49 protein-coding genes (1 of these 49 only partly in view) are annotated in these 55,976 nt (G+C 72.4%); 18 read left to right on the top strand and 31 right to left on the bottom strand.

Translation table 11 applies throughout. The features are described from left to right. Positions 1 to 233 carry the 5' portion of an NmrA/HSCARG family protein gene (locus ACGRHY_RS29580; RefSeq protein WP_394638741.1) on the bottom strand. It extends 646 nt beyond the left edge of the window, so the window shows 233 of its 879 coding nt (coding positions 1–233); the start codon lies at positions 231 to 233; the stop codon falls past the left edge of the window. Positions 234 to 435: 202 nt separating this feature from the next. After that, positions 436 to 1,164 (bottom strand): SDR family oxidoreductase, encoded by a 729-nt coding sequence (locus ACGRHY_RS29585; protein ID WP_394638742.1) that lies wholly within the window; start codon positions 1,162 to 1,164, stop codon positions 436 to 438. Between the two features lie 284 nt (positions 1,165 to 1,448). Between ACGRHY_RS29585 and ACGRHY_RS29590 the strand changes: the two genes are divergently transcribed. The 3 genes from ACGRHY_RS29590 to hemG are packed head-to-tail and all read left to right on the top strand — an operon-like array spanning position 1,449 to position 6,022. Beyond that, positions 1,449 to 2,933: an FAD-dependent monooxygenase gene (locus ACGRHY_RS29590; RefSeq protein WP_394638743.1), complete on the top strand. Its 1,485-nt coding sequence runs from the start codon at positions 1,449 to 1,451 to the stop codon at positions 2,931 to 2,933. A gap of 33 nt (positions 2,934 to 2,966) precedes the next feature. After that, on the top strand, positions 2,967 to 4,484 hold the full coding sequence (locus ACGRHY_RS29595) for an FAD-dependent monooxygenase (RefSeq protein WP_394638744.1): 1,518 nt from the start codon (positions 2,967 to 2,969) through the stop codon (positions 4,482 to 4,484). Positions 4,485 to 4,543: 59 nt separating this feature from the next. Then, on the top strand, positions 4,544 to 6,022 hold the full coding sequence (hemG, locus tag ACGRHY_RS29600) for a protoporphyrinogen oxidase (protein WP_394638745.1): 1,479 nt from the start codon (positions 4,544 to 4,546) through the stop codon (positions 6,020 to 6,022). Positions 6,023 to 6,087: 65 nt separating this feature from the next. Here hemG and ACGRHY_RS29605 read toward each other — a convergent pair whose 3' ends face one another. The 9 genes from ACGRHY_RS29605 to ACGRHY_RS29645 all read right to left on the bottom strand — a co-directional run bounded on the left by ACGRHY_RS29605 (position 6,088) and on the right by ACGRHY_RS29645 (position 17,586). Further along, positions 6,088 to 7,839 carry an FAD-dependent monooxygenase gene (locus tag ACGRHY_RS29605; protein ID WP_394638746.1) on the bottom strand — a complete coding sequence of 584 codons (1,752 nt, stop codon included), beginning with the start codon at positions 7,837 to 7,839 and terminating at the stop codon, positions 6,088 to 6,090. Between the two features lie 156 nt (positions 7,840 to 7,995). After that, the gene (locus tag ACGRHY_RS29610; RefSeq protein WP_394638747.1) at positions 7,996 to 8,454 is read right to left on the bottom strand and encodes a pyridoxamine 5'-phosphate oxidase family protein; all 459 of its coding nucleotides are present in this window, start codon (positions 8,452 to 8,454) and stop codon (positions 7,996 to 7,998) included. Positions 8,455 to 8,470: 16 nt separating this feature from the next. After that, complete coding sequence (locus ACGRHY_RS29615; protein ID WP_394638748.1) at positions 8,471 to 9,571, bottom strand: threonine aldolase family protein; 1,101 nt, start codon at positions 9,569 to 9,571, stop codon at positions 8,471 to 8,473. Positions 9,572 to 9,576: 5 nt separating this feature from the next. Continuing rightward, positions 9,577 to 10,980 carry an aldehyde dehydrogenase family protein gene (locus ACGRHY_RS29620; protein ID WP_394638749.1) on the bottom strand — a complete coding sequence of 468 codons (1,404 nt, stop codon included), beginning with the start codon at positions 10,978 to 10,980 and terminating at the stop codon, positions 9,577 to 9,579. Next, positions 10,977 to 12,077 carry a hypothetical protein gene (locus ACGRHY_RS29625; protein ID WP_394638750.1) on the bottom strand — a complete coding sequence of 367 codons (1,101 nt, stop codon included), beginning with the start codon at positions 12,075 to 12,077 and terminating at the stop codon, positions 10,977 to 10,979. The genes ACGRHY_RS29620 and ACGRHY_RS29625 overlap by 4 nt, the downstream gene beginning before the upstream one ends. After that, positions 12,016 to 13,860 (bottom strand): asparagine synthetase B family protein, encoded by a 1,845-nt coding sequence (locus tag ACGRHY_RS29630; protein ID WP_394638751.1) that lies wholly within the window; start codon positions 13,858 to 13,860, stop codon positions 12,016 to 12,018. Before ACGRHY_RS29630 ends, ACGRHY_RS29625 begins: the two co-directional genes overlap by 62 nt. After that, complete coding sequence (locus ACGRHY_RS29635; RefSeq protein WP_394638752.1) at positions 13,848 to 14,861, bottom strand: alpha/beta hydrolase; 1,014 nt, start codon at positions 14,859 to 14,861, stop codon at positions 13,848 to 13,850. The genes ACGRHY_RS29630 and ACGRHY_RS29635 overlap by 13 nt, the downstream gene beginning before the upstream one ends. After that, positions 14,858 to 16,264: an MBL fold metallo-hydrolase gene (locus ACGRHY_RS29640; protein WP_394638753.1), complete on the bottom strand. Its 1,407-nt coding sequence runs from the start codon at positions 16,262 to 16,264 to the stop codon at positions 14,858 to 14,860. Before ACGRHY_RS29640 ends, ACGRHY_RS29635 begins: the two co-directional genes overlap by 4 nt. Continuing rightward, positions 16,264 to 17,586: a formylglycine-generating enzyme family protein gene (locus ACGRHY_RS29645; protein WP_394638754.1), complete on the bottom strand. Its 1,323-nt coding sequence runs from the start codon at positions 17,584 to 17,586 to the stop codon at positions 16,264 to 16,266. Before ACGRHY_RS29645 ends, ACGRHY_RS29640 begins: the two co-directional genes overlap by 1 nt. A gap of 353 nt (positions 17,587 to 17,939) precedes the next feature. Between ACGRHY_RS29645 and ACGRHY_RS29650 the strand changes: the two genes are divergently transcribed. Next, positions 17,940 to 18,740, top strand: a complete 801-nt coding sequence (locus ACGRHY_RS29650) for a phytanoyl-CoA dioxygenase family protein (RefSeq protein WP_394638755.1) — start codon at positions 17,940 to 17,942, stop codon at positions 18,738 to 18,740. Between the two features lie 37 nt (positions 18,741 to 18,777). Here the strand turns inward: ACGRHY_RS29650 and ACGRHY_RS29655 are convergent, their stop codons facing one another. Further along, complete coding sequence (locus ACGRHY_RS29655; RefSeq protein WP_394638756.1) at positions 18,778 to 20,055, bottom strand: ATP-grasp domain-containing protein; 1,278 nt, start codon at positions 20,053 to 20,055, stop codon at positions 18,778 to 18,780. Positions 20,056 to 20,181: 126 nt separating this feature from the next. On the opposite strand from ACGRHY_RS29655, the gene ACGRHY_RS29660 reads away from it, so the two are divergent. Further along, positions 20,182 to 21,333 carry an MFS transporter gene (locus ACGRHY_RS29660; RefSeq protein WP_394638757.1) on the top strand — a complete coding sequence of 384 codons (1,152 nt, stop codon included), beginning with the start codon at positions 20,182 to 20,184 and terminating at the stop codon, positions 21,331 to 21,333. Positions 21,334 to 21,405: 72 nt separating this feature from the next. Further along, positions 21,406 to 22,725 (top strand): nucleotide disphospho-sugar-binding domain-containing protein, encoded by a 1,320-nt coding sequence (locus tag ACGRHY_RS29665; RefSeq protein WP_394638758.1) that lies wholly within the window; start codon positions 21,406 to 21,408, stop codon positions 22,723 to 22,725. 54 nt (positions 22,726 to 22,779) lie between these two features. On the opposite strand, the gene ACGRHY_RS29670 is transcribed toward ACGRHY_RS29665, so the two are convergent. After that, positions 22,780 to 24,324 carry an alpha/beta fold hydrolase gene (locus tag ACGRHY_RS29670; RefSeq protein WP_394638759.1) on the bottom strand — a complete coding sequence of 515 codons (1,545 nt, stop codon included), beginning with the start codon at positions 24,322 to 24,324 and terminating at the stop codon, positions 22,780 to 22,782. 168 nt (positions 24,325 to 24,492) lie between these two features. Between ACGRHY_RS29670 and ACGRHY_RS29675 the strand changes: the two genes are divergently transcribed. From ACGRHY_RS29675 to ACGRHY_RS29690, 4 genes are all read left to right on the top strand, one after another. Then, positions 24,493 to 24,846 (top strand): VOC family protein, encoded by a 354-nt coding sequence (locus ACGRHY_RS29675; protein ID WP_394638760.1) that lies wholly within the window; start codon positions 24,493 to 24,495, stop codon positions 24,844 to 24,846. 129 nt (positions 24,847 to 24,975) lie between these two features. Continuing rightward, positions 24,976 to 27,399 (top strand): ATP-binding cassette domain-containing protein, encoded by a 2,424-nt coding sequence (locus tag ACGRHY_RS29680; RefSeq protein WP_394638761.1) that lies wholly within the window; start codon positions 24,976 to 24,978, stop codon positions 27,397 to 27,399. A gap of 84 nt (positions 27,400 to 27,483) precedes the next feature. Further along, positions 27,484 to 28,464, top strand: coding sequence for a dTDP-glucose 4,6-dehydratase (gene rfbB, locus ACGRHY_RS29685; RefSeq protein ID WP_394638762.1), 981 nt, complete (start codon positions 27,484 to 27,486; stop codon positions 28,462 to 28,464). Beyond that, positions 28,461 to 29,891 (top strand): NDP-hexose 2,3-dehydratase family protein, encoded by a 1,431-nt coding sequence (locus ACGRHY_RS29690; RefSeq protein WP_394638763.1) that lies wholly within the window; start codon positions 28,461 to 28,463, stop codon positions 29,889 to 29,891. The genes rfbB and ACGRHY_RS29690 overlap by 4 nt, the downstream gene beginning before the upstream one ends. Positions 29,892 to 29,991: 100 nt before the next feature. On the opposite strand, the gene ACGRHY_RS29695 is transcribed toward ACGRHY_RS29690, so the two are convergent. Continuing rightward, complete coding sequence (locus ACGRHY_RS29695; protein WP_394638764.1) at positions 29,992 to 30,444, bottom strand: carboxymuconolactone decarboxylase family protein; 453 nt, start codon at positions 30,442 to 30,444, stop codon at positions 29,992 to 29,994. A gap of 112 nt (positions 30,445 to 30,556) precedes the next feature. Further along, entirely contained in the window at positions 30,557 to 31,327 is a 771-nt protein-coding gene (locus ACGRHY_RS29700; RefSeq protein ID WP_394638765.1) for a gamma-glutamyl-gamma-aminobutyrate hydrolase family protein, read from the bottom strand. Positions 31,328 to 31,555: 228 nt separating this feature from the next. On the opposite strand from ACGRHY_RS29700, the gene ACGRHY_RS29705 reads away from it, so the two are divergent. From ACGRHY_RS29705 to ACGRHY_RS29715, 3 genes are all read left to right on the top strand, one after another. Further along, entirely contained in the window at positions 31,556 to 32,482 is a 927-nt protein-coding gene (locus tag ACGRHY_RS29705; protein ID WP_394638811.1) for an ABC transporter ATP-binding protein, read from the top strand. After that, positions 32,479 to 33,318 (top strand): ABC transporter permease, encoded by an 840-nt coding sequence (locus ACGRHY_RS29710; protein ID WP_394638766.1) that lies wholly within the window; start codon positions 32,479 to 32,481, stop codon positions 33,316 to 33,318. Before ACGRHY_RS29705 ends, ACGRHY_RS29710 begins: the two co-directional genes overlap by 4 nt. A gap of 134 nt (positions 33,319 to 33,452) precedes the next feature. Then, positions 33,453 to 34,640, top strand: a complete 1,188-nt coding sequence (locus ACGRHY_RS29715; protein ID WP_394638767.1) for a nuclease — start codon at positions 33,453 to 33,455, stop codon at positions 34,638 to 34,640. Here the strand turns inward: ACGRHY_RS29715 and ACGRHY_RS29720 are convergent. Beyond that, the gene (locus tag ACGRHY_RS29720) at positions 34,629 to 35,609 is read right to left on the bottom strand and encodes a helix-turn-helix domain-containing protein (protein WP_394638768.1); all 981 of its coding nucleotides are present in this window, start codon (positions 35,607 to 35,609) and stop codon (positions 34,629 to 34,631) included. The two genes, ACGRHY_RS29715 and ACGRHY_RS29720, sit on opposite strands and share 12 nt — an antisense overlap. Positions 35,610 to 35,774: 165 nt before the next feature. Here ACGRHY_RS29720 and ACGRHY_RS29725 point away from each other — a divergent pair, with 165 nt between their 5' ends. The 4 genes from ACGRHY_RS29725 (at position 35,775) to ACGRHY_RS29740 (ending at position 37,898) form a co-directional block, all read left to right on the top strand. Next, positions 35,775 to 36,185, top strand: coding sequence for a VOC family protein (locus ACGRHY_RS29725; RefSeq protein WP_394638769.1), 411 nt, complete (start codon positions 35,775 to 35,777; stop codon positions 36,183 to 36,185). A 72-nt stretch (positions 36,186 to 36,257) separates the two neighbouring features. Further along, positions 36,258 to 36,722, top strand: coding sequence for a helix-turn-helix domain-containing protein (locus tag ACGRHY_RS29730; RefSeq protein ID WP_394638770.1), 465 nt, complete (start codon positions 36,258 to 36,260; stop codon positions 36,720 to 36,722). Between the two features lie 5 nt (positions 36,723 to 36,727). Then, entirely contained in the window at positions 36,728 to 37,360 is a 633-nt protein-coding gene (locus ACGRHY_RS29735) for a glyoxalase (protein ID WP_394638771.1), read from the top strand. 64 nt (positions 37,361 to 37,424) lie between these two features. Continuing rightward, positions 37,425 to 37,898: an iron chaperone gene (locus ACGRHY_RS29740; RefSeq protein WP_394638772.1), complete on the top strand. Its 474-nt coding sequence runs from the start codon at positions 37,425 to 37,427 to the stop codon at positions 37,896 to 37,898. Positions 37,899 to 38,027: 129 nt separating this feature from the next. Here the strand turns inward: ACGRHY_RS29740 and ACGRHY_RS29745 are convergent, their stop codons facing one another. The 7 genes from ACGRHY_RS29745 to ACGRHY_RS29775 form a co-directional block, all read right to left on the bottom strand. Next, positions 38,028 to 38,813: a response regulator transcription factor gene (locus ACGRHY_RS29745; protein WP_394638773.1), complete on the bottom strand. Its 786-nt coding sequence runs from the start codon at positions 38,811 to 38,813 to the stop codon at positions 38,028 to 38,030. A gap of 158 nt (positions 38,814 to 38,971) precedes the next feature. Further along, positions 38,972 to 39,376, bottom strand: a complete 405-nt coding sequence (locus tag ACGRHY_RS29750) for a GNAT family N-acetyltransferase (protein ID WP_394638774.1) — start codon at positions 39,374 to 39,376, stop codon at positions 38,972 to 38,974. After that, positions 39,360 to 40,646 (bottom strand): adenylosuccinate lyase, encoded by a 1,287-nt coding sequence (gene purB / locus ACGRHY_RS29755; protein ID WP_394638775.1) that lies wholly within the window; start codon positions 40,644 to 40,646, stop codon positions 39,360 to 39,362. The genes ACGRHY_RS29750 and purB overlap by 17 nt, the downstream gene beginning before the upstream one ends. Before the next feature lie 46 nt (positions 40,647 to 40,692). Further along, complete coding sequence (locus ACGRHY_RS29760) at positions 40,693 to 42,213, bottom strand: type I glutamate--ammonia ligase (protein ID WP_394638776.1); 1,521 nt, start codon at positions 42,211 to 42,213, stop codon at positions 40,693 to 40,695. Positions 42,214 to 42,226: 13 nt separating this feature from the next. Next, positions 42,227 to 43,630 carry an amidase gene (locus ACGRHY_RS29765; protein WP_394638777.1) on the bottom strand — a complete coding sequence of 468 codons (1,404 nt, stop codon included), beginning with the start codon at positions 43,628 to 43,630 and terminating at the stop codon, positions 42,227 to 42,229. A gap of 10 nt (positions 43,631 to 43,640) precedes the next feature. Continuing rightward, positions 43,641 to 45,623, bottom strand: coding sequence for a hypothetical protein (locus tag ACGRHY_RS29770; protein ID WP_394638778.1), 1,983 nt, complete (start codon positions 45,621 to 45,623; stop codon positions 43,641 to 43,643). Continuing rightward, on the bottom strand, positions 45,620 to 45,949 hold the full coding sequence (locus tag ACGRHY_RS29775) for a 4Fe-4S dicluster domain-containing protein (RefSeq protein WP_394638779.1): 330 nt from the start codon (positions 45,947 to 45,949) through the stop codon (positions 45,620 to 45,622). The genes ACGRHY_RS29770 and ACGRHY_RS29775 overlap by 4 nt, the downstream gene beginning before the upstream one ends. A gap of 377 nt (positions 45,950 to 46,326) precedes the next feature. Between ACGRHY_RS29775 and ACGRHY_RS29780 the strand changes: the two genes are divergently transcribed. Further along, positions 46,327 to 47,409 (top strand): methyltransferase, encoded by a 1,083-nt coding sequence (locus tag ACGRHY_RS29780; RefSeq protein WP_394638780.1) that lies wholly within the window; start codon positions 46,327 to 46,329, stop codon positions 47,407 to 47,409. A 235-nt stretch (positions 47,410 to 47,644) separates the two neighbouring features. On the opposite strand, the gene ACGRHY_RS29785 is transcribed toward ACGRHY_RS29780, so the two are convergent. The 8 genes from ACGRHY_RS29785 to ACGRHY_RS29820 form a co-directional block, all read right to left on the bottom strand. After that, positions 47,645 to 49,171, bottom strand: a complete 1,527-nt coding sequence (locus ACGRHY_RS29785; RefSeq protein ID WP_394638812.1) for an FAD-dependent monooxygenase — start codon at positions 49,169 to 49,171, stop codon at positions 47,645 to 47,647. Positions 49,172 to 49,281: 110 nt separating this feature from the next. Beyond that, a complete protein-coding gene (locus tag ACGRHY_RS29790; protein ID WP_394638781.1) occupies positions 49,282 to 50,781 on the bottom strand; it encodes an FAD-dependent monooxygenase in 1,500 nt (499 codons plus the stop codon). Position 50,782: 1 nt separating this feature from the next. After that, positions 50,783 to 51,727 (bottom strand): aromatase/cyclase, encoded by a 945-nt coding sequence (locus ACGRHY_RS29795; RefSeq protein ID WP_394638782.1) that lies wholly within the window; start codon positions 51,725 to 51,727, stop codon positions 50,783 to 50,785. Between the two features lie 69 nt (positions 51,728 to 51,796). Next, on the bottom strand, positions 51,797 to 52,582 hold the full coding sequence (gene fabG, locus ACGRHY_RS29800; RefSeq protein WP_394638783.1) for a 3-oxoacyl-ACP reductase FabG: 786 nt from the start codon (positions 52,580 to 52,582) through the stop codon (positions 51,797 to 51,799). Positions 52,583 to 52,594: 12 nt separating this feature from the next. Further along, on the bottom strand, positions 52,595 to 52,870 hold the full coding sequence (locus ACGRHY_RS29805) for a phosphopantetheine-binding protein (protein WP_394638784.1): 276 nt from the start codon (positions 52,868 to 52,870) through the stop codon (positions 52,595 to 52,597). Between the two features lie 185 nt (positions 52,871 to 53,055). Continuing rightward, a complete protein-coding gene (locus ACGRHY_RS29810) occupies positions 53,056 to 53,385 on the bottom strand; it encodes a TcmI family type II polyketide cyclase (RefSeq protein ID WP_394638785.1) in 330 nt (109 codons plus the stop codon). 202 nt (positions 53,386 to 53,587) lie between these two features. Continuing rightward, a complete protein-coding gene (locus ACGRHY_RS29815; protein WP_394638786.1) occupies positions 53,588 to 54,283 on the bottom strand; it encodes an antibiotic biosynthesis monooxygenase family protein in 696 nt (231 codons plus the stop codon). Between the two features lie 50 nt (positions 54,284 to 54,333). Next, entirely contained in the window at positions 54,334 to 55,821 is a 1,488-nt protein-coding gene (locus ACGRHY_RS29820; RefSeq protein WP_394638787.1) for an FAD-dependent monooxygenase, read from the bottom strand. Positions 55,822 to 55,976 lie beyond the last annotated feature (155 nt).

Below are 55,976 nucleotides of genomic sequence, written 5' to 3' on the forward strand. Positions count from 1 at the left end.
TGGACGCTGAACACCCCGTGGACGTCCTCCATCGCCGCCGACAGCGACGCCTCGTCGTCCATGTCACCGCGGACGAGGACCGCGCCCGCCTCCTGGAGCTCCCTCGCCTGCGCCTTGGCCGGGTCGCGGACCAGGGCATGCACGGTGTGGCCGCGCCGCAGCAGTTCGCGGGCCACCGCCCCGCCCTGCCGGCCGGTCCCGCCCAGTACCAGGATCGTTCCTTCAAGCGCCACTGTCTGTCTCCATGTCTCTCGCCCGCCGGGGTCCCGGCCGGCATGTGCGATCGGATGTGATGGCCGCGAGCGGGCGTGCCCCCTTTCGGGCCGGAACGCCGGTGTCGCCCTCAGCGGCGGCGCGCCACCGGCCTCGCCCGGGCCCCGGCGCGGCGTGGTGCCGCGGCGTCGCCTCCTCCTCCGCCGCGTCGGGGCGTTCGCGCTACCACGGGACGGGTCCCTCGTCCGCCAGGCACGCGCCGGACGGGCCGGTCTCGTCCAGCAGGGCGAGCCGGACCACGATCGCGGCCCCCTCGGCGGGGGTCCGGTGGCCGCGGTGGTGGTTGATGTCCGTGGCCACCACCCCGGGGAGGGCGGCGTTGACCTTGATCGGGGTCCCGCGCAGTTCCTTCGCGTACGCGACCGTGACCGCGTTCAGTGCTGTCTTCGAGGACTGGTAGGCGATCATGTTGACGCCCGCCAGCGGGGAGTCCGGATCCGAGTTCAGGGTCAGTGACCCCACGTGGCTGGACAGATTGACGACGCGGCCGGCCGGGGAGCGGCGCAGCAACGGGAGCATCGCGTGGGTCACGGTGACCGTGCCGAAGACATTGGTCTCGTAGACCTCCCGCAGGTCGGCGGCGGTCGCCTCGCCGGGCGTGCCGGTGAAGCCGCCCGCCGTGCCGGCGTTGTTCACCAGGATGTCCAGGCGTCCGTGCCGACGCTCGATCTCGCGGGCCGCCCCGGCCACGGAACCGGGGTCCGTCACGTCGAGCCGGAGCGGCGTCGCGGCGATGCCGTCGGCGGCCAGCGCGTCGGCGGCCTGCTTGCCGAGCACCTCGTCCCTCGCGCCGACGATGACGGTGATTCCCTGCTCACCGAGTTGCCGCGCGGTGGCGAAACCGATGCCCTTGTTGGCACCCGTGATGAGCGCGATCTTCTCGACCGTCACGTCCGCTTCCCTTCGTAATGGTGGATTCCGCCTCGGGCGCGCCGATTTTCCGGGGAGCTGATTGCGCATGCGTCCACCGCGGGGAGAAGCGAAACCCGAAGGCACCTCCGATATTGCTGCGGCGCGGACTCCGCACTCAAGTGTTCAATGCCGCGTTCAAGCATGCCGATTCACCGGTCGAACGCCCCGCCGGCGCTTGCGAATTTCAACTCGTTGCGGCCGGACATCGCGCTGAGTAGCTTCACCATGGCCAACTATTGCCACAGCGCAGAGGGCCTTAAGAAATGAAAACAACTGACGTCATAGTGGTCGGTGCGGGGCCGGTCGGCCTGATGCTGGCCGGAGAACTCCGCCTGGGCGGAGTGGACGTGGTCGTCTACGACAGGCTGCCCGCCGCGACCGGGGAATCCCGCGCTCTCGGCTTCAACAGGCGGGCTGCCGAGTCACTGGGACAGCGCGGGCTGCTCTCCCGCCTGGGGGAGTTCCGGTGGGGTCCCATGGGGCACTTCGGCGGGGTCCGCTTCGACCTCGGCATGCTCGACGAGGACCACAGCGGCGTGCTGGGCCTGTCCCAGGCCAGGACCGAGGAGGCGCTGGGCGGCTGGCTGGCCGAACTCGGCGTGCCGGTGCGCCGCGGCCACGAGGTGACCGGGCTGCGTGAGGTCCCCGAGGGCGTCGTGGTCTCCTTCACCGGTCCCGGCGGTCCCGGCGAGGAGAGCGCCGCCTACGTGGTCGGCTGCGACGGCGCGGGCAGCACCGTGCGTGCGATGGCCGGAATCCCGGCTCCCGGCTGGGAGGCCACCCGGGGCATGTACACCGCGGAGATCACCGGTGTCACCCTGCGCCCCCGGCCCATCGGCGAGCGTCTTCCCGGCGGCAGCATGGTGGTGTGCACCCCGCTGGGCGAGGGCCGCTACCGCGTGGTCATCCACGACCTGGCCCTGCCCGTCCGCCCGGACCCGGGCTCGCTGACGTTCGCGCAGGTCGCCGACGCGTGGCGGCGACTCACCGGCGAGTCGATCGACCACGCGGAACCACAGTGGCTGTGGGCCTGCGGCAACACCGCCGCACTGGCCGCCGAGTACCGGCGCGGCCGGGTGTTCCTGGCGGGCGACGCCGCGCACGAGATCCCGCCGCTGGCCGCCTGGGGGCTCAGTGCCGGACTGCAGGACGCGGTGAACCTCGGCTGGAAGCTGGCGGCGGCGGTCAGGGGCCGGGCCCCCGAGGGTCTGCTCGACACCTACCACGCCGAACGCCATCCGGTGGGGCGGGAGCTGATCCGCAACGCCCGTGCGGCGTCGAAGCTCTACCTCGGCGAGGACGCCATGGACCCGGTCCGCGAGTTCATGGGCGAACTGCTGGCCCACCGGGACACCGCCGAGTACGTGGCCGGCATCGTCAGCGGCCTCGGTGTCCGCTACGACCTGGGCAAGGGGGACCACCCGCTGCTCGGCCGGCGCATGCCGCCCGAGAGCGAACTCACCCTGCCCGACGGCACCCGCACCCGCGTCGCCGACCTCCTGCACACCGGACAGGGCCTCCTCATCACCACCGGGAACCCCACCGAACACCCCACCCGCGACCACACCGACCAGGTCGACGTCATCACCGGAACCTGGACCACCGACCCCGACCCCGCACTCGACACGGTCCTCGTCCGCCCCGACGGCTACGTCGCCTGGACCTCCCCCGGCAGCACCGACGACCTCACCCACGCCCTCGACCGCTGGTTCGGCACCGGCCGCGTCCCGCAGTCCGCCGACCGGTGATCCCGGCACTATCGACCGAAGAGGAGTGAACACATGGCCAGGGATGTCATCGTCGTGGGCGCGGGCCCGGTCGGACTGATGCTGGCGGGCGAACTCAGGCTCGGCGGCGTGGACGTCGTCGTCTACGAGAGGCTTCCCGCCCCGCCGCGGGAGTCGCGCGGCGCGAGCTTCACCAAACGCACCGCCGAGTGCTTCGACCAGCGGGGCCTGCTCGGCAGGCTCGGCGGTACCGAGCCCGCCGACAGCCACTTCGGCGGGGTGCCGATCGACCTGCGCGTTCTGGCGGAGGACCACCACGGGCACCGGGGGGTCCCGCAGTTCCGCACCGAGCGGATGCTGGAGGGCTGGGTGAGCGACCTCGGCGTGCCGATCCTGCGCGGCCACGAGGTGACCGCTTTCCGGCAGAACGACGACGGTGTCGTGGTGGCCGTCGACGGCCCCGACGGGCCCGGCGAGGAGAGCGCCGCCTACCTGGTCGGCTGCGACGGCGGACGCAGCACCGTCCGCAAACTGGCCGGGATCGGCTTCCCCGGCTCCGACGGCCGGCGCGGCTTCCTCACGGCCGACGTCACCGGGATCGACACACGCAGGCGGCGCATCGGCGAGGACCTGCCGGGCGGCAGCATGGTCATGGCGATGGACCTGGAGAACGGCGTCACCCGGGTCGTCGTCCACGAGGCCGGGACGCCGCCGCGCGACCGTGCCTCCCTGACCTACTCCGACCTGGCCGACGCCTGGCAGCGGCTCACCGGCGAGTCCATCCACCACGGGCAGTGCCGATGGATCAGCTGCTTCACCGACGCCTCGCGGGCCGCGGCCGAGTACCGGCGCGGCCGGGTGTTCCTGGCGGGCGACGCCGCGCACGTGCAGCCCCCGGCCATGGCTCAGGGACTGAGCGTGGGCGTCCAGGACGCGGTGAACCTCGGCTGGAAGCTGGCGGCGGCGGTCAGGGGCCGGGCCCCCGAGGGTCTGCTCGACACCTACCACGCCGAACGCCACCCCATCGGTGAGCAGTTGGCGCGCAACGCCCGTGCGGCGATCGAGCTGCGGCTGACCGGGGAGGACATGGACCCGGTCCGCGAGCTCATGGGCGAACTGCTGGCCCACCGGGACACCGCCGAGTACGTGGCCGGAATGCTGAGCAACCTCGGTGTCCGCTACGACCTGGGCAAGGGGGACCACCCGCTGCTCGGCCGGCGCATGCCGCCCGAGAGCGAACTCACCCTGCCCGACGGCACCCGCACCCGCGTCGCCGACCTCCTGCACACCGGACAGGGCCTCCTCATCACCACCGGGAACCCCACCGAACACCCCACCCGCGACCACACCGACCAGGTCGACGTCATCACCGGAACCTGGACCACCGACCCCGACCCCGCACTCGACACGGTCCTCGTCCGCCCCGACGGCTACGTCGCCTGGACCTCCCCCGGCAGCACCGACGACCTCACCCACGCCCTCGACCGCTGGTTCGGCACCGGCCACCGGCCCTCTAGGCGCTCTCGACCGGGGGGCCAAGGCCCCCGGCCAGACTGCCAGGACCTGTCTTGACGCCGAGCGCCGTCGACGAGACGGCCTCTACCGACACTAACCACGAAGGATCTGGTGGAATGGCTGGCACCGAACGGGATCAGGTGAGTGAAAAGCCCCATGTGGTCATCATCGGGGGTGGTATCGCGGGACTGGCGGCGGCGTTCCATCTCCGCAACGAGCCGGTCCGGGTGACGGTCCTGGAGGGATCATCCCGGCTCGGCGGGAAGCTGTCGGTCTCCGAAGTGGCGGGGGTCGCGGTCGACGAGGGTGCCGAGTCGCTGTACGCCAACCGGCGCAAGACCACCGGGCTGATCAAGGACGCCGGGCTCGGCGACCGGATCATGCCGGCGGGCGTCACCGCGTCGGCGATCTGGACCCGGGGCGAGGTCCGGCAGCAGCCCGACCGCCAGTTCATGGGCGTGCCCTGCGACATGGACGGCCTCGGCAGATCCGGTGTGCTGTCCGCGGCGGGACTCGACCGGGCACGGCAGGACCTGGTGCTGCCGTCGTTCGACCGGGACGGCGACGTCTCGGTCGCCTCCTACGTCGGAGGGCGCCTCGGCCAGGAGGTCGTGGACCGCCTCGTCGACCCGTTCCTCGCCGGTGTGTTCTCCGGCCGTGCCGAGGACCTGTCGTTCGAGGCCACGCTGACGCCGCTGGCCAAGGCGTCCCGGGCGCACGTTTCGCTCACGGACGCGGCGGACTCGCTGGCGCCTCGCCTGGCGGAAGGGGAGAAGCCTCCGCCGGTGAGCGTGGCGACCCTCGACGGTGGGTTCGGCGCACTGCCCCCCGTGCTCGTGCGGGAGGTGCTGGCGGCCGCGCCGGACGCGTCCGTGCGCACCGGCGCCCCCGTCCGGGGGCTCGCCCGGAGCACGGGCGGCTGGCGGGTGACCGTGGGCCCGGCCACCGACCCGGAGTACATCGACGCGGACGCCGTCGTCGTCGCCGTCCCGGCCGGCCCCGCCGGCGACCTGCTCGCCAGGATCCCCGGGACCGCCCCCGCCGTCTCGGCGTTCGCGGAGGTTCCGTACTCGAGCGTGGCGATGGTCACGCTCGCCTACCCCCGCGCGGCGTTCCCCGGCGGGCTCTCCGGCCGCGGATACGCCGCGTACCGGGTGCCCGCGGTGGAGGGGAAGGCGGTCAAGGAGGTCACGTTCACGACCGTGAAGTGGCCGCACCTGGCGGGCGAGGTGGAGATCGTCCGCTGCTCGGTCGGGCGGTTCGGCGAGGAGCACCTGCTGGGGCGCGACGACGCCGATCTCGTCGCGCTGGCGACGGCCGAGCTGGCCGAGGCCACCGGCGTGAGCGGCGCCCCGGTGGCGACCCGGGTGAGCCGCTGGGAAGACGCACTGCCGCAGTACACCGTCGGCCATCTGGAGCGGGTGCGGCGCATCCGTGAGACGGTGGCCGCCCAGCCCGGACTCGCGGTGTGCGGCGCCCTGTACGACGGTGTGGGTGTCGGCGTGTGCATGGCCACCGCGCGCAAGGCCGCCGACCAGGTCCTCACCTGGGTGAAGAAGAACACCGCGGCCCGTTCGGTGGCGGTCGGAGCCTGAGGCTCCCGGAGAACACGGAAGTGGCCGTGCCCGGGCACGGCCACTTCTCGTTCCCGGTCGCGGGGTCAGCGGTCCAGGAGAGCGGCGAACACCTCGGCCAGGACCTGCTCCGGGTCCTCGCCGCCGCCCGTGCTGCGCCAGGCGACGTGCTGGTCGGGGCGCACCAGGACCGCGCCGGCGCCGGTGATCTCCCGGACGGCCTCCCACCCGCCGTCCACGTCGGTGTACTCGGCGCCGGCGCCGATGCGGGCCGTGACGACCCGGACCGAGAACTTCTCCGCCACCCGCGCGGCCGCCTCGCACCACGGTGTCCCCTCCGGGCCCGTGATCAGCGTGAAGCCGGTCGTGCCGGTGAGGTCCAAAGTGGACAGTCGCCGGCCGTCACGGGCGATCCAGGCGTGCGGCAGCCGGTGCCCGGGGCGGGACGTCGGCCGGTGCTCGTTGCGCATGGGGACGCGGGCCGGCGGCGCGCTGCCGTCCGGTACGAGTGCGCCCTCCTCGTAGCGGAAGCCGATCTCCATGTCGAGCGACTGGCATCCCCCGCGGTGGGTGTGGAAGATCTCCAGGGCCCGCGCCCGCGCGGTGTCGCCGAGCGGGGACGGGTCGAAGTACTCCTGGAGCCGCTGCTTGCGGCGACCCGCCGGGATGTTGTGGCCGGCGCCGATGGCGTCGATGACCGCCTGGTGGTGAGTGGCGGCGGACACCGCCCAGTCGACGTTCTCCCGGCCCACGGGCCGTCGCTCGGCCTCGTAGGTGTCGATCAGGCTCTCGGACGCGCGGCCGCCGAGCACCGCGGCCAGCTTCCACGCGAGGTTGTGCACGTCCTGGATACCGGTGTTGAGGCCGAGCCCGACGGCGGGGGGCTGGCGGTGTGCGGCGTCACCGGCGATCAGCACCCGGCCGACCCGGTAGCGGTCGGCGAGGTGCGCGTGCACGATCCAGTCCGTCACCTTGTGCACGGTCACCTCCAGCTCCGGCAGGCGCAGGAGTTCACGGATCCTGGGGACGATCGTCTCCTCGTCCCAGCGTCCGGGCGGGCCGGGGGCGAAGTGCAGGCCCCACTGCTCGCAGTCCTTCCCCCAGCTCGGTCCCATCTCGATGAGATTGCTGGACAGGTCGGGGTCCTCCGGGCTGAGGAAGTGCGTGATGAGCGTGCCCTCCTCCCACCACTGGGACAGATCGGCGGAGAAGTACGCGGTCGTGGTGTTGACCAGTCCGGGCGGGCCCTGCATCTCGATGCCGACCTCGGCCCCGACCATGCGGCCGCCGTCGGCGCCGATGAGGTACCGCGAGGTGACCGTGGTGGTCTCGCCGGTCTCGACGTTCCGCACCTCGGCGACGACGCGGTCGCCCTCGTCGCGGAAGGCGGTCACCTCGTGGTGGAAGAGGATCCGCCCCGGATTGCGGTCCTCGGCGTGGCGGCGCAGGATCGGCTCCAGCCACATCTGCGGCAGCTTGGCGGGCAGGGCGGGCCCGACCGCGGCATAGCCCTCGCGCAGCTCACCGCCGCCGAAGGCGTCCATCTCGTGGATCAGGCGCCGGTCCAGCGGCCCGTCGCCCGCGAGTGTGGTCTGCCAGCGCACCTTGCCGAACTTCTCCAGCGGCGCCGCCTCCGCGAGCACGTCCTCGGCGATTCCGTGCTGGCGGAAGATCTCCATCGTGCGCTGGTTGAGATAGTGCGCCTTCGGGACCCTCGATGTGTCCGGGTGCCGTTCCACCAGCAGATGATCGACACCCTGGTCGGACAGGAAGACGGAGGCGGACAAACCGCATCCGCCACCGCCCACGATCAGAACCGGAACCTCGATGGCTCCCATATTCGCCCCTTTAGGATCGACAGATGCCTGGTCTGTCGCAGCCTGGCAAAGTCCTCTTCAACACCGGTCAAGCACGGCTGGACCGCGCCCGCGCCGGCCGGTCGCCCGGAGGGCCGGCCGGCGCGGGGGCGGGGGAGGAGGCCGGGGTCCGGAGGGTCAGCCGAGCCAGAGGCCGTCGCGCATCAGGTCGCGTCCGGCCAGCTCGTTCACCTCCCGCCAGGCCTGGACGCGCCGGGGCCGGATCCGGAAGTACTGGTAGGGCTCGTCGAGCGTGCGCGGGTCGAACCCGGTCTTGGCCGCGAAGGCGTCGCCCGTCTCCCGGCCCAGCTCGTCCACGTCCACCGGCTCCGCGACACCGTCGACGACCACGACGTCGCGCGTCGGGCCGAGGCCGAGCCGCACCCGGCCGTCCGCCAGCAGGTTGCGGCCGGTGATCGAGTCGCGTGGCGTCGAGACGAGGATCGCGGTCCCGTCCCACAGGTACGACAGCGGGATGAGATGGGCGCCGCGCGAGGCACCCGCCGTCGCGACCCAGAGATCGACGTCGTCCTCCAGTCTCGCCCGGGTGTCCCGCAGCCTTTCCCGGAGTCCGCGCGGTGGTTCCTGTGTCGTCATGCTTCCTCCGTCGGTGTCAGGGGGAGTTCCCGTCCGGGTGGTCTCCGCCGGTTGCCCGCCGGGCCGCGGGCACGGTGGCCGCCACGGCCGCCAGTGCCCTGACGGCCTCGCGCACACCGATCATGTCGTGTGCCCGGTGGATCACGAAGCGCACGTATCCGTTCGGCAGCGGCAGGACGCGAACCCCGTGGCCGGCGAGGCGCGCGGCGCACTCCTGGGGGGCCAGCCCGGCAAGCCGCGCCATGACCATGTTGGTCGGCCGCGGCGGGCGCATCAGCTCGACGCCGGGCACCGACCCGAGCCCGGAGGCGAGCGCCGCGGCCGTCTCGTGGTCGGCGGCCAGGTCGGGCAGGCGCCCGAGCGCGATCAGCGCGGGCGCCGCGACGACTCCCGCCTGGTGCAGGGAGCCGCCCAGCCATCCCCTCAGCTCGCGGGCGCGCGCGACGTACTCGTGTGATCCGCACAGCAGCCCGCCGACCGGAGCGCCGAGCCCCTTGGAGACGGAGAAGGCGATGCTGTCCGCCGGTTCGGCCAGCTCGGCGGGAGGGACCCCGAGCGCCACGGCCGCGTTCGCGAGCCGGGCCCCGTCGAGGTGGAAGTGCGCGCCGTACCGGTGGGCCAGCGCGGCCACGGCGCTCGTCGCCCCGGCGTCCAGGGCGTTGCCGGAGCGCATCATGCTCGTGTTCTCGAGACAGACCACGGTCGGCGAGCCCGCCGAAGCGGACAGCAGCGCGGCCAGGGCGTCGAGGTCGGGCAGGCCGTCGGGGCACTGCTCCACCGGCAGCGGCTCGACCCCGCCGAAGCGGCGCAGTCCGTCCGACTCGAGGAACGCCATGTGGGTGTCCGCGCCGACGATCAGCCGTGGCGCGGGCGACCCCCGCGGGCCGGACGCGGCGAGCGGGGCGATCAGGTTCGCCATCGTGCCGGTGGGCGTGAGCAGCGCGGCCTCGGTGCCGAGCAGTTCGGCCACCCGCTCCTCGAGGAGGGCGACCGTGGGGTCGTCGCCGTACACGTCGTCCCCGACCTCCGCCCCGGCCATCGCCTCGCGCATCCGCGCGTCCGGCACGGTGCGGGTGTCGCTGCGGAAGTCGAGCCGCGGGGAACCGGTCCACTCCATACGGCCTACCGCCCCGGCCGGTGGGCCACCCAGACGGCGCGGGGCCTGGTGTAGCCCTCCACCGCGTGGATGCCCAGCTCGCGGCCGTATCCGGACTGGCCGAGGCCGGAGACACTGACCGTCTCCTCGGTGTCGCCCCAGGTGTTGACCCACACCATGCCGGCACGCAGGGCGCGGCCGAAGCGCTCGGTCCGGTCGGCGTCCGAGGTCCAGACCGAGGCCGACAGGCCGTACGCGGTGTCGTGCGCGAGGTCCAGCGCCTCGGCGTCGGTGGCGAACGACGCGACGGACAGCACCGGGCCGAAGATCTCCTCGCGCCAGGCACGGCCGTCGAACGGCGCGCCGTCCACGATGGCCGGGTGGACGAAGAACCCGCCGCCGAGGTCGTGCCGGACCCCCCGACGGCCGGGCGGAAGGATCACCCGCGCGCCCCGCGCCGCCGCCTCCTCGACCACCTCGGCCGTGCGCTCGGCGGCCGCCCGGCTGATCAGCGGGCCGAGATCGGTGCCGGGGTCCTCCGGCGGGCCGACCCGGAGGGCGCCGGCCAGTTCGGCCACGCGGCCGACGAACTCGTCGTGCACGGCTTGCTCGACGATCAGGCGGGACCCGGCCACGCACATCTGACCGGTGTTGCCGGTGAAGCCCGCGACGACCGCCCGCGCCGCCGCGTCGAGGTCGGCGTCACGGAAGACCACGACGGGACTCTTGCCGCCCAGTTCCAGCGAGACGGGCCTGAGGCCGTCCGCGCAGCGCCGCGCGACCTCGCGCCCCGCCGTGGTCGAGCCGGTGAAGGAGACCATGCCGACGGCCGGCTGGTCGCAGAGCAGCCGGCCGGTCCCGGCACCGCCGTAGACGGCGGTGAGCACGCCCTCGGGAAGCAGTTCGCCGGCGCGGCCGACCAGGCGGCGGATCGAGAGCGGTGTCTCGGGCGCCGGTTTGACGACGACCGTGTTGCCGTACGCGAGCGCCGCGGCGATCTTCCAGACGGCCAGCAGGAGCGGGTAGTTGTTCGGAGTGATCGCCGCGCACACCCCGACCGGCACCCGGTCGGTGTAGGTGCGCATGCCGGGGCCCGCCGGATGGGTCTCCCCCACCGGGTACCGGGCCGCCGCCGCGAACCAGTCGACCACCCGGGCTGCGAAGTCCACCTCTCCGGCGGCGCGTGCCGTGGGCTTGCCCGCGTCCAGCCGCTCCAGCGCCGCGAACTCGTCGCGGTCGTCGCGCAGCAGGTCCCCGAGATCGCGCAGGAGGCCGGAGCGGCGCGCCGGGGAGGTGTCGGACCAGACCTCGCGGAACGCCGCGTCCGCCCGGGCCACGGCGTCGGCGACGCCGGGCCCGTCGGTGTCCGGCAGGCGGGTGACGGTGCGACCGGTGGCGGGGTCGAGGACCGGCCGCCCCCGCGCGGTCATCCCAGCACCTCGGCGTTGCCGGCGAGCCGCAGGCCGGCGTCGAGCCCGGCGACCAGGCCCAGGAACGCTTCCCGTCCCAGGCCCGCCCCCGCGCTGCCGAGCAGTCTGAGGTCGTACCCGTCGGGATGCTGCCACCAGGCGTCGCAGGCCCCGAACTCGGCGCTGAGGTAACCGAGATGGACCGGGCGTCCGCCGAGGTCGCACACCTCGGCGGTGGCGGGGTGCTTGTCCCGCTCCGGTGGGAACGCGAGCCGCCCGCCGCCGGTGAGCTGCACCGTGAGGCGCAGCTCACCGCCGGATACCGAGAGATAGACGACTTCCAGCTCACGGACGGCGGAGCCGTCGCCGAACGTCGCGGCGCTCTCGGCGCGGAACCCACCGGCCGACACCGGCACTCCCTGCGCGGTGAGGAACGCGGTGACCTCCTCCGACGGTGTCCAGTCGCCCTCGTGCTCCCGCCCGCGCCGGTGGAAGCGGAAGACACCGGTGGGCACCGACACCATGTCGGCCGGGTGCCTGGCCCAGTAGCTCAGCTCGGCGAACGGAGTGGCCAGTACCCTCGGCACCGCCTCCGGCACGGCCGGCCGCAGCGCGGCGAACAGCGCGACGATCTCGTCGTCGGCGAACTCGCCTTCCAGTACGGAGAGTTCGACCGTGGTACGGGCCAGCCGCGCGCTTGCGGCCCGGTGGCCCAGGTAGTCGGTCCCGAGCCAGACCACCCGGCCCTCCCCGATCTCGGCCGGCCGGGTCTCGCTGCCCCACAGGCACGGGTGGTCGGCGGCCGGGAAGGCCCAGTCGTACAGGAACTGCTTGAGGCGCAGCCGCCGTCCACCGCCGGAGATCTCGGTCCGGTAGCCGGAGGGGTTGGCGTCGCTCCACGGGGTGCGGCCCTCGGCCTCGACCCGTCCGGGGGGTGCCTCGCGGCGCAGCGTTCCGACACTGAGGTCGCACCCCTCGGGCAGCCGGGAGGGCCGCCACAGCACGAAGTTGCACCACTGCTGGGCGCGTGCCTCCTCGATCGCCGGGGGCACCCGGTCAAGATCGTCCGCGCGGTCCAGAATCTGCCAGCTCCACGGGGGTACGGGACTGCTCACCATGACTCCTCAGGTCGGTCCGGAGCTCCGCGAGGTGCCCGAGCCAGGCGGAGGTCGAAGCAAGGAACATCCATTCACCGACGCCCAGTTCGGCCCGGAGCGCGGCCGGCAGCGGCGGCAGCCCGAACGGGGTGCCGAGCCCGTCGGCGAGTTCGGCCAGCCGCCGGACGTATCCGGGGTCGGTGGGGGTCGGAAAGCCCTGTTTGGGGCGGTGCCGCACCGAGTCGGGCAGCAGGTCGGCGAGCGCCTCCTTGAGCAGTCCCTTGTGGCTGCTGCCGGGCTCGCCGCAGTCCTTCAGGTGCTCGGGGCAGCGGAAGGCCAGCTCGGCGAGGGCGACGTCCTGGAAGACGGGCCGGTCCTCCAGGGTGAAGGTCGCCGAGGTGGCGTCCACCATGTCGTTGACGTAGACCAGGAAGCGCCGCAGCAGGTGGTGCCTGCCGCGTTTGAGCGGAGACGCCGTCTTGATCGCCCGGTACTCGTCCATGGTGCGCTCCCACACCAGTTCGGTCACCACCGTCATGTCGACGCCGAGTTCGCGCGCCATCCAGGTGACGAGCCGTGCCCAGACCGGCCGCTCGTCGGGATAGAGCCGGTTCGTCAGGTAGTGGCGCCCGTGGATGTACGTGGGCGCGAAGGGATCGACGACGGGGAAGTAGCGGCCGGCCTGGTATCCCCAGAGCTCGTCGGCGCCGTGGCCCGAGTAGACGACCACGTTCCCGTCGCGGGCGATGGTGCCGTACAGGTGGTGCATCGCCAGCTCGGCGCCGTGCAGCAGCGGCCGCATCAGCCGGGTGGGCAGAACCGGCACGAGCTCGGCGGCGCGGTGGTGGTCCAGGTCGCAGACGGTCAGCGGCACGCCGAGGCGGTCGGCGGCCTCGGCGGCGTGCACCACGTCGTCGCCCGAGCCGCCGATGCCGTCCTGGTAGCGCAGTACGTACCCCTCGACGGGCACACCCGCCGCGGTCAGGCCCGCCACGGCCGCCGTGCTGTCGACGCCGCCGCTGAGCACCGCCGCCCGCGGGACGTCGGACACGGCCCGCTCCGCGATCGCCCGGTCGAAGGCGGCCCTGATCTCCTCGGGCGTCACCAGGCCGTCCACCGGCGTGGGCCGCCAGTAGCGGTGGGCGCTCGTACGGGACCGGTCGACCGCCAGGTACTCGGCGGGCTGCAGGGCCCTGACACCGCGCAGCCAGGTGCGGTCGTCGGCCGCGTCCATCCGGATCCAGGAGCGCAGCACGTACTCCTCGGGATCCACCTCGGGGGTCACCAGGCCGGTACGCAGGAGCACTCCCACCTCGGAGGCGAAGAGGAGCCCGCCGTGGGTGAAGGCGTAGAACAGCGGCTTCACGCCGAAGTGGTCGCGGGCGAGCACCACACGGCCGGTCCGGGTGTCGTGCCAGGCGAGCGCGAACATGCCGGACAGCGGCCGCAGCGCGGCCGCCGGGTCGTCCTCGCGGCACACCTGCTGCAGGACGAACTCGGTGTCGCAGGCGGTGCGGCGGGGCCACAGCGGCGGCGCGGGCGAACGGGAGCCGTAGACCTCGCCGTTGTGCACCATGACGATCCGCCCGGTGGGGTCGGTCATCGGCTGGTCGCCCGCCTCGGTGCGGTCGCGGACCGCAAGTCGCGTCGCGCACAGCATGACGGTGCCGCAGGGCGAGACGTACGGGGCGCGGGCCCCCTCACCCCGGTGCGCCATGGCGTCGGTCATCGTCCGGCCGAGCGCGTCCATCCAGCCGGGGTCCCGCCGTCCCTCGAAGCTGACGAAGCCCGCTATGCCGCACACGGGTCGGCCTCCGTCTCCCGCCACACCCGCCACAGCTTTGCCAGCGCCTCGGTGAACACGTACTCGATGCCGTGGTGCCCGCCCTCGTGCTCCCGGTAGACGTGGGGGACACCGTGCGCGTCGAGGGCCGCGCGCAGTGCGCGGACGCCCCAGTGCATGCCGTACTCGTCGCGTTCGCCGACGCCCAGGTGGAGCAGGCCCAGTCCGGCGAGACGGCCGGCATGGGCGGGGAGCATCCGCACCGGGTCGTGGGTGAGCCACCGCCGCCACACCTCGTCGCGGAACAGCCCCGTCGAGGGATCGCACGGCAGCGCGTCCGACGGGGTGGTGCGGGGGTCGTCGGCGTAGCACATGCCCATCGCGAGGATGCTCATCGCGACCATGAACGGCACGTCGTGCGGGCCGCTGTCGCGGCGGGCCAGCAGGCCCTCGACGCCGCCGGCCGCCCTGACGGTGTCGAGCGCGGCGGGCAGCAGCGGCAGGTAGCAGTGCTCGAACCCGGCGTCGGGCGAGCAGGCGACCACCGCCCCGAACAGCTCGGACGTCATGCCCGCGACGAGCGCGCCGTAGCCGCCGCTGGACTTCCCGGCGACGGCGCGCCACGCCGGCTCCGGCCGGGTCGCGAACCGCCGGTCCACCTCCGCGACGACCTCGGCGAGGTGGCCGGCGTACCGGCCGGAGGCGGCGGAGTCGATGTACTGGGAGCCGCCGTAGGCGGTCGTGCAGTCGGGTACGACGAGCAGCGCGGGCGGTACACGGCCGTCCTCCATCGCCCGGTGGACGCGGTCGGCGACGGACCCGCCGAAGGCGAGCGTCCGGCCGCCGAGGCTGGGGTGGGCGCCGAACCCCGGCAGCCAGTACACGACCGGGTACCGCCGGACGCCGTCGTACCCCGGCGGCAGGTGCACCTCGATCCGGCGGCGGTGCGGGTCGCCCAGCGGGTTGCCGCGCAGGCAGGTGCTCTCGTGTTCGAGCAGGACGGCTCCGGGGGCGTCGCTCATGGCCCGCTCGCCTCCCGCAGCGTGCGTTCCACATGGCGTGTGTAGAACGACGGGTGGTGGAAGACCGCGGACAGGAGGACTCCGTCGCTGGCCCACAGGCCGAAGGAGCTGCCGAACAGCAGGTCGGCGTCGAGCAGGGCCTCCAGCGTGCCGGCCGCCATCTCGGTCCAGCCCTCACCGCCGGCGAGGTGGCTCCGGGCCGGTCCCGGGCCGAGCCGCGTCACCCTGCCCGCCACGGGGTCGAGCAGGAAGGACGTCTCGCCGCCGTCGTCCTCGTACAGCGAGACGACGTGCCGCCCGGCGCCGTTGTCCAGCGCCCGGTACCAGTAGTCGGTCGCCACCAGCCGGTCCAGCAGCTCGCGCAGGAGGTCCTCGCAGGCACGGGTCTGACGGCCGTACCGGTCGAGGGAGGCGTCGAACGGCGGCACGGTCACGTCCGGATCGAGCGTCACCCGGGAGTAGACCTCGTCGAAGTCGTACCCGCCGGGCGGGACCGGCCCGTCGGCCGGGACGGCCTTGCCGTCCGTCACCTCGATCACCTGGCCCGGTCCCCACAGCAGGCCGTCGCGGCCCAGCTCGTCCAGACGCCGCAGGGCCTGCGTCGGGGTGAAGGGGAAGATCGTCCGGTTGCACCAGTCGTAGTCGCGCTCGCCGTCGCCGCTGATGCGCCACCCGAAGGAGGAGGGCACCGTCACGGCCGCGGGGATCGCCTCGACGTACCGGTCGAAGTTCGCCACGGCGCGGGCGCGCACCGCGTCCGGGTCCGTCAGCGGGCGGCGCTCGGTGAGCACACCGGGCGGCGAGATGCTGTGCGCGGGGACGAACACGGCGTCGAGCCGCGGCGCGTCGTCGCGGCGGAAGGCCGCCACGGTGTCCTCGTGCAGGAGCGCGTCCCCGCACAGCATGACGGCCGCGTCGTCCGTCTCCACCAGCACGCTCATCTCGGGGAACGACACGGCCGAGGGGAACGTCCGCAGGGTCGCCCCGCCCAGGGTGACCGTGTCGCCCGGCGTCACCGGGTGCAGGCGCTCGTAGCCGAAGCGGCGGAGCGTCCAGGCGATCGCCTGGTGCCCGAGCCCCGACGCGGTCAGCTGTGGCGGCACGGGGCCCGCGGGGTAGACGCAGGTGACCCCGGAGCTCTGGCGCGGACTGTCGTCGAAGTCCACGTCGGCGCCGTCGACCAGGCGGAGCAGTGAGGGGAAGTGGTGGTGGTCGAAGTGGTGGTGGCTGAGGACCACGTAGTCGACCCCGTCGTCGAGCACCTCCTGGACCAACCGGTCCGGCAGCGGCGGGTGGTGCTCCCAGAAACGGTCCAGGCGCTGTGTGAGCCACGGGTCGAAGAGGATCCGCTCCGTCCCCGTCTCCACGAGGACGGCCGCATGGCCCAGGGAGGTCAGTCGCATCAGTCGCTCGTCTCGTACACGCAGCGGAAGCCGACCTCGTTGTGCCGGTCGGTGATCAGGTCCTTGCCCCGGTAGAACGTGGTCAGGCAGGCCGGCGGCGACGTCCAGGTGCCGCCGCGCAGCACGTGGAAGGCCTCCTTGCGGTTCATGAAGTCCAGTGGGTGCCGTCCCTTGAAGAAGGGGTCCATGTCCTCACCGGTGTAGAAGTTCGTCCGCGTCAGCTCCCAGACGTTCCCCGACATCTGCAGGGCGCCGCAGGGGCTGGCGCCCTGCGGGAGGGCGTCCGCGGGCAGCACCGGGTGGGAGGGGTTGTCACCCTGCGAGATGGTGACCAGCAGCGCCTCGAGGGAGTCGAGGTCGGTCACGGCCTCGCCGAACGACCGCTCGACGTAGTTCACCCGGTCGGGGTCCCACTCCTCGCCCCACGGGAAGCGGCGGCCGTCCACGCCGCGCGCGGCCTTCTCCCACTGGACCTCGCTGGGCAGCGAGCCGCCGGCCCACTTCGCGAAGGCGTAGGCGTCGTACCAGTCGACGCCGACGACCGGGAGGCCGGGCGCGTTGAAGCGCGGGTCGTGCCAGTGCGCCGGGCGGTGCGACCGCTCGAGCGGCTGGTCCGGGTGGTCGAACTCGCCCGATTCGCCGACCTCTTCGAGGAACTCGCGGTAGCGCGCGTTGGTCACGGTGGTCCGGTCGATGAGGAACGCGGGTACGTCCACGGCGCGCAGCGTGCTGTCGTCCTGCGCCATGCGGAAGGCGTCGGGCTTCTCGTTCGCGCCGATGATCGCCGGGCCGCCCGGCACCAGGACGACGTCGGTGTTGCGCCGGGGGCATTTGCGCGCGGCCTCGATCCGCGCCCGCATGTCCGTGAAGTACTCGTCCTCCAGACGGCGGAGTTCGGCGGGGTCGCGGGTGCCGAAGACGGCGATGAGGGCGCGCTTGGTGAGCGCCGCGCCGCAGCCGACGGGCTTGCGCGCCCAGTCGGGCCGGGTGAAGTTGCTGGGCCAGCCGGAGATGCGGATGAGATCGGGGACGGCGGCGGCGATCCGGTGCTCCGCGATGACCTTGAGCGCCGTGAAGGCGACCCAGTCCACGGTGTCGTGCGTCGCGGCGGCCACGGCGGAGTCGGCGGCGGGATCGCCCGCGTGGTGCCCGGCCAGCAGCCGCACCGCGCCGGCCCGCACCGGCCACTCCGGATGGGTGACCGCGAGGCTCGTCAGCAACGGTATCCCGTCGGCGGTCCGCCCTCTCTCCTCGGCCAGGTCGACGACCCGCTCCACCGATGCCCAGTAGCGGTCGTCGGCGGAGTCGTCGATCACCAGCATGTCGGCGGGAATGTCGATGACTTGTGAAACGCGATTACCTACCATCTCAACCTCTCTCGGACGACACGCCGCCCGTACGGATTCGATTCCATACGGGCGGCGTGTCCCACTGGTCAGCGGATTACCACTTGCTGGTCTCCTGCTGCGCGTCACGGGTGTCGATGAAGTCGCGGTCGCTCATTTTCCACTCCCTCCGCCATATCGGTTTTCATGTGGTCCGGTGGACCTCACGGCCCGGAAGCATAGGGAGGGCGCGGAAGACACGGCAACCGCCTTGATTCACGAACGCTGAACACGAACATTCCGTGATATGCGCGGGTAGATTCGCGGCGACCCGACGTTGGGAGAAGGAAATGGCTGACACTCATTACCGTGAGCTGCGGGAGAACGGGTTCGTGCGCCTCCCCGCGCTGGCGGCGGGCGACTTGCTCGCCCGGCTCCGGCGCGCGGTGGCCCGGCTGGAGGAATCCGCCCGCGGCCGCACGGTCTCGACCGGGGACTTCGTCCTGGAGGCACCCGGCATCGGCGGCTGGTCGGCCTGGCAGCGGGGCGGAGAGGTCCTCACGGGGGTGCTCCGGTCGGCCGAACGCATCCACGAGCACGTGCCCGAGTTCGACGCCGTACAGCGGTCGCTGAAACTGGCCGACGGGCCGGTCGCACGGGCCGCCGGGAGTCCGGGCACCCTGGTCAACTCCTTCCTGTGGGCCAAGCCGCCCGTGGTGGGATCGGCGAAGCCCTGGCACCAGGACATGGCCTTCGCGCCCCCCGGTTTCGGCCCCGAGGAGCACGGCATCGTGACGGTCTGGATCGCGCTCGAACCCGCCACCCCGCGCAACGGCTGCCTGGAGTTCGTCCCCGGCTCCCATCTGCTCGGGCTGTTGCCGCACACCGGGGACCGTGAGCGCCTGCCGGGCGAGCCGCCGCTGGCGGAGGCGGTCGAGCCGCACGTCGCGAAGGAGCACCTGCCGGGTACGGCCGAACCGGTCACCGTACCCCTCGAACCCGGTTCGGCCGTCATGTTCGACGGCATGGTGCTGCACCGCTCGGCCCCCAACACGACGGCGGCGGAGCCGCGCACCGCCGTCAGTTTCGTCTACCGGGTGCCGCGGCCGTCCTGGACCCGGTGGGAGCCGGCCGCCGTCGCTCGTCCGTGATGTTCAACCGCGGCGGATCGGCGGTCGAACGGCGAGTTCAGGAGCCCGTCCCGCGGTCGAGGCCGTAGAACGCGACGCCGTCGAGGTGACGGATCGTGTTCAGGTCGCGTTGCACGACCTCCTCGAGGTCGTGCAACAGCGTCACGGTGACCGGGTAGGTGAGGTCGTCGACCGTCCGGCTGATCTCCTGGCCCGGTTTCACCAGGGTCGTCAGCGTGTGGAAGCTCTCCAGCCGCTCGATCTCCTCGATGCCCCGGTACTCGCTGAGCACGCCCTCCACCGGCGAGACCATGCCGGCGATCGCGCAGTACCGCCGCACCTCGTACGGGGTTCCGGCCCGGGCGTGGAACCGCTCGGGACGCAGGTAGGCGTCGACGGTCCACTCCAGCTGCGACTCACCGATGCCGAGACCGGCGCAGGCCGGGATGCCGCCGCCGGCGATCCGGGCGCCGACCTCCACCAGGCACGGCCCGGCCGGGGTCATCCTGATCTCCAGGTGCGCCGGGCCGTGCCGGATGCCGAGTGCGTCCAGCACCTGGAACGCGTAGTTCCCGAGGGGCTCCACGACCCGGCTCCCCGAGTCGGTCAGCGAGAGGGAGTCGCAGAGGTCGACGACGCCGTTGGCGCTGAGGCGGCCGGTCCGCCAGACGTCGCACACGTGGTGGCGGCCGTCCCGGCTGACGGTGTTCACCATGTACTCGGTGCCCGGGAGGTACTCCTGCGCCACGGCCCCGTCGTTGGGCCGGGAGAAGACGTCGTCGGCACCGGCGAGGGAGAGGAAGGCCGCGACCGACTCCTGCGGTGTGTCGCAGAAGGAGACCCCCTGGCTGCCCGCGCTGCGCGGCGGTTTGACGACGACGCGCCCGCCGAGTTCGCGGTGCCAGGCCGCGAGCTCCTGCGCGTCGGTGGCCCGAAGCTGCCGGGCCGCGCGGAGCCCCGCGGCGCGCACGGCCTCCACCATGAGGTGCTTGTCGCGCCGCGCGGCGCTCAGGGCGGTCCCGTTGCCGGGCAGGCCGAGGCGCTCCGCGAGCAGGTCCGCGAATTCCACCCCGCTCTCGCCACCCGAGACCACCGCGACCGGCGCGAACGCCGCGACCGCCGCGACCGTGGCCTCCAGGTCGCCGTCGTGGACGATGTCGGCGACGAAGTCGTCGGGAACGAACGGGGCCGCGCGGTAGACGAACGGCACTTCCCGGGTGCTCTGCACACGGACGACGGAGCATCCCTGCTCCCGGAATTCCAGAACAAGTGAACGGACCGCGGCGTAGGCGTCGACCAGCACGATGCACGGGCCGCCCTCAATGACTGCTGTCATATGTTCAAAACTAGACAGAATCCTGCCTCGTCGAAAGCCGTTCAGTCCTGACGCCCTCCACCCCCGGGGAAGTACCCGATGACGTCTTTTCCCGCGAGACTTCGCTCGCCGCATTACACTCCGATATTGCTGTTCATCAACACCCTCGGCAGTTTTCTGGTCCTCGTGAGCCTTTCCACGCACGTGGGATCGGTCACCGGGTCGGGACTGCTCGCCGGAGCCGTGCTGAGCGCGCCGTGGCTGCCCGCGCTGCTGCTGGCCGGACCGCTCAACCGGCTGCTCGGCCGGCACGCCCCGGAACGGCTGGTCCGGCTGGCCGAGGCGGTGAGCCTGGTACTGACCGCGGCCGCCCTCGTGGCGCCGGAACGCGCGCTGTTCGCCGTCGCCGCCGTTCTGCTCCTGGTGCGCGGGTACTTCGAGACGGTCACCCGCGCGGCCACGGCGGTCGTGCTGCGCGGCGCGGTCCCGCCGAAACGGCTGGACCGGGCCAACACCGTCGCCGAGATCGGCAAACTGACCGGGCTCAGCGTCGGCGCGGCGCTGGCGGGGCCGGCCGGGGCGGTACTGCCGTTCCGGGGACTGATCGCGGTGAACGCGGCGACGCTGGTGCTCTCCGCCCTGCTCGCCTGGGCGTTGCCGTCGTCCTCCGGGCAGGCTTCCGCGGGTGCCGCGAACGGCGCGGAACCCGCGACCGGCACCCGCCCGCGCGTCGACGACCCGGTGCTGCGCAGGCTTTTCGCCCGCTTCCTGCTGGTGGCCCTCTGGCAGGGCTTCCACACGGTGGCCGTCACCGTGGTCCCGGTCCAGGTGCTGGGCGGCGGAGCCCGTCTGGTGGGCCTGTTCGTCGCGGTCTCCTCGGTCGCCGTGTTCGCCGGCTCACTCGCCGCCCTGCCGGCCCAGCGGTACCTGGGCCACCTGCCCTCGGCCACCTGGGTGGTACTCCCCATGCCGCCCCTGCTCGCGGCGGTCCTGGTCGGCCGCACCGTGCCGACGCTCGCGCTGTACGCGTTCTTCCTGGTCCTGTTCGAGGTCGCCTACGTCCACTACAACAACCGGCTGCTGGCCGCGGCCTCCGCCGAGGAGCTCCCCTCGGTGCTGACCTTCCGGGCCACCCTGCTCCCCGCGGGTGTGGCGTTCTCCATCCTGGCCGTGGGGGCGCTCTGCGACCTGGCGGGCCCGCTGCCCACCGTCCTCGTGGTGGCGGCGGTCACCTTCCTCGTCACCGCCGCGACCGGCACCACTCCGCACACGTGGAGAAGACGTGTGCAGGGCGCCTGACCAAGCTGGCGGGGAACGGAAAGCGCGGCGTCCGCCGCGGACCCCCCATCTCCGAATCCAAGGAAGTGCATCGTGCGGGTGCTTCTCGTGCCGTTCCCCTGGAAGACGCACATATTCAACCTGGTCCCGCTGGCGTGGTCGCTCCAGACGGCCGGGCACGAAGTGTGCGTGGCCGTATGGCCGGAACTCCTCGACGCCGTCACCGGAGCGGGGCTGACGGGTCTGGGCGTCGGTCCGGGCGAGACACCGAAAGTGCGCGGTCAGCGGGACCAACAGCAGAAAACGGCTCGCGCCGCCGCCGCGAAGAGGTCTCCCCGGGAAGGGCTCGACCCGCTGTTCGACGTACGGCCGGATCGCGAGCGGCTGAGCTGGGAGCAGGTCACCGGGGTCTTCGACGACCTCGTGCTTCCGCAGGCGCGGCGTTCCAACGACTCGATGATGGACGACCTGGTCGCGTTCGCCCGCGCCTGGCAGCCGGACCTGGTGCTCTGGGGCGCGAAGGCGTTCGCGGGAGCGGTGGCCGCCGCAGCGGTCGGAGCGGCACACGCCCGGGTGCTGTACTCCGTCGACGTCTACACGCGCATGCGGGAGGACTTCCTGCACGCCAAGGCCCTGCGGCCACCGGAGGAACGCGTCGACGCGCTGGGCGACTGGCTGGCGGGCTGGGCCGGGAAGTACGGCTGCGAGTTCTCCGAGGAACTGGTCAACGGGCAGTTCACCATCGCCCCGCTCCCCGAGTCGTTCCGGCCCGACCCCCGGCCGACGACGCTTCCCGTGCAGTTCGTCCCCTACAACGGGCCGTCCGTCGTGCCGCGGTGGCTCGCCGAGCCGCCGCGGGCGCCCCGGGTCCTGATGACGTTCGGCGACTCGGTGGACGACGGGCCGGTACGGCTCCTGCTGCCCGTCGAACGCATCCAGAAGATCCTCGACTCGGTCGCCGACCTGGAGATGGAGCTGGTCCTGACCCTGCCTCCGGGCCTGCGGCGGGAACTGCGCGAGGTGCCGGCCAACACCCGCCTGGTTGAGTCCGTTCCCCTCTCCGGGGTGTTACGGACCTGCTCGGCCGTGGTGCATCACGGCGGCACCTGGTCGTTCGGCTGTGCCCTGCGGTACGGCGTGCCCCAACTGCTGATCAGCAGGGCGTTCGACGCTCCGCTGAAGTTCCAGTGCCTCCACCGCGCGGGGGCGGGGCTCTCCATGGAGCCCGCCGAGGCGGAGGGGCCCGGGGTCCGCGCCGCGCTCGTCCGCCTGCTGGAGGACACGGCCATCCGGGAGAACGCCCGGCGGCTGCGTCAGGAGGTGCTGGCCATGCCCACCCCCAACGAACTGGGGCGGACCCTGGAGGAAGTGGTCGCCGCCCGCCGGGCCGGTCTGGTACCCGCCTTGCGCTGACCAAGAGGAAACGGGCCCCGCATGACGATCATGCGGGGCCCGTCCGTTGGCGGATCAGGATGCCGGGACCGGGTCCGGGGACGCCTGGCAGACGGCGTCGACCCCCCACCGGGAGGCGGGACGGGTGCCGTCCCTCAGGTAGTCGCCGACGTAGTCGTTGAGGCAGGTGTTGTTGTTCGCCGACAGCGCCGCGCCGACGTTGTGGCCGCCCTTCTCCAGGACGAGCCGGGAGTTGCGGAACAGCGCGTGCGTCTCGAACGCGCCGACGACACCGTGCGCGTTGTCGAACTGCGGCTGCACCAGCAGGACGTCCACCTTGCCGTTACCGACCTTCTGCGGCTTCTTCGCGGGCGCCGGCCAGAAGGCGCAGGGCGCGCTGTACCAGGCGTTGGTCCAGGTCAGGAACCGGTTTCCCGCGTCGTACTGACGGGAGAGGTCCGAGTGCCACCGGTCCCAGTCCCGCGGCCAGGGGCCGTCGGTGCAGTTGACCGCGTTGGTCATCGCGTGCCTGTTCTGGTGCGGGAAGCCGGGAGGCCAGTAACCGGCCCGCAGCGATGTCGGGTCGTTGCGCACCACCCAGTCGGAGAGCACCTCCGCGCGGGAGATCCAGACCCAGTCGCGGTAGACCACCGGCTCGAAGAAGTCCGCCCACTCGGACGGGCCGATCTTCCCGTCGAGGGGCGCCGCGCGCAGCGCGTCCTGCCCCTTGTAGTAGTTCGCCTCGACCTCGGCCTCGGTCGTGCCCAGGTGGTAGACGTGGTCGTACTTGGCGACCCAGGCGAAGAAGAAGCCGGCGTTGCGTTCGGACGTCACGTTCTTGGCGAGGCTGTTCCGGTACCCCACGCCGCTGGGACGCACCACGCTGTCCAGCACCATCCGGGCCACCCGGTTCGGGTACATCGAGGCGTATACCGAGCCGAGGTAGGTGCCCCAGTCGGTGCCGAAGTAGGTGATCTTGTCCTGGCCCAGCGCGACCCGGATCAGGTCGAGGTCGCGCGCGGCGTCCTCGGTGCTGAGGTGCTCCAGCACGTCACCGTACTCGTCGTCGCAGCTCTCGGCGTACGCGCGGGCCCGGTCCACCCACTCCTGCTCGGCGGCGGGCGTGGCCGGCACGGGGTCCGGCTGCGCGTGCCCGGGGTAGACGTAGTCGCTGTCGCAGACGACGGCCGGCTCGCTGGCACCGACGCCGCGCGGGTCGAAGCCGATCCAGTCGTAGGCGGCGCCGACGTCCTCGGCCAGCCCGGTCGTGCCCTGGGCGTAACGGGTCGGCAGGTCGCGACCGATGCCACCGGGCCACTGGCCGCGGTTGAGCAGCACGGCACCCTGGTACTCGCTGTCGGGAGCGGTGTGCCTGGCTCGGGTCAGCTCCAGGGTGATCTTCCTGCCACCGGGGTCGGCGTGGTCGAGCGGCACCTGCAACGAGCCGCATTCGAGGCCCTTGAGCATGGGGCCGAGGATCGGGTCGTTGTCCGGACACGGCGACCAGTCGATGGTGCCGGCGGCCGGTCTGGCCGCCTCCTCGGCGGACGCGGTCGGGGCGACGACCGAACCCACCAGACCGGCCACGACCACCGACGTGACCAATGCGAGCTTTTTCACCTGATTCCCCTCCTGCAATTCAGTGCGCTCGCAGCGTGGCACGGGCATCTGCGCTCTGGCTCAAGATTGTCTTGAAAACCACTTGAGTGAAAAGGCGTGAAGATGCACTGCGTCCACAGGTTTCCTTAGCATGGCACGACGAAAACCCAACCCCACTCGGGAGTGAGAATGGCTGACTCGGCCACCCAGGGAATCAAGACCGTGTTGCATCCCGTGGCGGACGTGGCGGCGGCCAAGAAGGTGTACGCGGCCCTGCTCGGCATCGAGCCGCAGACCGACGCGGAGTACTATGTCGGCTTCGACGTCGCGGGGCAGCACATCGGGCTGGTGCCGGCGGGAGCCCAGGACATGACCTCGCAGGTCGCCTACTGGCACGTTTCCGACATCGAGGCGAAGATCGCCGAGGTGACCGCCGCGGGAGCCACGGTGACGAGCCCCGTCAAGGAGGTCGGCGGCGGCCGTCGGGTGGCCACCGTCACCGACCTCGACGGCAACGTTCTCGGACTGCTGCAGGACAGCTGACGACCCAGCAATCCCCCACCCGCCCTCGAAGCCCCCTCCGGTCGTCCCCGGGAGGCTTCGAGGGCAGCCCCGGGCCCGCCGCCCGACGGGAAGGGGCGGGGCACCGCCGTCCCGGGAGATGGAGAGACGATGAGCAAGGACACCGGTGCGGACCCTCGCCCGTCCGGGCCGCACGACACCCGCCGTCGCGATGTGATCCGCGTGCACGGCGCGCGCGTGAACAACCTCAAGGACGTCAGCGTCGAGATCCCGAAGCACCGGCTGACGGTGTTCACCGGGGTGTCCGGCTCGGGCAAGAGCTCGCTGGTGTTCGGCACGATCGCCGCCGAGTCGCAGCGGCTGATCAACGAGACCTACAGCGCCTTCGTCCAGGGCTTCATGCCGGCGCTCGCGCGGCCCGATGTCGACGTGCTCGAAGGGCTGACGACCGCGATCGTCGTCGACCAGCAGCGGCTGGGCGCCGACCCCCGCTCCACGCTCGGCACCGCCACCGACGCCAACGCGATGCTGCGCATCCTCTTCAGCCGGCTCGGCCGGCCCCACGTCGGCCCGCCCAGCGCGTTCGCCTTCAACGTCCCCAGGCGGACGGCGAGCGGGGCCATGAACGTCGACAAGGGCAAGGGCAAGCGGGTCGTGGTGCGCAAGGCCGTCTACCACGGTGGCATGTGCGCGCACTGCGAGGGCCGGGGCACGGCCTCCGACATCGACCTCACCCAGCTCTACGACGACTCCAAGGCGATCGGCGAAGGCGCGTTCACCATCCCCGGCTGGAAGCAGGACAGCTTCTGGACCACCCGGGTCTACGCCGAGTCGGGCATCCTCGACCCGAAGAAGCCGATCCGCGAGTTCACCGACAAGGAGATGCACGACTTCCTGTACCGGGAGCCGGTCAAGGTGAAGGTCGACGGCGTCAACCTCACCTACGAGGGGCTGATCCCGAAGATCCGGAAGTCGATGCTGTCCAAGGACCGGGACTCGCTGCAGCCGCACATCCGGGCCTTCGTGGACCGGGCGGTCACCTTCACCGCCTGCCCCGAGTGCGACGGCACCCGGCTCAGCCAGGAGGCCCGGTCGTCGAAGATCAGGGGGATCGGCATCGCCGACGCCTGCGCGATGGAGATCCGCGACCTGGCCGAGTGGGTGCGCGGACTGGAGGCGCCTTCCCCCGACTCCTCGGGCGGGGAATACGCCACGGTGGCGCCGCTGCTGGCCAAGCTGCTGCACACCCTGGACTCGCTGGTGGAGATCGGGCTGGGCTACCTCTCCCTGGACCGGCCGTCGGGCACGCTGTCGGGCGGCGAGGGACAGCGGGTGAAGATGGTCCGCCACCTCGGCTCCTCGCTCACCGACACCACCTACGTCTTCGACGAGCCCACCACGGGCCTGCACCCCCACGACATCCAGCAGATGAACAGCCTGCTGCTGCGGCTGCGGGACAAGGGCAACACCGTCCTGGTCGTGGAGCACAAGCCGGAGACGATCGACATCGCCGACCACGTCGTCGACCTCGGTCCCCGCGCGGGCGCCGACGGCGGCCAGGTGGTGTTCCAGGGCTCCCTCGAAGGACTGCGGGGCAGCAACACGCCCACCGGCCGCCACCTCGACGACCGGGCCGCCCTCAAGAAGACGGTGCGCGAGCCCGCCGGCGCCCTGGAGATCCGCGGCGCGAGCACCCACAACCTGCGCGACGTCGACGTCGACATCCCGCTCGGAGTGCTGTGCGTGGTCACCGGCGTGGCGGGCTCCGGCAAGAGCTCGCTGATACACGGCTCGGTGATGCGCAGGGACGGCGTGGTGGCCGTCGACCAGTCACCGATCAAGGGCTCGCGCCGCAGCAACCCGGCCACCTACACCGGACTGCTCGACCCGATCCGCAGCGCCTTCGCCAGGGCCAACGGCGTGAAGCCCGGGCTGTTCAGCGCCAACTCCGAGGGCGCCTGCCCCACCTGCAACGGCGCCGGCGTCATCCACACCGACCTGGCGATGATGGCGGACGCCACCACCACCTGCGAGGACTGCGAGGGCAGGCGGTTCGACGCGTCGGTGCTGGAACACCGCCTCGGCGGACGCGACATCAGCGAGGTGCTCGCGATGCCGGTGGCCGAGGCCGCGGAGTTCTTCGGCACCGGCGAGGCGCGCGTCCCGGCCGCCCACCGGGCCCTCGAACGCCTCGTCGACGTGGGTCTCGGCTACCTCGACATCGGCCGGCCGCTCACCACGCTGTCCGGCGGCGAGCGGCAGCGGCTGAAGCTGGCCGCCCGTATGACGGACAAGGGCGGCGTCTACGTACTGGACGAACCCACCGCCGGCCTCCACCTCGCCGACGTCGAGAACCTGCTCGGCCTGCTCGACCGTCTCGTCGACGCGGGCAAGTCCGTGATCGTGATCGAACACCACCAGGCCGTGATGGCCCACGCCGACTGGATCATCGACCTCGGCCCCGGCGCCGGACACGACGGCGGCCGGATCGTCTTCGAGGGCACCCCCGCCGACCTCGTCGCCTCCCGCTCCACCCTCACCGGTGAGCATCTCGCGGCCTACATCGGCCGGTAGGGCCACGGCACTCCATCCGTCCCCCCATCAAAAAGGGAAGAGACACATGCTTCGAGTGCGCAATTCCGACCGCGAGGTGGCCTCGTGAGAATCCTCGTCACCGGCGGAGCCGGATTCATCGGCTCGCACTACGTACGGACCATGCTCGGGGGAGGTTATCCGGATTTCGAGAACGCGCACGTCACGGTTCTGGACCAGCTGACCTACGCGGGAAACCGTGACAACCTCCCCGCCTCCCACCCACGGCTCACCTTCGTGCGGGGGGACATCCTCGACCGGGACCTCCTGGGCACCGTGCTCGACGGCCAGGACGCGGTGGTGCACTTCGCGGCCGAGAGCCATGTGGACCGTTCGATCGAGAGCGGCGCGGCGTTCGTCCGCACCAATGTGGAGGGCACACAGGCGCTGCTCGAGTCCTGCCTGGCGGTCGGCGTCGAGCGGATGGTGCACGTCTCGACGGACGAGGTGTACGGATCCATCGAGGAGGGCGTGTGGACCGAGGCGTCCCCCCTCCTGCCCAACTCCCCCTACGCCGCCTCCAAGGCGGCGTCGGACCTCATCGCCCTGGCCTACTTCCGCACGCACCGGCTGAACGTCTCGGTCACCCGCTGCTCCAACAATTACGGCCCCTACCAGTACCCCGAGAAGTTCATACCGCTCGCCGTCACCAATCTGCTCGAAGGACGTCCCATACCCGTCTACGGGGACGGAGGGCAGGTCCGCGAGTGGCTGCACGTGGACGACCACTGCCGGGCGGTGCACCGGGTCCTCACCGGGGGCGGGGCGGGCGAGGTCTACAACATCGGCGCCGGCGCGGCCCTGCCCAACCTGGCGCTGGCCCACCGGATCGCCGAACTGTGCGGAGCGGGGCCGGACATGATCCGGCACATCACCGACCGCAAGGGCCATGACCGGCGCTACGCCCTGGACCAGGGCAAGATCGAGCGGGAGCTGGGCCACCTGCCGCTGACCCCGTTCGACACGGGACTGGCGAAGACCGTCGCGTGGTACCGGGACAACCCCCGGTGGTGGAAGCCGCTCAAGGAGAGCGGTGGTCGGCCGTGAACGCACCGGCACGACTGGTTCCGCGCTCCCGGGCCGGTGTCTGCGAGAGGCTGGCCCGGTCCGCCGCGACGGCCGAGGGCGCGCACACCGCGACGTCCGGGATACCGGGCTGGCTGGACCTGCACCGGCGGTCCGGCGGGACGGAGATCCGGCGGATCCCGTTCGCCGGACTCGACCACTGGTCGTTCGCGCCGGACACCGGCGACCTGCGGCACAGCAGCGGGCGGTTCTTCACCATCGAGGGCCTGCACGTCGCGAGGCCGGAGGCCGAGTGGCAGCAGCCGATCATCGTGCAGCCGGAGATAGGCATCCTCGGCATCCTGGCCAAGGAGTTCGACGGGGTCCTCCACTTCCTCATGCAGGCGAAGATGGAACCCGGCAACCCCAACCTGGTGCAGCTCTCCCCCACCGTGCAGGCCACCCGCAGCAACTACACCAAGGCCCACGGCGGGGCGGAGGTGAAGTACCTGGAGCACTTCCTCGCCCCGGCCAGGGACCGGGTGCTCACCGACGTCCTGCAGTCCGAGCACGGCGCCTGGTTCTACCGGAAGCGCAACCGCAACATGATCGTCGAGGTGGACGGCGACGTACCCGTCGACGACGCGTTCCGCTGGCTCACCCTCGGGCAGATCATGGAGCTGCTCCGCCTGGACAACGTCGTGAACATGGACGCACGCACCGTGCTGGCGAGCGCTCCGGTGTCCTCCGTCGCGCCCCGGGCGCTGTCGTCCGACTTCGACCTGCTGGCCTGGTTCACGGGGGAACGGGCCCGCCACGACGTCAGCGCCCGGCGCATGCCCCTGCGCGAGGTCTCCGGGTGGCAGGCCGGCGAGTACTCCGTCAGCCGTGCCGACGGCAGGTTCTTCCGGGTGGTGGCGGTGTCGGTCGAAGGCGCGGGCCGCGAGGTCGCCGGCTGGACCCAGCCGATCATCGAACCGGTGGCTCCCGGGATCGTCGGTTTCGCCCACCGCGTCTTCGACGGTGTCCCGCACGTCCTGGTGCACGCACGCGTCGAGGGCGGCTTCCTCGACACCGTGGAGCTCGCGCCGACCGTGCAGTGCGTTCCGGAGAACTACGTCCACCTGCCGGCGGAGCACCGCCCGCCCTTCCTCGACCTGATGCTGAACGCGCCCCCCGACCGCATCCGCTACTCGGTGGTCCACTCCGAGGAGGGCGGCCGGTTCCTCAACGCCGAGAGCCGCTATCTGATCGTCGAGACCGACGAGACCACGACGCCCACCCAGCCGCCCCCGGGGTTCCACTGGGTCACCCCGGCCCAGCTGAACTGGCTCGCCGGGCACAGCCGCTACGTCAACGTGCAGGCCAGGACCCTGCTCGCCGCCCTCAACATCGCCGCGGCGGCCCGGGAGCCCGGTACGGCCGCGGCAGGGCGGGTGTTCCCGCACGACCGGGGGCGGCCGGCCTGAGCGGCGGCGGGGCCGGCCGCCCCGCCGCCGCTCAGGCCGGCAAACGCCGCCGGGCCCTGTCCGGTGGGGATCCACCGGACAGGGCCCTGGAACGGAGGGGCTACTGGGCCGCGGTGAGCCGACTGGTCATCGGTGTCCACTTCTTGGGGTTGATCCGCCAGTCCACCGACTCCTGCTTGGTGGCGACGTTGACGCGGTTCCAGAGGTTGACCAGACCGATGTGGAGAACCACGGCGGCGAGCTGCTGCTCGTCGAAGTGCTCGGCGGCCTCCGCCCAGACCTCGTCCGACACCGGGTCCTCGAGACCGTCGATGCGCGTGGCGGCCTCGGCCAGCGCCAGCACGGAGCGCTCGGCGTCGGTGAAACAGTCATGCTCCCGCCAGGTCTCCACCAGCGGCAGGCGGTGGTCCTCCTCCCCCGCCTCCTCGAATTCGCGCTTCTTCACGGGTATCTGGACCGAACGGCCGTTGATCTGGCTCACCCGCAGGTGGACGAGCACGAGCGTCTGCAGCGGCACGCCGACGCTGTTGACGGCCTTGACCAGCGAGCGCATGGGCGGAAGAACGTCGGGAACGACCAACGACGGGTTAGGCATCCGCGGCGACATCTGAAATTCTCCTTCGCATGGGGATCGGAAAACAGTCTGCTCTCGGGGTCGCCTTCTCTCAAGATTTTGAAATCTCGGCGGCCAGCTCATTCTTTGGGCGCCCGGCGGCTTGAGCAAGTGCTCGGTGAAGTCGTTTGTCGTCCGTTTGACCGGATTCCCACTGCACGCCGACCGCAAAGGGGTGCGCCGCGACCTCGACGGCCTCGACGGTCCCGTCCGCGGCCCATCCGGTGGCGGTGAGGCCGTCGCCGAGCCGGTTGACCGCCTGATGGTGGTGGCAGGCCGTCTCCGGCTCGTCCTCGTCGAGGATCCCGGCGATCCGGCTGCCCGGCCGGAGCTTCAGCGGGTGGCGGCCGAGCGTGAAGGACGGTGTTCGCGGACGGTGGCCGTCGTGGCCCGTGATGTCCGACAGGTGCTGGTGGAGGGTTCCTCCGTGCAGCACGTTGAGCAGTTGCATGCCACGGCAGATCGCCAGGACGGGCAGCCCGGCGTCAAGCGCCGTCCGCACCAGCGCCAGCTCGGTGCGGTCGGCCTCCGGGCTCACCGCCCGGGTCGCCGGGTGCGCCTCCTCGCCGTAGAGCGCCGGGTCCAGATCGGGGCCGCCCGGAACCAGCAGGCCGTCGAGCCGGCCCACCAGGGTCTCGGCGCCGGGCAGCAGCGGAATCAGCAGGGGCGTGCAGCCCGCCTCGGACAGGAAGGCCACGTGCGACTGGAGCGCCAGACTGACGACGAGGTCACCGCCCTGGAGCGTGACCGGCGCCGTCCGGGCGCAGATCCCGATCAGCGGCCGCTGCCCCGCGTGCGCCGTACCGTTCGCGACTGAATTCATGACCGACCTCGTGGGTTTGCGGGTTCAACTGAGGAAAGTAAGCAGATGAAACACGGGCTGCCACGCGTAGTCATGGCTGCCAAAATAGCCCCGGCGCGAAGCGAAGGCCATCGTTCAGAACCGGCCCGGGCCGTGACTACCGAACGGAATAGCAGTCCTGATATCACAGGTGGGCGGGGGGCACTTTGCCCCGGCGGAACTCTCGCAGGCCATTCAACCGAGGTGACCATGATCGAGGCCAAGAACCTCACGAAACGCTACGGCGACAAGACCGCCGTGAACGACCTGTCGTTCACGGTCGAGCCCGGTCGGGTCACCGGCTTCCTGGGCCCCAACGGCGCAGGCAAGTCCACCACGATGCGCCTGCTGCTGGGGCTCGACAGTCCCGACGCCGGCGAGGCCACCGTCAACGGCGTGCGTTATCGCGAGCTGCCGCAGCCCATGCGGGTGGTCGGAGCACTGCTGGAGGCACGCGCCGTCCACACCGGCCGCAGCGCCTACGACCACCTGCTCTGCCTCGCGCAGACCCAGGGCTTCGGCAAGCGCCGGGTCGAGGAGGTCATCGAGCAGGTCGGCCTGGCCTCGGTGGCCCGCAAGCGGGCGGGCGGCTTCTCGCTCGGCATGGGCCAGCGGCTGGGCATCGCCGCCGCGCTGCTCGGCGACCCCGCGGCCCTGGTCCTGGACGAGCCGGTCAACGGTCTCGACCCCGAGGGCATCCTGTGGATCCGGAACCTGATGAAGTCGCTCGCGGCGGAGGGCCGCACGGTCTTCGTCTCGAGCCACCTGATGAACGAGATGGCCGTCACCGCCGACCACCTCATCGTAATCGGCCGCGGCCGGCTGGTCGCCGACTGCTCCACCGAGGAGTTCATCGAGCGCAGCACCAAGCAGTCCGTCCTGGTCAAGACACCCGACGGGACGCGGCTCGCCGAGCTGCTGAAGGCCCAGGGCGCCACCGTCACCGTCACCGACGAGGGCGACCTGGACGTCACCGGGCTCGAGGCACCGCGCATCGCCGAACTCGCCGCCGCCGACGACCTGGTCCTGCACGAGCTCTCGACCCGGCGCGGCTCCCTCGAGGACGCCTTCATGGAACTGACCAAGGACGCCGTCGAGTACGACGCAGGCGTGCCCGCCGCCGGAGGTGTGAAGTGACCACCACGACCGAACCCGCTCCCGCGTCCGCCCCGGCCGCCGGGGCGCACAGGCCGAGCTTCGGGCGGCTGATGCGCTCGGAATGGACCAAGATCCGTTCGGTCCGCTCCACCGTCTGGTCGCTCGTCGCCCTGGTCCTGCTCACTTTGGTGTTCACCGCGCTGTTCATGCAGATGGGCATCGCGAACTGGGACAACACCACCCCGGCCCAGCAGGCCGAGATGAGGGCCGATCCGACCGGCACCATCCTGGGCAGCGGCATCCTGCTCAGCCAGCTGGCGGTCTGCGTGCTGGGTGTGATGGTCATCGCCTCCGAGTACTCCACCGGCATGATCCGTGCCAGCCTGCTCGCGGTGCCCAAGCGGGTGCCGATGCTGGCGGCCAAGAGCGCGGTCTTCGGGCTGCTGGTCCTGGCGGTGGGCGAACTGACCGCGTTCTCCTCCTTCTTCATCGGCGCGCCGATCCTGGACGGCAAGGTGCCGGTCGCCATCGGCGACCCGGGCGTCCTGCGGGCCGTCGCCGGCAGCGGTCTCTACCTGGCCCTGCTCGGTCTGTTCGCGCTCGCCGTCGGCGCGATCGTCCGGCACACGGCTGCGAGCATCACCGTCGTCATCGGCTTCGTCCTGGTGATCACACCGATGGCGGGCCTCCTGCCCGGCAGCGTGGGCGAGCACATCTACGCCTACCTCCCCACGGAGGCCGGTTTCATGATCACTCAGCAGCACCCCCGCGCGGGCGACCTGCTGGGGCCGTGGCAGGGCCTCGGGGTGCTCGCACTGTGGACGGCCGCCCTGCTGGCCCTCGCGGTGGTGCAGCTGCGGCGCAGGGACGCCTGATCCCGCGGGCGTCCGCCGAACCGGCGGACGCCCGCGGTACCGGGTTTCCAGGGGATGTTGACCTGCTCTCCACTACAGCTAGAGACCCTCCTGCGACGCTCGTCGGCAGCGGCAGCAGAGAGGGAGTATCAGGAATGGCTCAGAGCAACGCGCAAGCCGTCTCGATAACGAGTGCATTCAGCCCCGTCCGCGTGGAGGGCATCGAATCTTCGCCTCGCAGCGAATTCGATCTGAACAACTTCGAGAAACTTCCGGTGCGCGAGATCCCCATCGCCGCGCTGTCGCCCGGCGTATCCCTGCGCCAGGGCGGAACGGACATCGCTCATATCCGGCTCCTCATCGACGCGGCGGACTCGATGGAACTCCCGCCCATTCTGGTCCAGATGGACGGCTGCCGCGTCATCGACGGGCTCCACCGGCTGGAGGCCGCCCGGCTCATGGGCGACGACAGCATCAGGGCGCGTTTCCTGGACTGTTCCAACTCCGAGGCGCTCGTCATCGCCATGAAGGCGAACGGCGCGCACGGGCTGCCGCTGTCGAAGGCCGACCGCGTGTCCGGAGCCCGGCGGGTCCTCGGCTCCCACCCCGACTGGTCCGACCGCGCCATCGCCGGGATCACCGGGCTGAGCGCGAAGACGATCGCGTCGCTGCGCGGCCGGACCGAGGGCGGGACGCCGCTGGGCGGCAAGCGCATCGGCCAGGACGGAAGACGGCGCCCCGTGGACGCGGGCGAGGGCAGGCGGCGCGCCGCCGAGTACATCGCCGCCCATCCGAACGCCCCGCTCCGCCAGGTCGCCAGGGAGACCGACGTGTCCCTCGGCACGGTGCACGACGTCAGCGCGCGGCTCCGGCGCGGCGAGGGTCCCGAACGGAACGGGAACCGGACGCACGCCGCGCGGTCGCAGCACGTGCGGCCCGTGCGGTCCGTGCAGCCGGCCGACGAGGCGACGGTGTCGGCCGACGTGGTCGCCGACGGCGCCGGCCGTGTGCCGCTGCGGGTGGCACCGAGCGTCGACGCCGCGCCACCGCGGCGCAGGAACCACACCGAGGCACCGCCCACGTTGGCCGCCGTGGCGGCCAAGATGGCCACCGACCCCGCCGTCCGCTACACCGCCGACGGCCGGGAGTTCCTGCGCTGGATGCAGTTGCACGCCGCCGAGTCCGGCGAGGACTGGCGGCGGCTGGTCGACGCGGTCCCGCCGCACTGGCTCGGCGTCGTCGCTCCGATCGCCGAGCACATCGGCAGGGAGTGGAGCCTGCTCGCCGAGCGGCTGAAGGCCAGGCAGGAGCTGTGCCGCGATCCCTCGGGGTCACGGCCGTGACGGCACCGGTGCCGCGGAAACCGTCCGCAGATGGCCCGCGGCCCGGCTGCGCCCCGCGGAGACCGAGGCCGCGGTGGCGGCGGCGCACCCGGGACGCGCCGTGACAGTGGCCGGGGGTTCGAGCTCGGGCAGCGCGAGCAGGACCGGCGGATCGACCGGCCGTGCCGGGCGCAGACGCACCGCCGCGCTCGTGACGGTGTCGGCGGTGACGGTCACGGTCGCCGGGCCGTGCCCCCCGACGAGCGCGGTCCGCCGGGCCTGCGGACCGGGACCGACGCCGGCGGCCACCGCCACCGCGAGCAGATGCCAGTCCCCCTCGGGAACGTTCTCCAGGGAGTAGCAGGAGGGGCGGCCGCTCGGCACGTCGACGACGACCGAGGCGACGGACGGGTGCTGGACGACGGCCGTGCCGAAGGCACCCAGGTACACGCGTGCGTTCCCGTGTCCCTCCGGCAGGCTGATCGTGCCCGCGACCGCGCCGCGTCCCGGCCGCGGGTCCGGCTCCGGCCCCGGCAGGCCCTCCCCCGCTCCCCGCGACAGCCGGCGGAACCGGTTGGGAGATACTCCGACACCGGCCGTGAAGGACTGGGTGAAAGAACCCAGGCTGGTGTATCCGACCGCGGCGGAGACATCTGCGATATTCATCGAGGTATTCTCGATCAACCGCTTGGCCTCGTGAATACGGACAGCGGTGAGGAATCTTCCGGGACTGATCCCGGTCTCCTCCTTGAACACTCTCGAGAAGTGGAAGCGGCTGAGCAGGGCACGTCCGGCGATCTCCGTGACGGTCAGTGGGTCGCTGAAACGCTCGCGGATGTAATGGGCCGCCCTTTCCACTGCTTCGTCCACAAGGAACCTCACCGGGTGTCGATCCACCCAGCAGAGTGGCTCGCGGGCATCGAGATCGGCTTGAGCGGCGCTTGAGACCCGGTACAGGGCCGGAACATCCGGATCGGTGCGAGGGGGCACAGCGTTCCGCCACGCCGCCCGCGGCCGCCGCCGGCCCCTGACAGCCCCCGCACCGTCGGGCGAACCGGGGCGATCCCACTTCGCGCGAGGAGCACGGCGCGGCGGGTGGCCGACGGATCAGGAATCGAGAAGCCCCGGGCACAGGCCGCGAGTAGCGTGATGACCATGGACCTCACCATTCATACGAGTTCCCTGCCGCACGACGACCCGGACGCGTCCCTGGCCTTCTACCGCGACGTCCTCGGCTTCGAGGTCCGCAGCGACATCGGGCAGGGCAGGACGCGCTGGATCACCGTCGGCCCCGCCGGCCGGCCCGGCACGTCCGTCCTCCTCGCGCCGCCGGCCGCCGACCCCGGGATCACCGAGGAGGAGCGCCGCGTCATCGCCGAGATGATGGCCAAGGGCACCTACGGCTGGATCCAGCTGGCCACCCCGGACCTCGACGCCACCTTCGAGAAGGTGCAGGCCGCCGATGTCGAGGTCGTCCAGGAGCCGATCCTCCAGCCCCACGGCGTCCGCGACTGCGCCTTCCGCGACCCCGCGGGCAACCTGGTCCGCATCCGGGAACTGCGCTGACGCGTCCGGCCCGCCCGCTCCGCTCCCGGCACCCACCGAGGTTCTCCCGGCATCGAATGAGAGGGGTCTTCCGTGTGTCATCCCGCTTGGAGGCGTGCGCAGATCGCCGCGCAGCACCTGCGTGACCTCGCGCACCTGCGCCGGGTCCGCGACCGGATCGACCGTGAGTACGCGCGGCCGCTGGACGTCGAGGCGCTCGCTCGTGACGCAGGCATGCCACTCGGGCACCTCAGCCGGCAGTTCCGTCTCGCCTACGGCCAGACGCCCTACGCCTATCTGACGGCGCGCCGCATCGAGCGTGCGATGGCACTGCTGCGACGCGGCGACCTCAGCGTGACCGAGGTCTGCCTCGCGGTCGGCTGCCCGTCGACGGCCGTCCTCGGCACCCGCTTCACGGAGCTGGTCGGCATGTCGCCCGACGCGTACCGGCGCCGCGCGGCGGTCACCGCGGCGGGGCTGCCGTGGTACGTGACGAAACCGGCGCCGGTATCGATCAGAAATGAAGAAGTCCCGGCCACGGCAGCGCGGCTAGCGTGATCGTCATGACTTCCCTCACATCCGTCACTCTCGAGGTGGCCGACCCCGCGGCCGCCGACCGCTTCTACACCGCCGCCTTCGGACTGGGCTCACGGGTACGCCTGCGGGCCTCCGACGCGCCGACGACCGGCTTCCGCGGGTTCACGCTGTCGATCACCGTGTCCCAGCCGGCCGACGTCAACAGCTTCGTCGACTCCGCCGTAGAGGCCGGCGCCACGTCGCTGAAGCCGGTCTCGAAGTCCCTGTGGGGCTACGGCGGCGTCGTGCAGGCCCCGGACGGGACGATCTGGAAGGTCGCGACCTCGTCGAAGAAGGACACCGGCCCGGCCACCCGGGAGATCGACGAGCTCGTGCTCCTGCTGGGGGTCGAGGACGTGAAGGCGAGCAAGCAGTTCTACGTCGAGCAGGGCCTGACCGTGGCGAAGAGCTTCGGCGGCAAGTACGCCGAATTCGCCGCCGAGGAGTCGAGCCCCGTCAAGCTGGCGCTTTACAAGCGCCGTGGCCTGGCCAAGGACCTCGGTGTCCCCGCCGACGGCACCGGATCGCACCGGATCGTGCTCGGCAGCACCGCCGGGTCCTTCACCGACCCGGACGGGTTCGCCTGGGAGGCCGCGTCCGTGACCTCCACGTCGTCCTGACTCCCGGGCGGGCAACCCCCCGCGCGCGATGGTCACGGTAAGCACGCCAGAGAGGAAAACCGCCATGAAAAGCACGCAGTCGTCCGCCAAGGGGTCCGGCTCGGCCGCCGAGACGAACGACCGGTTCACCGCCGAGGAACGGGAGGCGATGAAGGAGCGCGCCAAGGAACTGAAGACGGCACGGCGCAGCCCGCGCGGGGCCAAGGCGGACGCGGAGGGCGAAGTACTCGCGAAGATCGCCGAGATGCCGGAGGCGGACCGGGTCCTCGCCGAGCGGGTCCACGACATCGTCAGGACCAGCGCTCCGAACCTCACGCCGAGGCTCTGGTACGGGATGCCCGCGTACGCGAAGAACGGCAAGGTCCTGTGCTTCTTCCAGAGCGCGCAGAAGTTCAAGTCAAGGTACGCCACGCTCGGCTTCAGCGACCAGGCGGCGCTCGACGACGGCTCCATGTGGCCGACCGCCTACGCCCTGGCCGAGCTGTCCGCCGCCGAGGAGGAGCGCATCAGCGCGCTGGTCAGGCAAGCGGCGGGCTGAGGCCGGCGCTCTCGTGAGCGCGCGGCCCCGCGAGCCGTTCGCCCGGACGCCCTCCCGGGCGGTCGGTTTCCGGGGCCGCGACCCGCACGGGGCCCGGCCGGTGCCGGGGAAGCGTCCTCCCAACTCCCGCTACGGGTTCCCGAGCATGAAGCCCACGCCCCGTACCGTCACGATCCAGCCGCTGTCGCCCAGTTTGCCGCGCAGGCTGCTGACGTGGGTGTCGACGGTGCGGCGTGACCAGGAGTCGCCCCAGACCTGCTGGAGGAGCTGTCTGCGCGGGATGACCGTGTCCGGGTGCGAGGCGAGCAGGCAGAGCAGGTCGAACTCCTTGCGGGTCAGGGCGACTTCCTCGCCGCCGACCAGGACCTCGCGGGAGCCGACGTCGATGTGCAGGCGGCCGTGCCGGATCTCGCGGGCGGCGGGCTGCCACCGGGCACGGCGCATCACGGCCTCGATGCGGGCCATCAGTTCGCGCAGGCCGTACGGTTTGGCGACGTAGTCGTCGGCGCCCGCCTGCAGACCGAGGACGCAGTCCAGTTCGGAAGCGCGGGCGGTGACGATGATGACGGGCACCCGGCTGACGGAGCGGATGGCGCGGCAGACCTCCAGGCCGTCCAGATCGGGCAGTTCGAGGTCGAGCAGGACCAGGTCGGCGTCCTCGTGAGCGTGCAGGGCGGCCCCGCCGCGCCTGACACCGAAGGCCTCGTGGCCGTGCCTGCGCAACTGGGTGACCAGGGAGTCGGCGCAGCCGGTGTCGGCGTCGACGACGAGGACACGGCGCCCGGAAGGCATCGAGACCGCCGCGCCGGGGCCGGTGCCGGCCGGCTCGCCGTCCCCTGCGGGCCGGGGGGCGACCGGGGCGGGTGCGGGGGGCGTGCGGATGTCGAGCAGCACATGTGCCGGTGTCTGGGTCATGCCTCCCCCGGGGGTTCTGTGCGGTGCGCGTGCGGCGGCGGTGCGGCATGGACGCGGGCCCCGCGGCGCCGCGGGTCCGGGGCCCGCCCCCGACAGGGAAATCTAGGCAAGCGCGGTCGAGCCCCGGTACAGCCCCGCTGACCCGGTGGCGGCGGCTCCTACGGGTTGAGCACCCACGCCGAGTCGTGGCGCGTGAACCCGATGTGCGGGTAGTAGTCGACGGCGGCGGGCGCGGACAGCAGCACGAGCTTCGCGGCCGGTGCCTCGTCGCGCGTGGCGTCGATCAGGGCGCGGCCGATGCCGGAGCGCTGGCGGTCCCGTACGACCGCGATGTCCGAGACGTAGGTGACGTAGGAGAAGTCGGAGACGGCTCGCACGATGCCGAGGAGCGCGCCCTGCTCGTCGCGGGCGACGAGCACGAGGTTGGCGTGCCCGATCATGGCCGCGAAACGCTCCCGGTCCTCGACCGGGCGCCGCTCGCCGAGGCCGGAGGCGTGGTAGACGCCGAGGACCTCGTCCAGGTCGAGCGCGGCGCCCTCGACGCGGTCAATCTTCCAGCTCATGCAGCTTCTCCAATCGGGTGCGGATCACATCATGGTGGACGAGGAAGCGCTCGGGGCCGAGCCCGGCCAGGTCGATGCCCTCCTTGGCGAGGGACGCGCCGAAGTGGTCGCCCGTCGCGAGGGTGTGGTCGGCGGCGGCCTGCACGCTGCGGTAGGCGTGCTCGCGCTCCACGCCGTCGCCGAGGAGTTCGGCGAGGACCGAGGAACTGTAGACGAGGCCGTCGGTCTGGTCGATGTGCGCGCGCATGCGGTCCGCGTCGACGGCGAGCGATGCCACCAGGTCGGCGGCCTTGGTCACCTGGAAGTGGCCGACGGCGAGGCTGTCGGGCAGGATCACCCGCTCCACGGACTGGTGGGCGAGGTCGCGCTCGTGCCAGAGCGCCACGTTCTCCAGGGCGGTGTCGGCGTAGCCGCGCAGGAGGCGGGCGAGGCCGCAGAGGCGTTCGCTGGTGGTGGGGTTGCGCTTGTGCGGCATGGCGCTGGAGCCCTGGTAGGCGGCGGTGCGCCGCTCCTCGACCTCGCGGACCTCGGTGCGCTGGAGGAGCCGCAGCTCCAGGGCGATCTGTTCCACGCAGGCGCCCAGCGTGGCCACGGCCTGGAGGAGCTGGGCGTGCCGGTCGCGGGCGACGACCTGGCTGGGCGCGGGCTCGACTCCCAGGCCGAGTGCGGCGCAGACGTGCTCCTCGACGCGCGGGTCGATCAGCGCGTACGTACCGACGGAGCCGGAGACGGTGCCGACGGCGACGGCCTCGCGGGCCGCGGCGAGCCGCCGCAGCGAGCGGTCCACGGCGAAGGCGTGCCCGGCGAGCTTGTGCCCGAAGGTGGTGGGCTCGGCGTGCACACCGTGCGTGCGGCCCACCATCGCGGTGTCCCAGTGCTCCAGGGCCCTTTCGGTCAGGACGCGGCGCAGCCGCCGGGCGGCGCCGGTGAGCAGGTCGGCGGCGCGGGCCAGGGTGTGGCCGAGCGCGGTGTCGACGAGGTCGTAGCTGGTCATGCCGAGGTGCACCCAGCGCGCGGAGGCCTCGGGGATGTCCTCGCAGTAGGCGGCGAGGAAGGAGAGCACCTCGTGGTCGCGTTCCCGCTCGATCTCGGCGACCCGCTCCGGGTCCGGGACGCGGGCCCGTCGCATGTCCTCGACGGCCTCGTGCGGTACGCGGCCCAGGGCGGCCTGCGCCTCGGAGGCGAGGATCTCCACCCGGACCCAGGTGGCGTAGCGGGACCGGTCGGAGAAGAGGTCGGCCATCTCGGGCAGCGTGTAACGGGGAATCATGCGAGGCCTTCGTCAGTCGGAACCGGGGACAACGGGGCTCGGGGGGTCAGTAGGCGCCGAAGTACTCGCGCTGCTCCCACTCGGTGACCTGTCCGGGGGTGGGGTCGGCCTGCAGGCTCCAGGCCTCGTAGCGGCGCAGTTCACTCTCCTTGAGCTTGGTGAGGCAGGCTGCGAGCGGCTCGCCGAGCAGCTGGGCGGCGCGGCCGGCGCGGAAGGCGTCGAGGGCCTCTCGCAGCTGCTGCGGTACGAGGTGGGGGCCGCCGGGCCCCGGTGCGCCGGCGGTGTCCGCGGCGGCCGTGGGCGCGGCCCGGGCGGTGAGGCCCTCCAGCCCCGCGAACAGCTGGGCGGCGATGTTGAGGTACGGGTTGGCGCACGGCTCGCCGATCCGGTTCTCGATGTGCGCCCCGGCGCCGTGGCCGACGACGCGGAGCATCGCGCTGCGGTCCTCCTGGCTGCAGCCGGGCCGGGTGGGCGCGAGGGTGTGCTCGGCGGCGAGCCGCCGGTAGCCGTTGACGGTGGGCACCGAGAGCAGGAACAGCTCGCGCGCCCAGGAGAGCAGCCCCTCGGCGTACGCCTTGCCCTGCGGTGACAGGCCGCCGGACAGGCCCTCGGTGCCGAACAGGTTGGTGCCGGAGGCGAGGTCGGTGACCGACTGGTTGAGGTGCCAGCCGCTGGGGTCGGCGGCGTCCAGGAGCGGCTGCGACATGAAGGAGGCGTGGTGGCCGCGGCGGGCGCACCAGTTCTTGGTCACCGTGCGGAAGAGCAGCATCGCGTCGGCGGCGTCCACGGCGGACATCGGGCTGAACGTCGTCTCGACCTGGCCGGGCCCTGACTCGTGCTCCATCGACCTCAGGGGCAGGCCGAGGCGGAGCAGATGCAGGCCGAGCGGGTCGGTGAGGGGTGCGACGGTGTCGTAGTGGGCGTCGAGATTGAACTGGTAGCCGGCGTTCACGGCGGCCACCAGCGGTGCCCGGCCCTGCCGGCCGAAGCCGTTGCCGGTGTTGCCGGGGACGTCGTCCAGGCGCCGGGTGAGGTACCACTCGACTTCGAGGCCGAGCAGGGGCGCGAGGCCGAGCGCGGCGTACCGGTCGACGACGCGGCGCAGCACGGCCCGTGAGGAGAGCGGGTGCGGGGTGCCGTCGCGCAGGTACTCGTCGCCGATCACCCAGGCGGTACGGGCGTCGCCGCCGGGCAGCTCCTGGAAGGTGAGCGGGTCGGGCACCAGGACGAAGTTCCCGGCGCCGGCGATCTCGTCGACGCCGATGCCGTGGTCGCCGAGGAAGTCGACGGCGACGGCGTGCCCGGTGTCGAAGACGAACGGCCCGGGGCTGAAGTTCATGCCGTTGCGCAGCACGGTGCGGAACGCCTCGGCGGTGAGGGTCTTGGAGCGGGCCAGGCCGTGCGGGTCGCCGAAGACGAGACGGACGAAGTCGAGGTCGGCGAGGCCCGCCTCGATCCGCTCGGCGGCGGCGAGCCGGGCCTCGTCCCACAGCCTGTGATCGGCCACGAACGAGGGCCGCCCGACGCTGCCCTCCGCTGCGGGCGAGGACCATGACCTGGCGTACATGGGAACGTCCTTTCTACGGTCGTGGGTTGCCGGGGGCGCCCGCGGGTTCGAGGATCCGCCCGGCCGGCGACGGCAGCGTGCCGAGGTCCGACTCCAGGCGCTCGGCGAGCGAGACGACCAGGTCGTCGGCGCCGACGGGCCCGACCAGCTGCAGGCCCACCGGCAGGCCGGAGCGGGTGAGCCCGGCGGGCAGGGACAGAGCGGGCTGACCGGTCATGTTGAAGGGGTACGAGGCGGGCGCCCAGGCCAGCCACTGCAGGTCCCGCGGGTCGGCCGCCCAGGCCGGGCCGATGTCGTCGGCGGCGAACGGCTCGATGGGGACGGTGGCCATGGCGAGGATGTCGTAGCGGTCCATGACCGTGCGCAGCGTGGTGCGCAGGTTCTGGCGGACCTCCTCGGCACGGATCACGTCGGCGCCTTTGAGGGTGCGCCCGTGCCGGATCACCTCCAGGCGGCCGGGGTCGGCCCACTCGTCGTCCTCGGGGCGGGCTCCGGCCGCCTCGGACGCGGCGTGGATGGCGACGAGCGCGGGGTAGACGCGGGTGCAGCGCACCTCCAGCTCCTCGACCGCATGGCCCTGGCCGGCCAGGGCCATGCGGGCCTGCTCGGTGACGCGGCGGACTTCGTCGCCGGTGCCCTCGTACTCGATCCAGCCGATCCTGAGGGTCTGCCCGGTGCGCGGTGCGTCGAGCGAGCCGAGGCCGGAGTCGGGGTCGTTCGGGTGCGGGCCCTCCAGGGCCCTCCCGAGCAGTGCGGCGTCGGCGACGGTGCGGGCGATGGGGCCTTGGTGGGCGAGCCGGTCGGCGCCGTTGGGGAAGTACGGGATGCGGCCGTAGGACGGCTTGTAACCGACGACGCCGCAGAACGCGGCCGGGATCCGGATGGACCCGGCCCCGTCGGTGCCGAGGGAACCGTCGCACAGGCCCGTCGCAACCGCGGCCGCGGCGCCGCCGCTGGAGCCGCCCGCGGTCAGGTGCGGGTCGTACGGGTTTCGGGTGGGCGGGGTGACGCGGCTGACCGTCGAGGCGCTCCAGCCGTACTCGGAGGTGGTGGTCTTGCCGACGACGACGGCTCCGGCGGCGCGCAGCCGGGCCACGGCGGGGGCGTCCTGGCGGGGCCGGTTGTTGGGCAGCAGCGAGCCGCGGGCGGTGGGCAGGTCGTGGGTCTGCAGCAGGTCCTTCACGGAGACGGTGACGCCGAGCAGCGGCATGTTGCGCCAGGCGTCGGCACCGAACTCCCGGATCCGGGCGTCCGCGCGCTCCGCCGCGCGCAGCGCCTCCTCGCCCGCGACGGCGACGTACGCGCCGAGGGTGTCCTGCTCGCGGATGGCGTTCAGGACGGCGGCGGTGTGCTCGACGGCGGACAGCTCTCCGCGCCGCAGGAGCTCCCTGGTGCGGCTGATACCGCGGGCGGTCATCGGTCTCCCCTCAGGACGCGTGGCGGACGTGGTCGGGGGAGGTGCCGGCCGCCGCGGTCTCCTGCCCCGCGATGGTCTCCCAGTGCCAGCCGGAGCCGAACGCGGTGACCTCCAGCTCCTTGCCGGCGGTGACGAGTCCGGCCGCGAGTTCGGTGGCGCGGGCGACGAACGCCGACACCCGGTGCGCGGCGAGCAGGTCCTGCTCGTCGAACGGGTCGCCGGCGCAGCGCAGCAGCCGCAGGTCCATGAAGCCGTCGAACCGGCGCCCGTCGACCTCGACGGCCTGCGGGGAGCGGATGGAGAACCGCACGTTGTTGTTGACGTGCCCGTGGTGGTGCTGGTCCGAGTGGAACGCGACGTCCGGGACGGTGGGCGGCACGAAGTGGTCGCGGGCCGCCACCTCGGGCACCGGCGGCAGGTTCCCGGCGACGAAGTGCCAGGAGTTGTACTGCATGCGCGAGGACATCGCCCAGGCGGCGTCGGCGAGTGCGGCCCGGGAACCGCCGAAGTGGGCGGCGGCCTCGGGCAGCGGCACCACGCAGCAGAAGAAGTGCGTGATGTCCCAGTCGCAGATCTCCGCCCAGTTCTCGCCGCGCAGCGCCCGTACGAGGCCGGGCAGCGAGCGCATGCCGCGGCTCATCGCGAAGTCGGCGCCGAACGCCTCGGCGGTCGCGGCCACGGTCTGGTACACCAGGGACTCCAGACCGGTGCCGAAGGCGCCGTGCGGCTCGGCGAGCCAGCCGGGCGCGGCGGCCAGGCCCCGGCCGAGTTCGCCGAGCGTGCCGCCCGACAGCGGCAGCTTCGTGCGCAGCCGTTCGACGACGGCGTCCTGACGGGCGCGGGCGGCGGCGCCGGGGGCGGCGGCCACGCGCTCCACCTTGTGCATCAGCGCCCCGTGGATCTCGCGGTACAGCTGGACGCTCCGGCCCACCGTCCGGCGGCGCTCGCGCAGCGCGGTGGCGAGCGCGTCGAGGTCGGCGACACGGTGCGAGGCGGCGGCGGGCACCGGTTCGCCGCCGGGTACGGCGTTGTAGCAGCGGCGCACCCGCTCCAGCGTGCACGCGACGTGGTCGACGGTCAGCTGGGTGCCGTTGGCCTCCTCGACCCGGCCGAAGCCGCCCGAGCGGATGAGCAGCGTGAGGCAGACGACCAGTTGGGTGTCGTGGTCCGACCAGAGGTCGAGCGGGAGCCCCTGCAGCGCGTTGAGCGCGCAGTCGGGGTGGCCGGGCCAGAGGGTCTTGCCGGTGAGCGTGTTCTGGTCCCGGAAGTTCGTGTACTGCCTGTCCTCCTGGTAGAGGACGAACGGCGCGGTGCGCAGGGCCGCTTCCCTGGCCTGGGCGAGCAGCGCGTCGCGGCCCCCGGGGCCCTGCTCGGCGAGCCAGGCGCGGCAGTCGGCGGCGGAGCGGGCGAGCCGCTCGGTGATGCGGCCGAGTTCCCGCCGGTAGGCGGCGAGGTCGGCGCGGCTCCACACCACGCGGCGCACGCCGCCGGCCAGGTCGCGCGGGTCCAGGGGGTGGCCGCCGGGGATGCGCAGGGCGATGCGGCCGTTGGTGGCGAGGCCGATCTCACCGGGGAAGGAAGGCGCACCGCACGGTTCGGGGGCCGGGTCCGCGGGCTCCCCGGCCCGGCCTCCGGCGGCCCCGGCGGTGACATCGGCGACATCGGCGCCGCTGTCCGGATCTCGCCAGGTCAGACCGCACAGCGCGGTGAGGGCGGCCTGCTCCGCGGAGGCCAGGGCCCGTAGCTGCACGTCGCCCGGGACGTGTCCGTCGAGGGTGAGCAGCACTTCGAGACCCGAGCGCAGGTCCCCGGCCTCGGCCGCGCGCCGCCAGACGTTCTTGAGCAGCTCGGGGAAACCGGCGCCGGGTTCGCGCGTGCGGTCCGGTTTGACCGTGCTCCCGGCGGGAATGCCGAGCCGGCTGGGACGGCGGCTCATCCGCTTCCTCGCGTTGACGGCGCGGCGGGACTCGTGACGTCCTGCGGGATCTGTCATGCGGCACCTTCGGCGGTGAGCTCGATGTGGTTCCACATCGCGTCGTCGGTCGGGGTCCAGTCCTCGTCCACGTAGATGCAGTCGACCGGGCATTCGAGCACGCAGGCGGGACAGCCCGAGCAGAGCTCGGGGATGATCACCACGTCCAGGCCCAGGTCGAAGATGGCGCCGAACTCCGCGGGGCAGCCGCGCAGGCAGCTGTCGCAGGTGATGCACTCCGACGTCTCGATGCGCCGCGGAGGCTTCTTCCAGTTGTCGGCGCGGGCGCGTCGGGCGATGCGGTCGGCGCGCTCCGACAGCGCGGCCGACGAGGCAAGCTTCTTCACGGGATCGGCCCCCTACGGAAGTCTTCTCGGCCATGGCCGAGACGGACGGTCCCGATCGTCACCGGGCTGTCTCGACTAATCCCGGAGCGCGGGTCGGGACCAACTGGAGCGCCGGCGGGCACAGCGGCCGGAGCCCGGGGGGGCCGCCCGCACCGGGCGGCCCCCCGGGCCGCCGGGCCCCTCGGCACGGCACGGGGCCCGCGGGCGGAGGTGTGCGCGGCGTGGGCGGGATTCGAGCCGCCCGCGAGCGAGGCCCGGCCGCGCCACCGGACAGTGGTGATCCCGGCGTGCCCGGCGGTTGCCGGCCGTGTACGCGCCGACCTGCCCACCCGCGGGCGGACCACCGCGGCCGCCCGCCGCCCACCACGGAGGAACCCATGCCGCTGCCGCCCGCCCGTATCGTCCGGGCCGTCGAAGGCGTGCGCACCGGTCTGCAGAGACTGGCGCGGAAGCTGGCCCCACCGCCCTTCTCGCTGCTCGAGATGATCCAGGGCGCCATGCTCAGTCAGGCCATCTACGCCGCCGCGGAACTCCGCGTCGCCGAGGCGCTCCGGGACGGGCCGCTGCCCGTCGCGCAGCTAGCCGAACGCGTCGGCGCCCACCCGGACTCGCTGCAGCGGGTCCTGCGGCTGCTCGCCTCGAACGACATCTTCGCCGAGCGGAAGGACGGCAGCTTCGCGCTGACCCCGATGGCTCGCGCGCTGCTCCAGGACGCACCGATGTCGATGCACGGCATCGCGGTGCTCATGGGCCACCCGATCCACTGGGAGGACTGGTCGCACTTCGTGGACGCGGTGCGCTCCGGCGAGCCGAGCCTGCCGAAGCTGCGCGGCATGACGGCCTTCGAGTTCCTGGAGGCCAAGCCGGAGTACGGCGAGGTGTTCACCAAGGGCATGGGCGCCATGTCCGCCACCGAGACGGAGCCGATCCTGGCCGCCTACGACTTCTCGCGGTTCGGCACGGTCGTGGACTTCTGCGCGGGCCGCGGCGAGCTGCTGGCGGGCGTCCTGAAGAAGTCGCCGGGCGTGCGCGGGATTCTCTCCGACCCGCGGGTGGGCGAGAACGGCGCGGCGGCGTACCTGGCCGAGCAGGGGGTCGCCGACCGGTGCGAGGTCGTGGCCAACGACATGTTCGGGCCGGTGCCCGAAGGCGGGGACGCCTACATCCTCAAGCACATCGTGCACGACTGGCCCGAGGAGAAGATCCTGGAGATCCTGGGCAACGTGCGGGCCGCGATGCGGCCGGGCGGGCGGCTGCTGCTGATGGAGATGGTCGTGCCGGACAAGCCGAACGCCACGCACGCGTCGAAGCTGGTCGACCTGTGGCTGATGCTGCTCGTGGGCGGCAAGGAGCGCACTGCCGCACAGTACTCGGAGCTGCTGGCGGCGGCGGGATTCCGGCTGGAGCGGGTCGTGGAGACCCCGGCGGCGATCTCCGTCGTGGAGGCGAGCCTCCGGTAGGGCCCGGGGACGTGTGGGGGCGCCACCGGGTCCTCCGGGCGGCGCCCCGCCGTGGCGCCCCGCCGTGGCGCGCCGCGCGGGCGCCGGGCCGGCGGGGTGCCGGAGGTCTTCGCGGGACGGGAAGACGCGCCGCGGGCCGGTGGGTGGCCCGCGGCGCGTCGTGCCGCGCCGCCGGGTTCGCCGGGGTCCCTTCGCCGTAGGCCGGGCGTACGGCGAAGGGACCCGCGGTCCGGTGTCAGGAAGCCTTCCGGGCCGTGGCGGTGGTGCTCTCGGCGGGCCCGAACCAGCGGGCGAGGGCGGTGTCGAGGCCGTCGGCGGTACCGGCGCCGGTCCACGCGACGTGGCCGTCGGGGCGGACGAGCACCGCCTCCGCCCCCGCGAACACAGCGGCGCCGTCGGCCGCGGAGACGGTGGCGGTGACCACATCGACGCGGTCGGCCCAGGCGGCCGCGGCGGCGCGCAGGCGGACGTTGTCGGCGAGGTCGAGCAGGACCCCGCGCCCGGCGTGCAGCAGCCGGAAGGTGTCGGTCTCGCCGCCGGGTCCGGTCAGCGGGTGCTTGCCGAGGCGGCGGCCGAGCAGCGGGTGGCCGGCCCCGGCGTCCTCGTCGATGTCGTAGCGAACGTCGAGGTGGGAGACGATGCCCGCGAGGTGGCGGCGGACCGTGTCGTAGCCGGCGAGTTCGGTGATGATCCGGCGCAGCGGCTCGGCCTGTTCGCCGCCGAGGAAGACCATGCCCTGGGCGCGTGTGTTCATCAGCAGGCGGCGGCCCACCGGGTGGCGCTCGGCGTGGTAGGTGTCGAGGAGCGCCAGGGAGGCGTGGCCGGTGACGACGGCGGCGAGTTTCCAGCCGAGGTTGACGGCGTCCTGCACGCCGGTGCTCAGGCCCTGGCCGCCGGCCGGCAGGTGGATGTGGGCGGCGTCCCCGGCGAGCAGCACCCGGCCGCGCCGGTAGTCGGTGGCCTGGCGGGTGGCGTCGCTGAAGAAGCTGACCCACTCGGCGCCGCCGCCGCTGATGTCCTCACCGGTGATGTGCTCCCACGCCTTGGCGACCTCCTCGAAGGTGACGGTGTCGTCGGCGCTGCGGGCGGCCGCACCGTGCGGGCAGACGATGATGCGGTGCACCCCCTCCTTGAGGGGGGCGGCCATCACCATGCCGTTGGGCAGCGTTTCGCCGAGATGGCGGGGCTTGAGGTCGAGGCCGGTCACGTCGGCGAGGAACATGGCGCGGGTCGCCTCGGTGCCGGGGAAGTCGATGCCGGCGAGCTTGCGCACCGTGCTCCTGCCGCCGTCGCAGCCGACCAGGTACGGGGCGCGCAACCGCCGTACGCCGTCGGGGGTCCGGACGGTGACCTCGACGTGGTCGCCGTCCAGGAAGCCGTCGTCGAGGTCGAGGACCTCCCAGCCGCGGCGGATGTCGGCGCCGATTTCGGCGGCCCACCGGGCGAGGACCTCCTCGGTCTGGCTCTGCGGTATGCCGCGGGCGCCGAAGTGGGCGCCCTCCAGGGCGGTGAAGTCGAACTGGACGCCGCCGAAGTGGCCGACGGGGCTGATCTCCAGGGTCTCGCCCTGGCCGAAGCGGGGCAGGAGCCCGCGCTGGTCGAAGACTTCCATGGCACGGGCGGTGAAACCGAGGCCGCGGGACTGGCCGGTGGGCTCGGCCAGCTTGTCGAGCACGATCACCTCGGCCCCGCCCAGGCGGAGTTCACCGGCGAGTGTCAGTCCGGTCGGGCCTGCGCCTACGACGATGACGTCGGCGTCCATCGTGGTGTCCTGCATGGTGGGGTCCCTCTCAGTGATCAGTGATCTGTGCTCGGTGTGTGCCGGGGGATGCGGGGGCGGGGTACGGGCCGGCCCCGCTGCGGGGGCGGGCCTCAGACGGAGCCGAACCACCGGCCGACCGCCTCCGCGAGACCGTCCCCGCCCGGGCCGCCCGCCCAGGCGACGTAGCCGTCGGGCCGGACCAGGACGGCGGGCGTGCCCGCGAGCGGGGAGCCGGGGTCGACGTCCGCGGTGACCGTGTCGATGCGGTCGGCCGGGACGGTGCCCGGCGGCGGGGAGCCGATTCCGAGGAGCAGCCCGTGCCCGGAGCGCAGCAGTTCGGCCGTGCTGCAGACGATCTCGCCGACGCGGAGCCGGACGTGCGGCAGGCGGGCGCCGCGCAGCGGGTGCCCGGGGCCGCCGACGTCGTACCGGATGTCCAGACCGCTGATCATTCCGGCCAGGTGGGCGCGCACGTCGTCGTGGGCGACGAGTTCGGCGAGGACCATGCGCAGCGGCTCCACCTCGGGGCCGCCGAGAAGCAGCAGGGCCTGGGCGCGGATGTTGCCGAGGACGGCGGCACCGACGGCGGCGCGCTCACTGTCGTAGCTGTCGAGAAGCCCGGCGGGGGCCGTGCCGCCGAGGTCGGCGGCGAGTTTCCAGCCGAGGTTGTAGGCGTCCTGGAGTCCGAGGTTGAGGGCCTGGCCGCCGATGGGCATCTGGCGGTGGGCGGCGTCTCCGGCGAACAGGACGCGGCCGTACCGGTAGCGGGTCAGGCACCGGTTGGCGTCGTCGAAGTGGTTGACCCACAGCGGGGTGCCGCCGGTGATGTCCTCGCCGGTGACGCGCTTCCAGGCGTCCGCGATCTCGTCGAAGTGCGGGGCGCCGGCGCGCCCGCGGACCCCGGCGCCGAACTCGTGCACCATCACTCGGGTCACTCCCGCCGGGTTGCGGGCGGCGACGGCGAGGCCGCCGGGCAGCCGTTCGAAGCGCCGGCTCGGGATGTCGATACCGCCGACGTCGGCGCGCAGCAGTTCCCGGGTGGCCGCGGTGCCGGGAAAGTCGGCGCCGGTCAGGCGGCGCACGGTGGAGTCCTGGCCGTCGCAGGCGACGAGGTAGGCGGCGCGCAGCGTGACGCGGTCGCCGCGGCGGCTTGTGACGGCGGCCTCGACGTGGTCCCCGCGGTCGTCGACGGCCTGCAGGGTGTGGCCGCACCTGAGGTCGGCGCCGAGGCCGAGGGCCCACTCCTCCAGGACCGCTTCGGTCTTGGCCTGGGGGACCTTCCACTGCCCGGGGTAGGGGCCGGGCAGTGTCAGGTCGAGGGGGATGCCGCCGAAGTGGCCGCGCGGCTCGCAGGGCGGGCTGCCGAGGTCCGGGAGCAGGCCGCGGCTGTCCAGCAGCTCCATGGTGCGGGCGTGCAGCGTGGAGGCGCGCGACTCCGTGGTCGGTCCGTGGCGCTGCTCGACGATGGTCACCTGGATCCCGCGCAGGGCCAGTTCGCCGGCGAGGAGCAGGCCGACGGGGCCCGCGCCGACGACGATCACCTGGGTGTCGGCCGTCTCGGCGGGCCCGGGGCGCTGCGTCCGGCCGTCCGGGTGCGGGGCGGTGGCCATGTCAGCGATTCCGCTCCGCGTAGGCCTTGGCGTGGTTGAGGGTGGCGAGACTGTTGGTGCTCAGCGCGGTGTGCACGTACGCACGGGCGTCGGCGACGGTGGCCTCGGGGCCGAGGATCCTGGTGATGTTCTCGGTGTTGAGGGTGACGGTGTGCTGGGAGGCGGCCGTCGCGTTGCCGTCGTCGGTCTCCTCGAAGGTCCACACGCCGGTGTGCAGGGTCATCAGGGCGGGCAGCGTGACCTGCTTGTACGCGATGCGGTGGTGGCCGAGGGCGACCCGGTAGGACCTGGTGGTGTGCGTCGAGCCGTCCTTGGCGCGGGTGTCCATCTCCAGTTCCTGCAGGCCGGGGGTGTGCTCGGTGAAGCGGACGCGGGCCACGTGCGGGAGCCGCTCGGGCCAGAGGCCGGCCTCGTTGACGAAGGCGAAGGCGTCCTTGGGCGAGCCGTGGATCCGCACGGTGTCGGCGAAGGAGAAGGTCAGCTCCTCGGTCTCGGCGGCGTGGACGCGCTCCACGTTCTCCTTGAGGGCGGCGAGTTCGGTGGTGCTGTTCTTGTCCACGGCCCGCTCGATCCACAGCAGGTCGTGCGGGTCGTCGCCGACGGCCCGGTAGTCGTGCAGGAGCCGGACGCGGGAGGCGTCCTCACCGAGGGGCTCGACGATCCAGGCACCGCCCATGGCGGCGACCGGCGGCGCCGGGACCTCCTGGCGGAAGGTGATGCGCAGAGCCCCGGGGTCGAGGGTGCGGCGCGAGGTCCAGGTCTTGGGCTCGCCGTTGGCGGTGGCCCAGATGCGGATGTGCTCCTCGTTGTCGGCGGTCTCCTCCCGGTCGACGTGGATGGTGGGCGGGAAGATCCGCGGCCAGTTGGTCACCTCGGCGAGGAGGCGGTAGACGGCGGCGGCGGGTGCGCCGATGGTGATCTCGTGCTCGACCTCGCGAGTCGTCATGACAGCTTCTCCTCGGTGGTGCTTGCTTTGCGGGCTCGGTGGAGCGGGGCTCCGCGGGACCGGGCGGGACTAGAAGTTGCCGAGGCCGCCGCAGACGTTGAGGGCCTGGGAGGTGATGGACGCGGCGGTGTCGGACGCGAGATAGCCGACCAGGCCCGCGACCTCCTGGGGCGTGGAGTAACGGCCGAGCGGGATCTTGGCCTGGAACTTCTTGAGGATCTCCTCCTCGGTGGTGTCGTAGGCGCCGGCGTATCCCTGCCGCACCCGCTGGGCCATCGGCGTCTCGACGTAGCCGGGGCAGACGGCGTTGACGGTGATGCCGGTCGGCGCGAGTTCGTTGCCGAGAGCCTTGGTGAAGCCGACGACGCCGTGCTTGGAGGCCGAGTAGGGGGCGCCGAGGACGACGCCCTGCTTGCCCGCGGTGGAGGCGATGTTGATGATCCGGCCGCGGTCCTTGGTCCGCATGCCGCCGCTGTTGAGGACTTCCCGGGTCATCCGGAAGACGCTGTTGAGGTTGGTGTCGATGACGTCGTCCCACAGCTCGTCGGCGATGTCCGCGGTGGGGCCGCCGCCGGATCGCCCGGCGTTGTTGACGAGCACGTCGACCGTGCCGAACACGTCGACGGCGCCCCGCACGAACGCCTTGACGGAGGCGATGTCGCGGACGTCGAGTTCCTGGCCGTCGACGTCCAGGTCCTCCTCGCGCAGCGCCTTGACGGTGCGGCTGACCTTCTCCGCGTCACGCGCGCCGATGAAGACCCGGTGGCCCTGCTGTGCCAGGAGGCGGGCGACCTCGAGGCCGATGCCGCTGGTCGCGCCGGTGACGAGGGCTACCCGCTGGGTGGTGTCGGACATGGTGCGCTCCTCTCAGGCGGCCTGGGCCCCGGCCTGGGACAGCCGGGCGTTGACGGCGTCGATCAGGTCACCCGGGGTGAGCTCGTCGCTGAGGTCGTCGTCGTCGAGGACGATGCCGTACTCGCGCTCGATGCGGCCGCCGGTCTCCAGGAGCGCCAGGGACTCGTAGCCGAGCACCGCGAACCTGGTGTCCAGGATGTCTCCGGCGAGGTCGACGTTCTCCTCCGTGCCCGCGGCCTCGATGAGGATCCGCCTGAGGTCGTCGAGGGTGAACTGGTTGCTGGGCATGGGGAAATTCCTTCGTTCTCGGGGTGGTTGCGCACCGGCTGATCGTTTGTCGTGGGTAGCGGGCCGGTGCGCCCGGACGGTCGTGCGTCGGACCGGGGCCCGGCGGGCGGTGGTGCCGCCGGGCGCTGCGCGGAGCCACCGCGCGGCGCGGTCGCCTCCCCCTCGGCGGGGAGGCCTCCGCTCGCTCAGGCGGACGCGTCCCAGCGGTAGAAGCGCCGGGCCATGGCGTCGGCCGGGGAGCGCCAGGTCTCGGGGTCGTACGGGGTGATGAACGGCTTGAGGTCGTCGCTGATCCGCACGAAGCGCGGGTCCTTCCTGGCGCCCTGGATCAGTTCGCCGCCGTTGTCCTCGTCGAAGTCCTGGAGGTGGAAGTACAGGTCGTCGTAGGCGAACAGCTGGCGCCGCCGGGTGCCCATGCGGTGAGGCATGTCCGTCGCGTCGAAATCGGCGAACAGCTTGGCGACGTCCGCGGTCGAACCGGGCACCATACGGGCCACGATCAGCGTGCTGTGCATAGGTTCTCGCTCCTTGGCGGTGTCCGGTGTTCTACGGAGTGCGGATCCGCGCCGTCGGCCCGGCTGCCGGAACCGGGAACTGCGCTGCGGCCCCTTCGTCGGCCGAAGGGGTACCTCCCGGCCCGGGCGGAGCCGGGGGCCGGGAGCGGCCCCTCTGCCGGGCGGGCCGTTCCGCGCCCGCCCGGCAGAGGGGCGTGCAGGGCTACTGGTCCATGGCGCGCGTGTGCACCACGCGGTAGGTGTTCGAGTCGCTCTCGATCTTCAGGCCGTCGATGCGCTCGTCGTTGTCGCGGCGGGGCCTCGGCTTCTGCCCGTGCGGCAGGTCGCGGAAGGCCTCGTAGCTCTCCTTGCTGTCCCACTGCGAGTAGACGACGGCGAAGGCGCCCTCGACGAACATGGCCCGCAGTCCCTTGAAGACGCTGTGCGAGCGGTAGCCGGGGACGTTCACGAGCCAGTCCTGGCCCTCGCCCAGGAGCTTGATCAGCTCGGCCTGGTCGGCCTCGCCGACCCGGTGGACCTCGATGACGGTGTAGTCGTCGCGGTCGGGCGAGACCTCGACCCGGCCGCCGAGGCCGGGGTGGGTCTGGGTGAAGACGATCTCGTTCTGCAGCAGCCGGATGCCCGTGGTGATCTCGCGGAAGACGGGCAGCGTGCGGTGCTTGAACTCCTCGCCGGCGTAACGCTTCTCCAGGTCCTCACCGCTGCGCCACTGGATGAGGTTGGCGGTGCCGGGGCTGTCCTGCCCGGCGTGCACGGTGGAGGAGATCCACCCCTCGTAGGCCGCCGCATCGACGATCTTGCGCATCTCGGTGATCAGGCGGTCCTGCTTGTCGGGGGTGTCGGTGGTGAACAGGTTGAGGACGGTGAGGTAGTTGTCCTCGGTGGAGATGTTCGGCATGATTCCTTCGCTTCCTCGGGGGACGTGCGTGGGTTCGGGGCGGACCGTGGTCAGTCGGCGGGGCCGAACCAGCGGCCGAGCGCTTCGGTGAGCGACATGCCGGTGGCACCGGCGGCGGGGCCGTCACCGGTGCCGCCGACCCAGGCGACGTAGCCGTCGGGGCGGACGAGGATGCCGTCGAGGGCCCGGTCGCCGTCGGGGTCCTGCACGGTGACGGTGTCGACCCGGTCGGACCAGCCCTCGGCCGCGGCGCGCAGCTCGGCGCTGTCGACGAAGTCGATCAGCAGGCCGCGCCCGGATTCGAGGAGGGTGAAAACGCTCTGCTTCACGCCGTCGCGGGTGATCTGCCTGTCCTCCAGGCGGCGGCCGGGCAGGGGGTGGCGGTCGCAGCCGACGTCGTGGCGGATGTCGAGCCCGGTGACCATGCCGACGAGGTGGCGCTGCACCTCCTCGTGCCGCACCAGCTCGGTGAACACCTGGCGCAGCGGGTCGACCTCGTCGCCGCCGAGGTAGAGGGTGCGCTGGGCGAGGGTGTTGGCGAGGATGCGGGCGCCGACCGGGTGGCGCTCGGCGTGGTAGGTGTCGAGCAGCCCCTCGGGGGCGCGGCCCTTGATCTCGAGGGCGAGCTTCCAGCCGAGGTTGACGGCGTCCTGGATGCCGGCGCTCATGCCCTGCGCGCCGATCGGCAGGTGGATGTGGGCGGCGTCCCCGGCGACGAAGACACGGCCCTTGCGGTACTGGGCGGCCTGGCGGCTGACGTCGGTGGTTGAGGAGACCCACAGGGGCGTGGCGCCGCTGATGTCCTCGCCGGACAGGCGCTGGAAGGCCTCGGCGACCTCCTCGAAGGAGATCGGGTCCTTGCCGGTGCGCAGCGGCTGTGCGCGGTCGTAGTAGATGACGCGGCTGCGGTCCGGGCCGAGCGGCAGCACCATCACCATGCCGCCGGGCACCTGCTCACCGCTGAAGCGCGGCCGCAGCGGCACGCCGGTGATGTCTGCGAAGCGCAGCTCGACGGTGGGCGCGTTGCCGGGGAAGTCGATCCCGGCGCTGGTGCGGACGACGCTGCGGGCGCCGTCGCAGCCGACGACATAGCGACCGCGGAGCACTCCGGCACCGTCCTGGGCGCTGGTGCGGATGCTGACGCCGTCGTCGTCCTGCTCGACACCGGTGACCTCGATGCCGCGGCGCACCTCCACGCCGCGTTCGGCGATCCAGCCGGCGAGCATGGACTCGGTGCGCGACTGGGGGATGCCGCGGGCTCCGTACGAACCGCCCGCGAGGACCCGGTAGTCGAGCGGCACACCGCCGAAATGACCGACCGGGATGACATCGACATCACCGAGCCGGGAAATGAGTCCGCGCTGCGCGAATTCCTCGATCGTGCGCGCGGAAAACCCGAGGGCGCGCGATTCCCTGATGGGCTCGGCAAGCCGGTCTACAACCAGGGCGGAGACTCCAGCGAGGCTCAACTCACCCGCAAGCATAAGTCCGGTGGGACCTGCTCCTACAATGATCACGTCCGCGTCAAAGGTATCCATCTGCCCTCTCCCGACTGGTGTTCGACGAGTATTGCCGGGTCGCAAGGGGACGGTAAAGCGTGTGCGGTACAGGCTTTGGGCAATCCACTACAGAACTCTGCCGAGAATGTCAGATCTCTGGCAGGAATCTGGTCGGGGAGGCGCGCCCGGCGCCA

This window comes from Streptomyces shinuiensis, from assembly GCF_043660855.1.
Classification (GTDB): Bacteria; Actinomycetota; Actinomycetes; order Streptomycetales; family Streptomycetaceae; genus Streptomyces.

Excerpts from the sequence above, each read along its gene's own strand:
- ACGRHY_RS29590 (WP_394638743.1), top strand. The coding sequence starts at position 1,449 with ATGAAAACAACTGACGTCATAGTGGTCGGTGCGGGGCCGGTCGGCCTG.
- ACGRHY_RS29595 (WP_394638744.1), top strand. The coding sequence starts at position 2,967 with ATGGCCAGGGATGTCATCGTCGTGGGCGCGGGCCCGGTCGGACTGATG.
- hemG (WP_394638745.1), top strand. The coding sequence starts at position 4,544 with ATGGCTGGCACCGAACGGGATCAGGTGAGTGAAAAGCCCCATGTGGTC.
- ACGRHY_RS29605 (WP_394638746.1), bottom strand. The coding sequence starts at position 7,839 with ATGGGAGCCATCGAGGTTCCGGTTCTGATCGTGGGCGGTGGCGGATGC.
- ACGRHY_RS29610 (WP_394638747.1), bottom strand. The coding sequence starts at position 8,454 with ATGACGACACAGGAACCACCGCGCGGACTCCGGGAAAGGCTGCGGGAC.
- ACGRHY_RS29615 (WP_394638748.1), bottom strand. The coding sequence starts at position 9,571 with ATGGAGTGGACCGGTTCCCCGCGGCTCGACTTCCGCAGCGACACCCGC.
- ACGRHY_RS29620 (WP_394638749.1), bottom strand. The coding sequence starts at position 10,980 with ATGACCGCGCGGGGGCGGCCGGTCCTCGACCCCGCCACCGGTCGCACC.
- ACGRHY_RS29625 (WP_394638750.1), bottom strand. The coding sequence starts at position 12,077 with ATGGTGAGCAGTCCCGTACCCCCGTGGAGCTGGCAGATTCTGGACCGC.
- ACGRHY_RS29635 (WP_394638752.1), bottom strand. The coding sequence starts at position 14,861 with ATGAGCGACGCCCCCGGAGCCGTCCTGCTCGAACACGAGAGCACCTGC.
- ACGRHY_RS29640 (WP_394638753.1), bottom strand. The coding sequence starts at position 16,264 with ATGCGACTGACCTCCCTGGGCCATGCGGCCGTCCTCGTGGAGACGGGG.
- ACGRHY_RS29645 (WP_394638754.1), bottom strand. The coding sequence starts at position 17,586 with ATGCTGGTGATCGACGACTCCGCCGACGACCGCTACTGGGCATCGGTG.
- ACGRHY_RS29650 (WP_394638755.1), top strand. The coding sequence starts at position 17,940 with ATGGCTGACACTCATTACCGTGAGCTGCGGGAGAACGGGTTCGTGCGC.
- ACGRHY_RS29655 (WP_394638756.1), bottom strand. The coding sequence starts at position 20,055 with ATGACAGCAGTCATTGAGGGCGGCCCGTGCATCGTGCTGGTCGACGCC.
- ACGRHY_RS29675 (WP_394638760.1), top strand. The coding sequence starts at position 24,493 with ATGGCTGACTCGGCCACCCAGGGAATCAAGACCGTGTTGCATCCCGTG.
- ACGRHY_RS29680 (WP_394638761.1), top strand. The coding sequence starts at position 24,976 with ATGAGCAAGGACACCGGTGCGGACCCTCGCCCGTCCGGGCCGCACGAC.
- ACGRHY_RS29695 (WP_394638764.1), bottom strand. The coding sequence starts at position 30,444 with ATGCGCTCGCTGGTCAAGGCCGTCAACAGCGTCGGCGTGCCGCTGCAG.
- ACGRHY_RS29700 (WP_394638765.1), bottom strand. The coding sequence starts at position 31,327 with ATGAATTCAGTCGCGAACGGTACGGCGCACGCGGGGCAGCGGCCGCTG.
- ACGRHY_RS29705 (WP_394638811.1), top strand. The coding sequence starts at position 31,556 with ATGATCGAGGCCAAGAACCTCACGAAACGCTACGGCGACAAGACCGCC.
- ACGRHY_RS29715 (WP_394638767.1), top strand. The coding sequence starts at position 33,453 with ATGGCTCAGAGCAACGCGCAAGCCGTCTCGATAACGAGTGCATTCAGC.
- ACGRHY_RS29725 (WP_394638769.1), top strand. The coding sequence starts at position 35,775 with ATGGACCTCACCATTCATACGAGTTCCCTGCCGCACGACGACCCGGAC.
- ACGRHY_RS29735 (WP_394638771.1), top strand. The coding sequence starts at position 36,728 with ATGACTTCCCTCACATCCGTCACTCTCGAGGTGGCCGACCCCGCGGCC.
- ACGRHY_RS29740 (WP_394638772.1), top strand. The coding sequence starts at position 37,425 with ATGAAAAGCACGCAGTCGTCCGCCAAGGGGTCCGGCTCGGCCGCCGAG.
- ACGRHY_RS29745 (WP_394638773.1), bottom strand. The coding sequence starts at position 38,813 with ATGACCCAGACACCGGCACATGTGCTGCTCGACATCCGCACGCCCCCC.
- ACGRHY_RS29750 (WP_394638774.1), bottom strand. The coding sequence starts at position 39,376 with ATGAGCTGGAAGATTGACCGCGTCGAGGGCGCCGCGCTCGACCTGGAC.
- purB (WP_394638775.1), bottom strand. The coding sequence starts at position 40,646 with ATGATTCCCCGTTACACGCTGCCCGAGATGGCCGACCTCTTCTCCGAC.
- ACGRHY_RS29760 (WP_394638776.1), bottom strand. The coding sequence starts at position 42,213 with ATGTACGCCAGGTCATGGTCCTCGCCCGCAGCGGAGGGCAGCGTCGGG.
- ACGRHY_RS29765 (WP_394638777.1), bottom strand. The coding sequence starts at position 43,630 with ATGACCGCCCGCGGTATCAGCCGCACCAGGGAGCTCCTGCGGCGCGGA.
- ACGRHY_RS29770 (WP_394638778.1), bottom strand. The coding sequence starts at position 45,623 with ATGACAGATCCCGCAGGACGTCACGAGTCCCGCCGCGCCGTCAACGCG.
- ACGRHY_RS29780 (WP_394638780.1), top strand. The coding sequence starts at position 46,327 with ATGCCGCTGCCGCCCGCCCGTATCGTCCGGGCCGTCGAAGGCGTGCGC.
- ACGRHY_RS29785 (WP_394638812.1), bottom strand. The coding sequence starts at position 49,171 with ATGGACGCCGACGTCATCGTCGTAGGCGCAGGCCCGACCGGACTGACA.
- ACGRHY_RS29790 (WP_394638781.1), bottom strand. The coding sequence starts at position 50,781 with ATGGCCACCGCCCCGCACCCGGACGGCCGGACGCAGCGCCCCGGGCCC.
- ACGRHY_RS29795 (WP_394638782.1), bottom strand. The coding sequence starts at position 51,727 with ATGACGACTCGCGAGGTCGAGCACGAGATCACCATCGGCGCACCCGCC.
- fabG (WP_394638783.1), bottom strand. The coding sequence starts at position 52,582 with ATGTCCGACACCACCCAGCGGGTAGCCCTCGTCACCGGCGCGACCAGC.
- ACGRHY_RS29805 (WP_394638784.1), bottom strand. The coding sequence starts at position 52,870 with ATGCCCAGCAACCAGTTCACCCTCGACGACCTCAGGCGGATCCTCATC.
- ACGRHY_RS29810 (WP_394638785.1), bottom strand. The coding sequence starts at position 53,385 with ATGCACAGCACGCTGATCGTGGCCCGTATGGTGCCCGGTTCGACCGCG.
- ACGRHY_RS29815 (WP_394638786.1), bottom strand. The coding sequence starts at position 54,283 with ATGCCGAACATCTCCACCGAGGACAACTACCTCACCGTCCTCAACCTG.
- ACGRHY_RS29820 (WP_394638787.1), bottom strand. The coding sequence starts at position 55,821 with ATGGATACCTTTGACGCGGACGTGATCATTGTAGGAGCAGGTCCCACC.